The organism is Paenibacillus sp. JCM 9796, from assembly GCF_055379675.1.
Genome location: NZ_AP043723.1, coordinates 802,420 through 860,090 on the forward strand (window position 1 = coordinate 802,420; position 57,671 = coordinate 860,090).

At 49.8% G+C, this 57,671-nt stretch carries 51 protein-coding genes and 1 pseudogene (2 of these 52 only partly in view); 5 read left to right on the forward strand and 47 right to left on the reverse strand.

Features of this window, described 5'->3' with window-relative positions:
• From ACZ439_RS03980 to ACZ439_RS04055, 16 genes and pseudogenes are all read right to left on the reverse strand, one after another.
• Positions 1–1,817, reverse strand: partial view of an ABC transporter ATP-binding protein gene (locus tag ACZ439_RS03980; RefSeq protein ID WP_054795337.1) — the 5' portion only. The gene continues 226 nt to the left of window position 1, outside the view; the window shows 1,817 of its 2,043 coding nt (coding positions 1–1,817); the start codon lies at positions 1,815–1,817; its stop codon lies beyond the left edge, outside the window.
• 48 nt (positions 1,818–1,865) lie between these two features.
• Positions 1,866–2,756, reverse strand: a complete 891-nt coding sequence (locus tag ACZ439_RS03985; RefSeq protein ID WP_127610768.1) for an ABC transporter permease — start codon at positions 2,754–2,756, stop codon at positions 1,866–1,868.
• A gap of 15 nt (positions 2,757–2,771) precedes the next feature.
• Positions 2,772–3,716: an ABC transporter permease gene (locus ACZ439_RS03990; protein WP_127609616.1), complete on the reverse strand. Its 945-nt coding sequence runs from the start codon at positions 3,714–3,716 to the stop codon at positions 2,772–2,774.
• A gap of 76 nt (positions 3,717–3,792) precedes the next feature.
• Positions 3,793–5,361, reverse strand: coding sequence for an ABC transporter substrate-binding protein (locus ACZ439_RS03995; RefSeq protein WP_464620649.1), 1,569 nt, complete (start codon positions 5,359–5,361; stop codon positions 3,793–3,795).
• A 46-nt stretch (positions 5,362–5,407) separates the two neighbouring features.
• Positions 5,408–7,021 carry an ABC transporter substrate-binding protein gene (locus tag ACZ439_RS04000; protein WP_464620650.1) on the reverse strand — a complete coding sequence of 538 codons (1,614 nt, stop codon included), beginning with the start codon at positions 7,019–7,021 and terminating at the stop codon, positions 5,408–5,410.
• A 138-nt stretch (positions 7,022–7,159) separates the two neighbouring features.
• Positions 7,160–7,576, reverse strand: a complete 417-nt coding sequence (locus ACZ439_RS04005) for an aconitase X swivel domain-containing protein (RefSeq protein ID WP_054795331.1) — start codon at positions 7,574–7,576, stop codon at positions 7,160–7,162.
• Complete coding sequence (locus ACZ439_RS04010) at positions 7,573–8,853, reverse strand: aconitase X (RefSeq protein WP_054798871.1); 1,281 nt, start codon at positions 8,851–8,853, stop codon at positions 7,573–7,575. Before ACZ439_RS04010 ends, ACZ439_RS04005 begins: the two co-directional genes overlap by 4 nt.
• Before the next feature lie 17 nt (positions 8,854–8,870).
• Positions 8,871–10,199: an FAD-dependent oxidoreductase gene (locus ACZ439_RS04015; protein ID WP_127609622.1), complete on the reverse strand. Its 1,329-nt coding sequence runs from the start codon at positions 10,197–10,199 to the stop codon at positions 8,871–8,873.
• Between the two features lie 50 nt (positions 10,200–10,249).
• Positions 10,250–10,603 carry a Rieske (2Fe-2S) protein gene (locus tag ACZ439_RS04020; RefSeq protein WP_054795330.1) on the reverse strand — a complete coding sequence of 118 codons (354 nt, stop codon included), beginning with the start codon at positions 10,601–10,603 and terminating at the stop codon, positions 10,250–10,252.
• The gene (locus tag ACZ439_RS04025; RefSeq protein WP_127609626.1) at positions 10,600–11,703 is read right to left on the reverse strand and encodes an amidohydrolase family protein; all 1,104 of its coding nucleotides are present in this window, start codon (positions 11,701–11,703) and stop codon (positions 10,600–10,602) included. The genes ACZ439_RS04020 and ACZ439_RS04025 overlap by 4 nt, the downstream gene beginning before the upstream one ends.
• A gap of 268 nt (positions 11,704–11,971) precedes the next feature.
• Entirely contained in the window at positions 11,972–12,865 is an 894-nt protein-coding gene (locus ACZ439_RS04030; RefSeq protein WP_054795329.1) for an SDR family NAD(P)-dependent oxidoreductase, read from the reverse strand.
• A gap of 49 nt (positions 12,866–12,914) precedes the next feature.
• A complete protein-coding gene (locus tag ACZ439_RS04035) occupies positions 12,915–13,721 on the reverse strand; it encodes an alpha/beta fold hydrolase (protein ID WP_054795328.1) in 807 nt (268 codons plus the stop codon).
• A 14-nt stretch (positions 13,722–13,735) separates the two neighbouring features.
• A complete protein-coding gene (locus ACZ439_RS04040) occupies positions 13,736–14,992 on the reverse strand; it encodes an LLM class flavin-dependent oxidoreductase (RefSeq protein ID WP_127609630.1) in 1,257 nt (418 codons plus the stop codon).
• Positions 14,993–15,317: 325 nt separating this feature from the next.
• A pseudogene (gene ssuE, locus ACZ439_RS04045) lies at positions 15,318–15,800 on the reverse strand (NADPH-dependent FMN reductase); the annotation flags it as partial.
• A gap of 197 nt (positions 15,801–15,997) precedes the next feature.
• Positions 15,998–17,062: an LLM class flavin-dependent oxidoreductase gene (locus ACZ439_RS04050; RefSeq protein WP_054798867.1), complete on the reverse strand. Its 1,065-nt coding sequence runs from the start codon at positions 17,060–17,062 to the stop codon at positions 15,998–16,000.
• Between the two features lie 260 nt (positions 17,063–17,322).
• Entirely contained in the window at positions 17,323–18,213 is an 891-nt protein-coding gene (locus tag ACZ439_RS04055) for an alpha/beta hydrolase (RefSeq protein ID WP_054795325.1), read from the reverse strand.
• A 336-nt stretch (positions 18,214–18,549) separates the two neighbouring features.
• Here ACZ439_RS04055 and ACZ439_RS04060 point away from each other — a divergent pair, with 336 nt between their 5' ends.
• Entirely contained in the window at positions 18,550–18,666 is a 117-nt protein-coding gene (locus ACZ439_RS04060; RefSeq protein WP_464621106.1) for a hypothetical protein, read from the forward strand.
• Positions 18,667–18,696: 30 nt separating this feature from the next.
• Here the strand turns inward: ACZ439_RS04060 and ACZ439_RS04065 are convergent, their stop codons facing one another.
• The 12 genes from ACZ439_RS04065 to ACZ439_RS04120 form a co-directional block, all read right to left on the reverse strand.
• The gene (locus ACZ439_RS04065) at positions 18,697–18,990 is read right to left on the reverse strand and encodes an acetone carboxylase subunit gamma (protein WP_164751933.1); all 294 of its coding nucleotides are present in this window, start codon (positions 18,988–18,990) and stop codon (positions 18,697–18,699) included.
• 22 nt (positions 18,991–19,012) lie between these two features.
• Positions 19,013–20,932: a hydantoinase B/oxoprolinase family protein gene (locus ACZ439_RS04070; protein ID WP_464620651.1), complete on the reverse strand. Its 1,920-nt coding sequence runs from the start codon at positions 20,930–20,932 to the stop codon at positions 19,013–19,015.
• A gap of 37 nt (positions 20,933–20,969) precedes the next feature.
• Positions 20,970–23,075 carry a hydantoinase/oxoprolinase family protein gene (locus ACZ439_RS04075; RefSeq protein ID WP_181410153.1) on the reverse strand — a complete coding sequence of 702 codons (2,106 nt, stop codon included), beginning with the start codon at positions 23,073–23,075 and terminating at the stop codon, positions 20,970–20,972.
• Between the two features lie 57 nt (positions 23,076–23,132).
• Positions 23,133–24,632 (reverse strand): aldehyde dehydrogenase family protein, encoded by a 1,500-nt coding sequence (locus tag ACZ439_RS04080; protein ID WP_201318898.1) that lies wholly within the window; start codon positions 24,630–24,632, stop codon positions 23,133–23,135.
• A 30-nt stretch (positions 24,633–24,662) separates the two neighbouring features.
• Entirely contained in the window at positions 24,663–25,421 is a 759-nt protein-coding gene (locus ACZ439_RS04085; RefSeq protein WP_127609642.1) for an SDR family NAD(P)-dependent oxidoreductase, read from the reverse strand.
• A 176-nt stretch (positions 25,422–25,597) separates the two neighbouring features.
• The gene (locus ACZ439_RS04090; protein ID WP_127609644.1) at positions 25,598–26,911 is read right to left on the reverse strand and encodes a TRAP transporter large permease; all 1,314 of its coding nucleotides are present in this window, start codon (positions 26,909–26,911) and stop codon (positions 25,598–25,600) included.
• 26 nt (positions 26,912–26,937) lie between these two features.
• A complete protein-coding gene (locus ACZ439_RS04095) occupies positions 26,938–27,435 on the reverse strand; it encodes a TRAP transporter small permease (protein WP_127609646.1) in 498 nt (165 codons plus the stop codon).
• A 13-nt stretch (positions 27,436–27,448) separates the two neighbouring features.
• Positions 27,449–28,453: a TRAP transporter substrate-binding protein DctP gene (gene dctP / locus ACZ439_RS04100; RefSeq protein ID WP_164751935.1), complete on the reverse strand. Its 1,005-nt coding sequence runs from the start codon at positions 28,451–28,453 to the stop codon at positions 27,449–27,451.
• A 264-nt stretch (positions 28,454–28,717) separates the two neighbouring features.
• Positions 28,718–29,569 (reverse strand): carboxylating nicotinate-nucleotide diphosphorylase, encoded by an 852-nt coding sequence (gene nadC, locus ACZ439_RS04105; protein WP_127609650.1) that lies wholly within the window; start codon positions 29,567–29,569, stop codon positions 28,718–28,720.
• A gap of 41 nt (positions 29,570–29,610) precedes the next feature.
• The gene (locus ACZ439_RS04110) at positions 29,611–30,813 is read right to left on the reverse strand and encodes a Gfo/Idh/MocA family protein (RefSeq protein ID WP_054798861.1); all 1,203 of its coding nucleotides are present in this window, start codon (positions 30,811–30,813) and stop codon (positions 29,611–29,613) included.
• A 4-nt stretch (positions 30,814–30,817) separates the two neighbouring features.
• Positions 30,818–31,549, reverse strand: coding sequence for a 3,4-dihydroxyphthalate decarboxylase (gene phtC / locus ACZ439_RS04115; RefSeq protein ID WP_127609652.1), 732 nt, complete (start codon positions 31,547–31,549; stop codon positions 30,818–30,820).
• Between the two features lie 309 nt (positions 31,550–31,858).
• Positions 31,859–33,121 carry an aromatic ring-hydroxylating dioxygenase subunit alpha gene (locus ACZ439_RS04120; RefSeq protein WP_054795308.1) on the reverse strand — a complete coding sequence of 421 codons (1,263 nt, stop codon included), beginning with the start codon at positions 33,119–33,121 and terminating at the stop codon, positions 31,859–31,861.
• Between the two features lie 232 nt (positions 33,122–33,353).
• Between ACZ439_RS04120 and ACZ439_RS04125 the strand changes: the two genes are divergently transcribed.
• Positions 33,354–34,136 (forward strand): IclR family transcriptional regulator, encoded by a 783-nt coding sequence (locus ACZ439_RS04125; protein ID WP_127609654.1) that lies wholly within the window; start codon positions 33,354–33,356, stop codon positions 34,134–34,136.
• Between the two features lie 90 nt (positions 34,137–34,226).
• On the opposite strand, the gene ACZ439_RS04130 is transcribed toward ACZ439_RS04125, so the two are convergent.
• The 6 genes from ACZ439_RS04130 to ACZ439_RS04155 form a co-directional block, all read right to left on the reverse strand.
• On the reverse strand, positions 34,227–35,003 hold the full coding sequence (locus ACZ439_RS04130; RefSeq protein ID WP_127609656.1) for an isochorismatase family protein: 777 nt from the start codon (positions 35,001–35,003) through the stop codon (positions 34,227–34,229).
• A gap of 228 nt (positions 35,004–35,231) precedes the next feature.
• A complete protein-coding gene (locus tag ACZ439_RS04135; RefSeq protein ID WP_127610547.1) occupies positions 35,232–36,068 on the reverse strand; it encodes a carbohydrate ABC transporter permease in 837 nt (278 codons plus the stop codon).
• A gap of 15 nt (positions 36,069–36,083) precedes the next feature.
• Entirely contained in the window at positions 36,084–36,944 is an 861-nt protein-coding gene (locus ACZ439_RS04140) for a carbohydrate ABC transporter permease (RefSeq protein ID WP_127610549.1), read from the reverse strand.
• Positions 36,945–37,041: 97 nt separating this feature from the next.
• Complete coding sequence (locus ACZ439_RS04145; RefSeq protein WP_127610551.1) at positions 37,042–38,385, reverse strand: sugar ABC transporter substrate-binding protein; 1,344 nt, start codon at positions 38,383–38,385, stop codon at positions 37,042–37,044.
• Positions 38,386–38,404: 19 nt separating this feature from the next.
• A complete protein-coding gene (locus tag ACZ439_RS04150; RefSeq protein ID WP_464620652.1) occupies positions 38,405–39,307 on the reverse strand; it encodes a nucleoside hydrolase in 903 nt (300 codons plus the stop codon).
• A 53-nt stretch (positions 39,308–39,360) separates the two neighbouring features.
• The gene (locus tag ACZ439_RS04155) at positions 39,361–40,362 is read right to left on the reverse strand and encodes a LacI family DNA-binding transcriptional regulator (RefSeq protein ID WP_054795305.1); all 1,002 of its coding nucleotides are present in this window, start codon (positions 40,360–40,362) and stop codon (positions 39,361–39,363) included.
• A gap of 336 nt (positions 40,363–40,698) precedes the next feature.
• On the opposite strand from ACZ439_RS04155, the gene ACZ439_RS04160 reads away from it, so the two are divergent.
• Complete coding sequence (locus tag ACZ439_RS04160; protein ID WP_464620653.1) at positions 40,699–41,343, forward strand: isochorismatase family protein; 645 nt, start codon at positions 40,699–40,701, stop codon at positions 41,341–41,343.
• A 241-nt stretch (positions 41,344–41,584) separates the two neighbouring features.
• Here ACZ439_RS04160 and ACZ439_RS04165 read toward each other — a convergent pair whose 3' ends face one another.
• The 5 genes from ACZ439_RS04165 to ACZ439_RS04185 form a co-directional block, all read right to left on the reverse strand.
• Entirely contained in the window at positions 41,585–41,923 is a 339-nt protein-coding gene (locus tag ACZ439_RS04165) for a bh protein (protein ID WP_127610559.1), read from the reverse strand.
• A gap of 284 nt (positions 41,924–42,207) precedes the next feature.
• Positions 42,208–43,170, reverse strand: coding sequence for a sugar-binding transcriptional regulator (locus ACZ439_RS04170; protein WP_230876220.1), 963 nt, complete (start codon positions 43,168–43,170; stop codon positions 42,208–42,210).
• A gap of 200 nt (positions 43,171–43,370) precedes the next feature.
• On the reverse strand, positions 43,371–44,726 hold the full coding sequence (locus ACZ439_RS04175; protein WP_141335570.1) for a 2-oxo acid dehydrogenase subunit E2: 1,356 nt from the start codon (positions 44,724–44,726) through the stop codon (positions 43,371–43,373).
• Positions 44,727–44,748: 22 nt separating this feature from the next.
• Positions 44,749–45,726 (reverse strand): alpha-ketoacid dehydrogenase subunit beta, encoded by a 978-nt coding sequence (locus tag ACZ439_RS04180; protein WP_127610563.1) that lies wholly within the window; start codon positions 45,724–45,726, stop codon positions 44,749–44,751.
• Positions 45,727–45,778: 52 nt separating this feature from the next.
• Positions 45,779–46,765, reverse strand: coding sequence for a thiamine pyrophosphate-dependent dehydrogenase E1 component subunit alpha (locus ACZ439_RS04185; protein WP_141335571.1), 987 nt, complete (start codon positions 46,763–46,765; stop codon positions 45,779–45,781).
• A gap of 302 nt (positions 46,766–47,067) precedes the next feature.
• On the opposite strand from ACZ439_RS04185, the gene ACZ439_RS04190 reads away from it, so the two are divergent.
• Positions 47,068–47,361 (forward strand): phasin family protein, encoded by a 294-nt coding sequence (locus ACZ439_RS04190; RefSeq protein WP_127610783.1) that lies wholly within the window; start codon positions 47,068–47,070, stop codon positions 47,359–47,361.
• A 29-nt stretch (positions 47,362–47,390) separates the two neighbouring features.
• Complete coding sequence (locus tag ACZ439_RS04195; RefSeq protein WP_464620654.1) at positions 47,391–49,061, forward strand: ABC1 kinase family protein; 1,671 nt, start codon at positions 47,391–47,393, stop codon at positions 49,059–49,061.
• Positions 49,062–49,104: 43 nt separating this feature from the next.
• Here ACZ439_RS04195 and ACZ439_RS04200 read toward each other — a convergent pair whose 3' ends face one another.
• The 8 genes from ACZ439_RS04200 to ACZ439_RS04235 form a co-directional block, all read right to left on the reverse strand.
• On the reverse strand, positions 49,105–50,091 hold the full coding sequence (locus ACZ439_RS04200) for a sugar-binding transcriptional regulator (protein ID WP_372813586.1): 987 nt from the start codon (positions 50,089–50,091) through the stop codon (positions 49,105–49,107).
• Positions 50,092–50,200: 109 nt separating this feature from the next.
• Complete coding sequence (locus ACZ439_RS04205; protein ID WP_127610781.1) at positions 50,201–51,499, reverse strand: NAD(P)H-dependent oxidoreductase; 1,299 nt, start codon at positions 51,497–51,499, stop codon at positions 50,201–50,203.
• Between the two features lie 299 nt (positions 51,500–51,798).
• Positions 51,799–53,178 carry a dihydrolipoyl dehydrogenase gene (gene lpdA / locus ACZ439_RS04210; RefSeq protein ID WP_174817621.1) on the reverse strand — a complete coding sequence of 460 codons (1,380 nt, stop codon included), beginning with the start codon at positions 53,176–53,178 and terminating at the stop codon, positions 51,799–51,801.
• Positions 53,179–53,207: 29 nt separating this feature from the next.
• Positions 53,208–54,563 carry a 2-oxo acid dehydrogenase subunit E2 gene (locus ACZ439_RS04215; protein WP_464620655.1) on the reverse strand — a complete coding sequence of 452 codons (1,356 nt, stop codon included), beginning with the start codon at positions 54,561–54,563 and terminating at the stop codon, positions 53,208–53,210.
• Positions 54,564–54,585: 22 nt separating this feature from the next.
• Positions 54,586–55,563 carry an alpha-ketoacid dehydrogenase subunit beta gene (locus ACZ439_RS04220; protein WP_127610563.1) on the reverse strand — a complete coding sequence of 326 codons (978 nt, stop codon included), beginning with the start codon at positions 55,561–55,563 and terminating at the stop codon, positions 54,586–54,588.
• 52 nt (positions 55,564–55,615) lie between these two features.
• Complete coding sequence (locus ACZ439_RS04225) at positions 55,616–56,602, reverse strand: thiamine pyrophosphate-dependent dehydrogenase E1 component subunit alpha (RefSeq protein ID WP_328133375.1); 987 nt, start codon at positions 56,600–56,602, stop codon at positions 55,616–55,618.
• A gap of 23 nt (positions 56,603–56,625) precedes the next feature.
• Complete coding sequence (locus tag ACZ439_RS04230; protein ID WP_464620656.1) at positions 56,626–57,489, reverse strand: Cof-type HAD-IIB family hydrolase; 864 nt, start codon at positions 57,487–57,489, stop codon at positions 56,626–56,628.
• Between the two features lie 19 nt (positions 57,490–57,508).
• Positions 57,509–57,671 carry the 3' portion of an MBL fold metallo-hydrolase gene (locus tag ACZ439_RS04235; protein ID WP_127610645.1) on the reverse strand. Its footprint extends 572 nt past the window's final position, so the window shows 163 of its 735 coding nt (coding positions 573–735); its start codon lies off the right edge, out of view; it ends in the stop codon at positions 57,509–57,511.

Consider the following 57,671-nt stretch of genomic DNA (forward strand, 5'->3'; position numbering starts at 1 on the left):
TGCTTAGGGTTTTCATACAGCGACTTCCAATCCGCAATTTCCACAATACGCCCCAAATACATCACGGCTACGCGGTCGCTGATGTGCCGTACGACGGATAAATCATGGGCAATGAATAAATAGGTCAGCCCCAGCTTCACCTGTAAATCCTCAAGCAGATTGATGATCTGCGCTTGAATCGATACGTCGAGCGCCGAGATGGCTTCGTCGCATACGATAAAGGAAGGATTGCTCGCTAACGCCCGGGCGATGCCCAGACGCTGCCGCTGTCCGCCGCTGAATTCGTGCGGAACGCGGTTTTTCAAATCCGGATCGAGGCCTACTAACCGGAACAGCTCATCGACCCTGTTGTTATACTCGCTCCGGCTGCTTACCAATTTGTTGATTTTCAGCGGTTCCCCGACAATATGACCCGCCGTTTGCCGGGGGTCGAGAGAGCCGTAAGGATCTTGAAAGATGAGCGACATATGTTTGCGGAGCGGACGCAGCTGACTTTTGGACATGGCAGCGATGTCCTGCCCTTCAAACAAAATTTGGCCCCCGGTAGGATCGTACATGCGCAGGATGCTGCGGGCCACGGTCGTTTTGCCGCATCCGCTCTCCCCTACAAGCCCCAGCGTCTCCCCCTTTTTCAGGTCAAAGCTGATGTCGTCCACCGCTTTAATATCGGCGACTTTCCGCTTCAGCAGCCCCTTCGTGACAGGAAAGTACGTTTTCAGGTTTTTCACTTCCAACAAGATTTCCGTTTTCGGTTTGGATGGGCCCGCATGAACTTCCGCCTTTTCCTGCACCTCCTGGAGCATGACTCCCCCGTCGGCTGCTGCTGCCGCTTCCGTTTCACCTATGTTCACATAGCATGCGGCATGATGTCCGTCCTTCACTTCAACCAGTTCAGGCGCAGGCGCCTCCGAGCATAGGGCCGTGCGGTAAGAGCACCGGGGAAGAAACGGACAAGTCGTCGGCTTGTCGGCAAGGTTGGGCGGCAGCCCTTCGATCGGAATCAGCTTGCGGTCCTTCGGATCATCCAATCTCGGAACGGCCTTAAGCAGACCAATGGTATACGGGTGCTGCGGACTGGCGAATATATCCTTGGCCGAGCCGGACTCCACAATCCCTCCGGCATACATGACATAGATGCGATCCGCATAACGGGCCACAATGCCCAAATTGTGCGTTACGAGCACTAAAGCCGTATTCGTGCGCTTGACGATATCCCGCAGCAATTCGAGCAGCTGCGCTTGTGTCGTCACATCCAAGGCTGTCGTAGCTTCATCCGCGATCAAAATTTTCGGATTGCAAGACAGCGCCATGGCAATCATAATCCGCTGTCTCATGCCGCCGCTAAACTGATGCGGGTAGTAATCGACCCGATGCTCGGCATCCGGTATGCCCACCTGCTGGATTAATTCGATGGCCCGGCTGCGCGCTTGGGCTTTATTCAGCTTCATATGCAGCATGACCGATTCGCCGATCTGTTCCCCCACGGTCAACACCGGGTTAAGTGAGGTCATCGGTTCCTGAAAGATAACGCCGATCTGGCCGCCCCGAATATCGCGCAGTTCCTCGCTCTTCGGGTGGTACCGGAGCAGGTCGGCACCTTTAAACAACACTTCTCCGCCGACAATTTTGCCGGGGGGCGAAGGAATGAGCTGCAGCCCGGAATATTGGGTGACGGACTTGCCGGAACCGCTTTCGCCGACGACCGCCACGATCTCTCCCTCGTCAACATAATACGAAACGCCATCCACCGCTTTATACGTAAGGCCGTCTACCCTAAACTCGGTTTTTAGATTTTTCACTTCCAACAGATGATTCATTCGCGGATACCCTCCTCATCATGCGGCGACTTTCTTCCAATCCGATTATTACGTCGTTCCTCTCAACCTCGGATCCAGCGCGTCTCTTAGCGCATCGCCAACCAGATTAAAGGCCAGGACCGTAATCATGACCGCGATGCCCGGAGCAAAAGAAAGCAGCGGATTGGTGGATAAATATTTATATCCGTCATTGATCATGGAGCCCCAGGCGGCTCCGGGCGGAGCGATACCGAGTCCAAGGAAGCTCAGACCGGCTTCAGCGAGAATGGCCACCCCTAAATTCAACGTAATCAGCACGATCAAGGGAGACAGGCAGTTGGGGAGGACGTGAACCAGCATGTTACGAAGGTTGCTTGCGCCGCTGATTTCAGCCGCCACGACATAGTCCGCCTGCCTTACCGACAATACTTGTCCCCGCATTAGCCTCGCATAATTGGGTATCAAGGCAACCCCGAGCGAGATCATGACGTTAGCCAAACCGCCGCCCAGCGCAGCCCCTACCGAAAGCGCCAAGATAATCGGAGGAATCGCCATGAGCGCGTCCATCACCCGCATAATGAAGCCGTCCACAATGCCGCGAAAGTACCCGGCGATCAGACCGAGCGACATGCCGATGCCTCCGGCAATCGCGACAGACACAATCCCGACGGCAAGGGATGCACGCGTTCCGTAAATAATCCGGCTTAAGATATCCCGGCCGAACAAGTCCGTGCCCAGCAGATGCGCCGAGGACGATAGCTGAAGCGTATTGCTCAAGTCCTGCTCGTACGGGTCGTAGGGTGAAAGAACAGGGGCGAATATGGCGCAAAGCACGATTAACAGCAGAATAATCAAGGCCGCTACGACAGCCTTGCGCGCCAGAAAGACGCGGAGAAATTTCCGTAGGTTGCTTGTTCGCGGCGAAAGCTTCGCTGCCGGTTTGGCAAGTGCGGTTTCCATCAAGCTCTTCCCCCTTTATTCGTAATGAATCCGCGGATCCACGTAGCTGTAGGTAATATCCACAATCAGATTCACCAGAGCGACGATCGCGGCAATAACCAATACGCAGCCTTGAACGACGATGAAATCTTGATTAAGAATGGATTGAACGATAAGCCTTCCCATCCCGGGGATGTTAAATACCGATTCAATAAATACCATCCCCCCGACGATATGTCCGAGCTGCAAGCCAAGCAGGGTAATGATCGGGATCAGCGCATTGCGCAACGCATGCTTCACGATGACCAGCCGTTCCTTCGAGCCCTTGGAACGGGCAGTTCGAATATAATCCTGCCGGATGACCTCCAGCATCGCCGAACGGGTCTGGCGGGCAATCGATGCCAAAGACGCCAGCGCTAGAACAAAAATAGGCATCAGCATATGCTTGACGCTTTCGCCAAAGTCTTCCCATGGCGATACATAGCCTTGAACCGGCAGCCATCCAAGCTGCATGCTGAACAAATACACGCCCAGGATCGCGAGCCAGAAGCTGGGAATCGAAATCCCGGAATTGGAAATCAGGAGAACGGCGGAATCCCATGCCGACCCGCGCTTGACGGCGGCGATCACCCCTGCGGGAATACCGATGAGCAACGCCAGCAGCAGCGAATAAATCCCGAGCTGCAGCGTGATCGGCAGACGGGTGGCGATCGTACCGGTCACCGCGTCTTTGTAGTATAAAGATTTGCCCAAGTCCCCTTGGAGCACATTGCCGAGCCAGTGAAGATATTGAACCGGCAGCGGCTGATCCAGTCCCATTTCCTCCCGCAGCAGATCGATCTGCTCCTGGGTAGCCTCGCTGCCCAGCATGATGCGGGCCGGGTCACCGGGAAGCAGCTGCATGATCAGGAAAACAAGCATCGTTACAATGAGCAGAACAATGACGGTCTGCAGAAGCCTTCTTAGGATAAATGTTGCCATTAATGGACGCCTCCCTCGCTCAAGATTAACGATAACGAGGGTAAGTCGGAAGCATGGCTTACCCTCATTGTACCGGCTACTTCTTCAACCACACGCCCTCCGGGTTCCAGTCGAACGCATTCGTTTTATCGAAATCGATGTTTTGCACGTGGGGGGAAATGGCCATACCGCTTACGAGACTGAGAAGCGGAAACCCGATGGCATATTCATCGAAAATCACTTTTTGCAGCTCCAGCACTGCTTTTTTCGAGGCTCCGGCATCCGTCGCTGTCCTTGCTTCGGCAAGCAGCTGCTCTACCTTATCCGGATGGATGATGTGCTTGGCGTACAGCGAGCCGTCTTTGCTGATGATCCGGTTCATATGGATCGAGATATTCGGCGCGAGCGCTCTATAGAACAGAATCATCCCGTCCCACTTATCCGCAATCATCGCGCTCCACTTCGCGGCGTCCACCGTAACCAGTTCAACTTCAATGCCCACCTTGGCCAGATAGCTTTGAACGGCCGTCATGACCTCGGCTCTGGATGCGTCTGTGGTGATCTTCGTCTTGAAGCCGTTCGGATAACCGGCCTCCGCCAGCAATTGTTTCGCTTTCTCCGGATCGTATGCGAATCCTTTCACATCCGGGTTGTAGAACTGGGAAGAGGCATTATTCCACTGGTTGGTAGCCAAGGCCATCCCGCGAAGCACCGAACCGATAATGGCCTTGGAGTCCACGGCATGCATGACCGCCTGCCTGACCTTGACATCCGCGAACGGGGAATTCGGATTGGCGCTGTCGAACATCAGTCCTACACCCAAGGGGCCAGTAATGTTCTCATTCGTACGGATCACGTATTTCCCCGTCTTCTCCAGCTCCAAATAAGTTTCGGCGCTCATTTGCGTCAGGACGTCGCCGCCCCCCGTCTTAAAAGCATTGGCCGCCGTATTCCGGTCATAGATGAGGGAATACTCAATGCCGTCCAAATAAGGCTTGCCCTTCTGCCAGTAATTTTCGTTCTTTTTAAACTTGACCGAAATATCGCGTTCCCAGCTGACTAACTTGAAGGGACCCGTGCCGACCGGGTTTTTAATGGCCCAGTCTTTTCCGTTTTTCGTAATCGCCGTCGGGGATGCCATCTTGACGTAATAGGCAATCGATTCAAGCAGATTGTTGTCCCATTGCTCAAGATTCAGCCTCAACGTGTGGGCATCGATCACATCCATCGATTGGATGCCGTTGACCTCGGGACGTTTGGCTTTCTGGTACTCTTCGATATTCCACTTCACCGCTTCTGCGTTAAAGTCGGTATCGTCCTGGAATTTAATGCCGCTCTTTAATTTGAACGTAAGGGTCTTCGCTTGCGGATCGGCTTGCCAGCTATCCGCAAGCCATGGTGTCATGATCGCTTTTTCATTATAGCGGCCAAGCGTTTCCAATACCGGCTGAACAAAGTACAGACTCGACGATACCCGTTGTTCGGCCGGATATCCCAGATTGGTGACATTATCGAGCACAATAACTTTCAACGTGCCGCCTGGCGTCGGCCCTGTATTCGTCGGTTCCTTCGAAGCTTCTTGAATCGCAGGCTCTTTGCTGCATCCGCTCAGTATTACAGAAATAAACAAACAAGCGGCAAAGCTGAAGTATATAAACCTGGTCATTTCTGACCTCTTTCTCATTCCAACACTCCCTTTTTCAACATACGATTTATTTTTGTACCCACACATCCTCAGGAGCCCAATCGTACCCGTTCGTTTTGAACATCCCCAGGTTTTGGACCTTCGGATTCATGAAGATCGAACTTATCGGACTTGCCATCGGGAAATACATCGCATGGTCATCATGGAGGACTTTTTGCATGTCCAACACTGCTTTTCTGGATGCTTCGGCATCCGGCGCGTCTATGGCGTCCTTCAGCAGCTTGTTTAAGCTTTCCGGATGGATGATGTTTTTGGAGAAATAGGCGGCGTCCTGGCCGAAATTGCGGTAGATTAAGGTCGGAGCGTTAGGCTGCAGCGTTCTGATATAAACCGTCATCCCGTCCCACGTACCCGCTGTCAAAGCGATAAGCTTCGATACGTCCATCGTAACCACTTGCACATCGATGCCTACCTTGGCCAGGTAGCTTTGAACGGCTGTCACTAAATTTTCATAGGAAGGTATCGTCGTGATCTTCGTCTTGAAGCCGTTCGCATACCCCGCCTCCGCCAGCAATTGCTTCGCTTTCTCCGGATCGTAGGGGTAGCCCAACACATCCGGATTGTAAAACTGGGCGGTTGAATCATAATATTGGTTGGTCTCTTCGGCTAATCCTCTTAACACTGATTTGATAATGGCCTTGGTATCCACCGCATGCATGACAGCCTGCCTCACCTTCAGCTCTTTTAACGGGGAATTCGGGTTGCCGCTGTCGAACATTAATCCCAAGCCAATCCGGCCATAGATCTTCGCATTGTTTTGCATGGTCGATTTCCCTAATTTCTCAAGCTCAAGCGTCGTCTCCGCGGTCATTTGGGTGATCACATCGGCGCCCCCGGATTTAAACACATTGCCCGCCGTGTTAAGGTCATAAATGAAGGAGTATTCGATAGCATCAAGATAAGGCTTACCCTTTTGCCAATAATTTTCATTTTTCTTAAACTTGATCGAAACATCTTTCTCCCAGCTGACAAAGTTGAAAGGACCCGTGCCGACCGGATGACTGACCGCCCAGTCTTTGCCGTTCTTTTCCACGGCTGCCGGCGATACCATCAATACGAAATAGGCAATAGAGTCCAGCAAGCCGATATCCCAGGAAGCCAGGTTCAGCTGCACCGTGCTCGCGTCGATCACTTGAATCGATTGTATGCCTTTTACTTCAGGACGCTTGGCGGCCACGTACTGCTCGATGTTCCACTTTACCGCTTCCGCGTTAAAATCCGTACCGTCCTGGAATTTGATGCCCTGTTTGATTTTAAACGTAATCGTCTTCGCCTTCGAATCGCTTTGCCAGCTTTCCGCAAGAAACGGCGTCATCTTGCCTGTTCCATCATAACGGCCCAGCGATTCAAGCGCAGGCCTGTTGTAGTATAGCGTAAACGAGGCTGCATCTGTGGCTGGAAAACCGATATTTGTCGCGGTGCTCGACATAATAAACTTCACGGTGCCGCCCGGTGTCGGCCCCGTAGCCGCCGGATTCGCAGAATTCGCCGGAGCATTCGTCGCTTTCGCATCCTTATCTGAATTGTCCGATGCATCGCAACCGGAAATGATGACAGAGAATAGTAAACAAAGGGCGACGCTGAGATACAATAACTTGGCCATACCTGACTTCTTTCTCATTTGAACAGTCCCTCTTTCTTCGTAAGCGTTGGTTGATCAGCTCCGTCGAACCTGCATGAATATTTGTTCAAATATGTAGTTGGAATAGAAGCACAGTGAAGCTGCGGTGCTTATCTCTACGAAACAAGACAAGAAGTCCTAGCTCTTCTTGGTTATTTCCACAATGCCGTTATCGGCGTCCACCTTGACCCAATCGCCGGTTTCAATGATCTTGAGCGGATCCTCATCCAGGTCGGTCATAGCCGGTGCATGCGTCACCACGGCTCCCAGGGCGACCTTCGTCGTCATCGTATTGAAGAGCATCGCCTTGGGAGCGGTTCCGACCAGCCGCGTGCTATGGAAAATGCCGGACCATCCGGATGAACCTTTGGCACCCGGAAAGACAAGCACCTTATCAGCAAAGCTTTGGCCGCTTAGTTCGTGGCGCACTTCCACAATCTTACCGGTCATCGGATTGACTCCGCCCCATCCCGAGATCGAATCGTGGGTGACCAGAGCCTCCCCTTCCGCGCAGCCGCCGACGATTTTCCTCCCGTGCAGTACAATTTTCTTCATCGCAGCCCCCCGCTCCACTTGCCGGTGACAGCCGCATGGATACAGTCCTCAAGCGATCCAAACCACGTCTGTACGCCGGTGATTGCCGGCAGGTAGTGCGCCTGCTTCGCCGAATCCGTCGCCACAACCTTCGTTCCCGGCGGCAGCATTTGGCTGATTGCCGGACACGTATCGCTCATCAAGAGACCGCCGGCATCGGTAATAATTTGGGTGTATCCATTCTTGTCCGCCAACTGCCGGAGCGCCCTCGGCGTGAAGATCCACAATTTCGTTCCGCTGTTGATCCGCTTCCCTTTCAGCAGCTTGCAGATTTCCCAAATTTGCTCGATGGATGCGTGCGGACAGCCGAGCATGATGAAGTCCACGTTCGTATCTTTGGCGGAAACGTTCAGGTTGTCGTACATTTGCTGCCGTTCCGCCTTGCCGAACTTGAAGCTGAACTGCGGCTTATTCGTTCCGAAAGCTTCTTCTATGGTGCGGGCTTCCGCCGTAATGCCCGGGATATGATACATTTCTACGCCGCCCGATGAAGCGGCCGCAGCTCCAAAATGCTTGACGCGGTAGGAATTCGGCACATGCCGGATCCCTTTCAGGACGGGCACCCGATCACCGATGACTTCGCCGACATAGTAGCCGAGCAGCCCCCAATCGGTCATGCTCTCGACTTCCCATTCAACTTCCACCAGATCCGTGCCCAGCCTGTTTTCGTCGATATGATATCCCCAGTACGGAATCCGTCCCGTGAACATCGCAGCCGCCGTGCTTTCCCTGCCTTCGCAATTGGTGCGCGCTCCGAGAATGGAGTTGATGTACACCACCGCCGAGGACTCCATCCAGGCGCAATGCTCTCCCTTCACCGGCACATTGCCGATCTGGTAGGGCGTACATGTACTCATCAGCTGGATGCCGAGTCCTGCGTTGTACGCTTCGTTCTCCTTCGTCAGCTTCACTTGCTCGGAGGGAGCGCCCAGCGCTTCCCAGTATTCCGTATCCATCCCGGAAATAAGCTGGCAGGAATGGGTCTTGACCATGGGAATCTCGACGGGCTCCTGACTGTCCAGGTTGAATTCGGAAAAGGCGGCGTCGAATCCGTGCTGGCGTGCATAATTCGACATCAGCGGACCCGCAATGGTTACCGCAGTGCTCACATTGTTGGTATGGATCAGCTTCTCCGCTCCCAAAGCCTCGCCGTAGCGAACCAATAAATCCATCGACTTCTGCACGGCCGGCCCCTCCCGGCCATCCAGCATAAACTTTTCTTCGTCCGTTAATCTCATAATCTCATCCTCCGTTCTTATAGTGCGATCGGTTCCATCCACGGGTTGTCGGTGCGTTCCAGATTATCCTTCAGCCGCTCTTGCAGGGCGGCGATGTCGATTTGATGGACGCTTCCAGTTCCTGCAAGATCCAATGCGTTAGCCGCAGCCGCTCCCATCGCAATGCAGGGTCCCATTACGCGTACGCTCGAGAGGGCGGCAACGTCTCCATCGATGCAGCGTCCAGCCGCAACCAGGTTATCGACATCCGGAGGCGTCAAGCTCCCCAGGGGCACGTAGTGAACGTGGTCATCGGGGTAAGGCTCCCAAATATAGCCTTCCGCATGACTATGCAGTTCAACCGGCCATGCCGTACGCGCGATTGCGTCCGGAAAACGCGTGCCGGCGCGCACCTCTTCAACCGTCAACTGCTTGCTGCCGACAATCCAACGCGTCTGGCGAATTCCGGCAAACCCGTAGCTGCGGACGCGTGCTTTGCCGAAGCAAAGCGGAAACTCACCTTTCAAGAAGTTCAACGCTTTGTCCGCCTCTGTTTTCCCCTCGATAGCTTTCATGGAAGCGGCCACCGGTTCAAGCGGCGTTTCCACATGGTTCATATTGACCAACGCGGTTCCCTTCCCCGGGAACGGTATAGCAAAGCCGTCCTTACGGACGATTCCGTAATCGTCGGCTCTTTCTTTCAGTCTTGCGCCAATGACGCCAAATCCCGGATAGTTCTTTTCGTCGATCCCCTCGACCACCATCATCTGGGAACCGTAAACCGCAACCTCGGCCGCTTCCCGGCAAGGAAGCCCGGCATGCCACGCCAGCGCTGCGTCTCCCGTCGCATCGACAAAGCCGTTTGCAGTAACGCGCACGTCTCCGTATCGCGTAGTCAGCTCAATCGAGGTAATGCGCCTTCCTTCACGGTTCGCTCCCCTAAGTATGGCGCCGAGAACGACGGTGATGCCGGCAGCGCTCACCGCCTCCTCGATCCAGCGGGATAAGGCGATCTCGTCATACATGACCGCATTCGTCGATTCCCAGTGAAAGCGGACCCCGCCGACAGCGCCGAGCTCACGCAGTATATCGTCGGCGATTCCATGGGTGAACTGATAGCCCTTCTTGCCGCTCGAAAAAAGACCGCAGAAGGTGCCGATGATCGAGTTTACAGCCTGGCCGCCAAGGGCCGGAAGCCCGTCGACCAGCGTCACTTTACGCCCGAGCCGCGCAGCTTCCAGTGCGGCCGAGATGCCCGCGATTCCGCTGCCTACAACGCAAATATCCGTTTCCACCTCACGCACGGGACTCTCATTGTTCTTTTGCACCACGCGCGTGGCGGTGCTTGCTTTTGCTCCCTCTATCATATCGAACACGCTCCTTATCCATAGATAACGTTCCTTGTTCCAACCCGACCTTACGGCATAACCACATAAATGCCCTCATCCTCCACTTCCACGGCAATCCCTCTCAGCTTGGTGTCCGTATCGACAAGATGTCGTCCGGTTTTGAGATCAAATTCCCATCCGTGCCACGGACAGCGCAATATTTCCTGATCGCGCCCGAACTCGTAATCATACACCATCGATGGAAGACGCGTCCCGCAAACCTTGCCTACGCAAACCGGCGCTGCCGCATGCGGACATACATTGCGCCATGCATAATATTGACCGTCCACCATGAAAATTCCAAGCTCCATGCCTTTGACCTCTACAAGGTGTCGCCCCTTCTCCCGCAGGTCGGCGACTTTGGCAACCGCGTGTCTGGTCATCCGGCGACTCCCCCAATGCCGGCACCTTCCACGACTTCCTTCAGACCGTACACATCCATTGCGGTTTTGGCGGCGATTTTTTCTCTTAACTCTCTTGGGAACGAGGCAAGTGCCATTTTCGGATTATCGAAATCCCAATGCGGATAGTCGGAAGAGAACATGACCATGTCTTCAGCGCCGCACATGTTAATAATATCCACCAGATGCTGGGGTTGGGTCGGCTCCTCGATCGGCTGCGTCGTTAATAACACATGTTCTTTGATGTATTCGGACGGGAGCTTCTTCAACCAGGGCACCGTATCCCGCAGTGCTTTGTAGTTTTTATCCATCCGCCACATCAGATGCGGAAGCCAGGAAATGCCCCCTTCAATGGCGACGAATTTCAGCTTTGGAAACTTTTCAAATACGCCTTCGCAGACCAGGCTGTTCACTTGCGACATATAGTTGATCGGAATAATATTTTGCCATTCCATATAACGAGTCGGGTATCCGGAAGGCGTGGGAGGGTAGGTGGGGCCAAGTCCTTCATTCCCCGGATGAATGGCCACAGGCAGCCCGTGCCTTTCGGCGGCTTCATAAATCGGATGATAAAATCTTTGTCCGAACAAAGTCCGCGACGCGCTGCACATCATGACTTGTACGATATCCGGATGGCCGGCCAGCCGTTCAATTTCCCGGACTGCTGCATCCGGATCGGCATGGTTGATCAGAATCGACCCTTTGTACCGGGGACTCGCTTTCAACCAGACTTCGTTCTGCCAATCGTTATGAGCAGACGCGACCGCATTGGCATAGTCCGGATCATAATTTAAGGAAATGCCGATCATGGAGGCGTTTCCGGTTAAGATCGCATAATCAAAGCCGTATCTGTCCATATGGTCCTTGAGAACAAACTCCGGGTCGCTTCCGGGGTAGCCGCCTTTTTCCGGCTTAACGTCTTTCCGTATATAGCCGACGGCACTCCAGGATTTTCCTCCGACGCCTATTCCTTGTTCCAGCCATTGCTGATGCCACTCTTTGGGTAAAAAAGGAAGAAGTTCTCGGGGACCGGCTAAATCATTGTGTAAATCGGTATCAATCAACCGCGGGGCTGCAGCCATTATATTCATGCTCCTTTCATTCATTCATATCGGTAAGTCAAGAACCGTGACCGACAGGCGCGTTGCTTGCGGGAATGCCGCGCTAGTTGGCAGCGCTTACATCAATGCCGTATAGGCATCCGGCCACACGACCCATTCACATCTTTCCTCATGGCGAATGCTGGACGGTGGCCGGGATCATTCTGTTACAAGGACTTTAGGTCCGTATCCTTTATTCGCCGCTCTTGAATGGTGAACAAATGAATACGTACCCGCTGCAAGCTCCGGGTCATCCGGCGTCCTGACGTTGTGGGCTTCTGCTCTTTTGAATGGCCTCGACGCGCTTCATCATATCCGGGTCATCCTTCGGATCGGGCAGAACCGAAAGTACACGGTTATGCAGTTCAATCAACGGCTCTCTGAATTCCGCATAGGGAATAATATAAAGCTCATTGTTCCGGATTGCCTCCAGCACCTTCTCCGCCAGGATGACAGGGTCCAGACCGGGCTCGATGACCGCCTTCAGCCCCTTCATGATCTCTTCATCCTCATGGTAGTAGCCGGTATTGGCGAGATGCTGCGGACGCGTGCGCACCGCCTCGTGAATATTCGAATTCACCGCCCCCGGGCACAGCACCGATACCCCGATATGATGCGGCTCAAGATCTATACGGAGAGACTCGGTCAATCCCCGCACGGCAAACTTTGACGTGCAATATACACCGGTACCGGTCATGGGGGTAAAGCCTGACATCGATGCCGTATTCACAATATGTCCGCCCTTGCCGTATTCGATCATTCTCGGGACGAAGGTCTGGATGCCGTTGATGACGCCGCCGACATTGACATTCATAATCCAGTCCCAATCTTCGTAAGTCGCCTGCTGCATCGGACCGAAAATACTGACTCCTGCCGTATTGCACAACAGCTGCACCGGACCGAATACGCGTTCCGTCTCGTCGGCCGCCTCGGCCATCGCCTTACGGTCCGTAATATCCAATCGAATGGGATGCACCTGTGCATCCGTTTGTTCGAAATAGGCCATCGCCTGATCCAGGTGATCCTGACGGATATCGGCGATGACCACCTTCATACCGGCTTTGGCGAAGACTTTAGCTTGCCCTAAAGCGACTCCGCTGCCTCCTCCGGTAATGAATGCAACTTTTCCCTTGAAATCTTGCATGACGTCCCTCCCTCATCGGTTTACGGCGCGCACCAACCGCCCTGGCCGGCTATTGCTTCGCCACCGGATCCGGAGTGAGCAAGGAGAAGGTCGTTTCCAATACATCGTCCAGTTGCTCTAATTGCGGAAAATGCGAGGTTTGATCTAAAACTTCAACGGTTGCGCCCAAAATTTCCTTCTGAAACACATACGCATAATCGACTGGAAGAATGGCATCCTGCTTCCCCCAAACAATACAAGTCTGGGCTCGTATCCGATGCAGACGACGGCGAAGACCTTTGTCCGGCAGCGGCCACAGGAACCGGGAAGCTTCCGCCATAACGACTTGCTGATCAATCAGTACCTCCAAACGTTTATCCGCATCCTCCGGTAAAGCAAAATGGGCTTGGGCCAGCGGAGATTCATTATCGTAAAATAATTTGGAATTTAAATCGCCTTCCATGGAGGCAGATCTCTTCTCAATCTCTTCGTCCCACAATCCCGCTGCGCAAAGCAGCAGCAGATTCTGTACTCGTCTCGAGTCGGTTGCCGCCAATTCTGCAGCCAGCATGCCCCCGAAGGAATGACCGATGATATCCACATTCTCGATCCCTAACAAATCAATCAAATCAAAGTAATAAAGCACGACATCCCACAAATTCCGAAGATCAAGTTCATTACAGCTTGTAGCCCCCCCTGTTCCCGGGAAGTAAGGAGCGTAAACTTTATATTCTTTCGCTAATTCCTCTAAATAAACATCCCATTTCAACCCCCCCGCTCCATGCAGGAAGATGACGGGCTTGCCTTCCCCGGCAACGAGAACTTTCGCTTGCGCGCCTTTGCGCAGCTGGATGGTCAGCAGTTCAGGTGACGACATGATATGACTCCCCCTTAAACGGAATTTTGGGCCAGGCCCGCATGATTTAAACGGTTGTTCGCAACTTCCGGCCATCCGACAACAGGCCATTGATCATCCCAAATATCATGCAAATACGGCATGACTTCTTTCGAAAACAGCTCAATATTTTTAACGGCTAAATGATGCGGCATGGAGCCGATATTCAGATGCGCCGTAATATTACCCACGCGAAGCGATTTAATCATTTCTCTAAGCCTGTCGCGAACGGTCGCAGGGGAACCGGCTATGACGTTGCCCGCTTCAACAATCTGCTTCCAGTCAAAATCAGTTTTTGTCGAGTATCTGCTCTTACCATGTAAAGCGAACTGACTCACCAAGCTTTCGGCTACACTTCTAGCGGTACGGTATCCTGGAGCTTCCGCATATTTAGCCGGAATGTGCATGAGTGTTCTCAGCATGTAGCGAAGATGCTCTTCATAGTCCTGCTGAGCCCGTTCATCGGTTTCGGAAACTAGAATCACCTGATTAAATCCGGCCCAATAAGGATTCAAATCTTTCCCAAGCTTCTGACGATGCTCCCAGAAACCATCCATAAATTTCTTCGCCGTCGCATATCCGCTATAACTGAGATAATAGTAAGGAAGATCGTTCTTGGCACAGTAATCCCATGTTTCTACACTCCCGCTCCCGGGAAGCCAGATCGGCGGATGCGGCTTTTGATAAGGGCGAGGCCACAGGTTGACGTGCTTGAGCTGCGTATATTTGCCGTTGAAAGGGAAAACTTCACTTCGCGTCCACGCCTGTTTAATGAGGTCGAGCGCTTCATAGAACCGGGGTCTTAATTCAGCAGGGGGAATGCCGTATACGTAGTTGGTGTCCATGGAGGTTCCGGCCGGAAAACCTGCCACGACACGCCCTCCCGTAATGTTATCCAGCATAGCCAGTTCTTCAGCCACGCGGATGGGGGGATTGTACAGAGCAATACTATCGCCAATGAGCACAATACATGTTTTTTCCGTTTGGCGAACTTTTCTCGCCAGCATAGCCGCCATAATGTTCGGAGAGTTATCCAGTCCGTAGGCATTGCCGTGGTGTTCATTGAAACCAACCGCATCAAAGCCTGCGTCGACAGCAATCTCATATTGGTCCACATATTCGTTAAACATCAAATGACCTTTTTCGGCGTCATACAATTCGCTCGGTATGGTCACCCAAACACTTTCATGATTTTGCACAAAGTCCTCGGGTAAATCCCGGTAAGGCATGATATTCACATAAATAAACTTCACTGGTTTTCCCTCCCAAGTCTGAATTTACAAACTGCGCTTCCAGGCCTCAAGATGATACCGCTTACATTTAATTTTTATGTGTGACCTTTTATAAAAATAAAACATCTATCTAACTGGTTTCTTACAGGATCTTCGTATTTTCTTACAGCTTAGCCTAAACCGTTAGAAAATATTGAAAATCTAACAGGTCGATAACCAAACAAAAGCGCGCAACCACATCTGTGGATTGCACGCTTATCGTTGTGGCACGCCTGTCGGCATTCAAACCGGGGATTTCTGCAGGAGCGCCTGTATTTCCTTTTCGAATTGTTGAACGGATTCCCTGAAGCCGTTGATGCAATTCTTCCGTCAGTCCAAAGCTTCCATCCTCAGCCCGATTCACCTGCACGTCCTGGGCATAAACGCCTTGAAGCTGATTGTTAGCGCCCAATGAGGAAAGCACCGGCTTTAAAGCATAATCAATAGCCAATAAATGAGCAATTGTTCCTCCTATCGCAATAGGCAAAATCACCTTTCCCTGAAGCCCCTTTTGCGGAATCAGGTCAAGGAACGTTTTTAGCACGCCGGTATAAGACGCCTTATAGATGGGAGTCGCTACCACAACCGCATCCGCCTGCTCGATGAGTCTATTGGCTTCAATAATAGCCGGACTGTCGAATTTGGTGTAGATCAAATCCTCGGGCGGCAGGCTTCTTACATCAATTCGTTCAACCTTGTGATCGTGCAGCAATGCTTCAACTTGCTGCAAAACTCCATTCAAGCGGGATGTGCTTGAAGTACTTCCAGAAATAATAACGACATTGGACACGAATCCCACACTCCTACTATGATGTCATTTTGTATCGACAAGCAAGCTTATCAGAACGAATTAAAATAATTCCGATAAACTAACTGCGTTATAATGATGCTAACACCGTCTCCGTCAACCTGTCAATTCTTCGAGCTCATATTTTCTAATTGAAATTAAGTGCCGTAGGTTACAAAAAATCGTTTTTCCAGTCCCCGTTAAAGTGCGACCGGGTTCAAGCTGCGAACACGCGGGAAAATCTCCCTTGCAAAGCGCTCCATCTCGGCTTCAAACGGTTGGAACTGCAGCATAAACAGTTCGATGCCAATCTCATGAAACGCTGCGATCCGCTCGGCTACCTGGTCATAAGAACCGACTAGCCCCGCTGCCGTGCCCCCGTTCGTACCTATAGCCGGATACTTGGCAATCGTTTGAAACATAACTGCTTTCTGGTCCGCATGTCCGAAGAGCTGTTCATTCAGATGCTCGTCGGCCTTTGCATATTCCCAAGCTTTAGCCAGCTCGGCCTGTGCTTCCTCCTCCGTCTCACGCGCAATGACAAAAGCGGACAGCCCAAAGCGGACGGGGACGCCTTCCCGTTTCCGCCTGGCAACGGAACGGATGAGCCCCTCGACATTCTCAAGCGGCTGCCCATTAATAAACCAGACGTCTCCCAGTCCCGCAGCCAAATCTCTCGCCGGCTCCGACTCTCCTCCCACATAGATGGTAGGACGATGCCTTGTTTTCGGTCCCGGGTTCAATTCAATTCCATCAACGTGGAAGTACTTGCCTTCAAAGCTGGTTTTCTCCCCGGTCAGCAGCGAACGGACGATCGTGAGCCATTCGGTTCCGTAAATATAACGCTCGTCATGTTCGGCAAATGGAATGCCCGATTGGAGCAGCTCCGGTTTATACCAAGCATTGACCACATTGATCGAGAACCGGCCGCTGCTGATCTCTTCGATGCCGAGAGCTTGCTTGGCGAGCACCACCGGGTGGAAGAGCGTTGGCTTTATCGCGGCGATAATTTCAATGTTTGATGTTAATGAGGCAAGACCAGCGGCTGCGGTCCAGGTCTCCAAAATATCAATTTCATGTCCGTACGGATTGACGATATGCTGGGCTATAAGAGTTGAATCGTAGCCGAGCTTTTCGGCGGACAGCACCAGCTGCTTAGCTCTTTCCCAAGAAGCGTCAAAGGGGTCCTCCGGATGTGTCGTAGCCCCCCATGTTCCATAAACCGGTGTCCAAATTCCAAACCTAGGACCTGCAATTCGACTCATGTTTACATCCTCCTTGATTTAAAAAGTTAAATGATAGTTGATAAATTTAATCCTTTATTATTTAGAAATAAAAAATCCATTCTCTCTGAGAGAATGGATAATCCGGTGTCCCGGTCAAATCCTATTAATTCAATTGGATTAATCAAATTATAGAATTTATCCGTTTTTTTGTCAATTCAAATTTTTCAAACTATAGCGATTACAGGCAAAACTAAACGGCCTCAGTCCAATTGAATTTAGGACCAAGGCCGCTTCGGTATTTAAGGACGGTTCAGGTTCGTTACATCATCCATAAACTGAATCGTCGCATGGATCGCGCCTTCCAGCTCCGGCGTCGTCGTCCGAAAGGGATGCACGGCACCGAACGTATGCGTGCCGCCTTCGATCGTGACGATCCGGTCGCTGTGCTGCGGCGCCGCCGAACGCAGCAGCTCGAACCCGGCCTTGAGACGGGGGGAGTCCTGATCACCCTGCACTTGAAGCACCGGAATGTGGAGGCCTGCCAATCTTTGGGCAATGTCGAAGCGATCGCCGTTCGCCCGCAGGTCCTCATAGAAGGACGCACGTATCGGCATTTCCTGCTTCGTTCTGACATTGGCGACGTACGCTACGCTTTGCTCGGCAATTTGTGCTTTGAACGCGTCGTCGAACAAATCGGTTTTCCCGATGCCGTTCCAGGTGACCACCGCTTGGACCTCCGGGTGCTCGGCTGCAAAAATAATGCTTGTCCCTCCACCCTTGCTATGGCCGAGCAGTATCAGGCGCTGCAAGTCAGCATGATCGGCCAGCGGCAGCTTCCTCTCCCGCAGCGCCTGAAGCAGCGTCTCCAGATCGGCTTGCTCCCTGGAGTACGTGTTGACTGCGAATTTATCCAGCTCATCGAAATCGGTCTCGTTCACGCCATTGCACGAGAAATTAAACGTAACGACATAGTAATTGCGTTCCGCGAACCGCGAGGCGGCGTAAGGGAAGAATCCCCAGTCCTTAAATCCTTTGAAGCCGTGGCATATCAGCAGGACCGGCTTCGGTGCCGTCTGTCCCCCTGCCGCCAGCCTGACGTCCCCGCGAATATACAGCGGCTCTCCGGTATCGAGCTGACCGGCCGGCAGCGTAAAACGTTCATGAACGATCGATTCATCCCTTTGCGTCATAGGTTAAACACCTCTTCGCTTCATTTTCGACTGTTCCCATCGGAATGTTAAAATTGTAGCATAGGAACTTCACTTGATAAAGTGCAAAAGCGATATATTAGAATATTTTCTTTATATTCCCATACTCCGGGTTCATTCATTGCGTCTCTCCCAGCTTTGGAAACAAGCGCTTCTCCGGCGACCAATAAAGCAGCGCTGCCTTGAATTTGTGCACATAGGCAAACTTGCCGTTCTCGCATATCGCATAGTTGTACAAAATTTCCGCAGCTTTTCTTCGGTCCGGTAACCCAGCTTTTCGCGGAAGTTGTTGGAACATTCAACTTGGAGCGCGATGGATTGATTGTTCGAATAGTCTATCCAACGATCCCGCCAAAAGTTGAATATATTGCTACAGACATAGCATGCGAGCTCTATGACTCTTTGTTGACGCTTACTTTGGGACAGCCCTTCTGATTGCCAGAAAGCGATGCGTCTCTTCGGTTTTCAGATTTTAATGTGGATATCCCAGACGGGGGGTTCTCCCTTCACATTCACTTCCGTTTCTAATTGGGTCGCGCAATTGGGGCAAAAAAACCGGCGAAAAACCATATCCTTATCCACATATTGACGGGAATCGACATTTTGGGGATTTGCCGTTTGAACCGATTCTTCTTTCATCACCGTGTAAAGCTTATAGTTTTTATCAACAGAACTGATATTGTGGGCGCATTTGCGACATTGGATATGCCGGTTACCCTCATTCGTTACTTGCAAATATTCGCTTAAAATCAAGGCCATGTTTGATCGTCCCCTTTCCCTATCAAGCCAGTCTTGCTTGGCGAATTTGTTGACGGCGCTCTTCCGTTGCCGGTTCATCCAGTTTTCCGTTTCCATCAAGCAGCACACCATACACATCATAGGCAACCTGCTGACTGACTCTGTTTTCCAGAACATCCTCGCGAACTTTGTCCGGTTCCCGGTCCAAAGGATCGCCGTAGCCCCCGCCGCCCTGGAAGCAAAAGTAGAACACATCGTTTTTTTGTTGAACCGCATCTGTTTTAGGCTGCCAGATTTCCAGTTTCCCTTCCATCTCCGCAAAATCTTGCGGAATCAAACTTTGACTTAGCAGCTGGTGAATATTCGTATCACGCATCATTTTAACTTGTACGGTATTCGAAGGATACCCGCCCGAAATTCCGGCGGAATTCGGAATGGCTGCACCGAATGAACTGACGGTCAGTAACATTTGTTCCGTGTCATGCGGAATCCAGCAAAGCTCCGCACCCAGGCCGCCCCGATATTTCCCCGGGCCGCCGGAGTCCGTTTTTTCCCGCCGGTACAAATAAAGAATGGGGAAGAACAGCTCATTGCTCTCCACGTTTGGACACTGTCCGCTTGGTGTGCAGAGTAAACCTCCCGTATCTACACCGTCGCCGAAACTGCGTGCTCCAAATCCGCCTGCCATGGCATCCATAATCATGGTCAAGAACGGGTTGCCGTATTGATCAAGGCCCATCGGTATAACCGTAACCCAAGATCCCGCTGTTCCGGCTACCAGTCTGTCTTTATGCTCCGGATGCCCCATCAGCAGCTTGGAAATCGTAATATTCGCACAGTTTCCGGCCAGCCAAGCTGAGCCTGTCGCCCCCATGCTAACCCCGGCAGGATGCTGCGCACTCAGGATGGTGCCCGGTTTGGCTTCCACCGTAAACACGCGCTTAATTCCGCCCACAGACCAAGGGATATCATTGCACAAAAGCTGCAGAACCGCCTGCAGGACCGCTCCGGCCGTGCCAGAAATCAGTGTAGCGTTAATGACTCCTATTTGAGGATCGGTTTCCGAAAAATCGAATATCAATCGGTCATTATCTTTCGTCATCGTTAGAGCAATCTTATACACACCGCGATCGCCCTTCTGCGCTACATCGTGAAAATCCACATGCCTGAATGTGCCATCCGGTAATTCCTTTAACCGATTGCGAAGACGAAGTTCCGCATAATCCAACGACTTCTCCATAACGCTCTTCACCGTATCTGCGCCGTAGCGTTCAACCAGCTTCAGCAAACGGGATTTTACAATGTTAATGGAAGCGATATGGGCCCGCAAGTCAATGGCCAACAGCGCAGGGGCGCGTGTTTGCCGCATCCATAAATCTTCGATATCGGACTGAATCTCCCCTTTTTTAACGATTTTGATCGGTGGCCAAGGTTGACCTTCCGCATATAAATCATTGGCGTCGATACAGAAACTTCCCGGATTAACCCCGCCTACATCGACTTGGTGGATCGTCGAACCGGTCCAAGCGAATAATTTGCCATCCACGAAAATGGGAGCGATCATAGCCATGTCATTTTGATGGAGCGCCCCGACCCAAGGATCGTTGCAAAGGAAAATGTCTCCGTCTTCAATTCCCGGATTTTCCGAGCGGTTCTCTAAAATCCATTTGACAACGGAATCCATAACACTGCCTAGCATGACGACACCTGTGCCAAGTACAACAATTTCACCGTAGCTGTCGGAAATCATCACGTTAAAATCGTGTGCATCGGTGGCAATCGGCGAGCCGGAAATTTTCTGGATCGTTTTTTCCTGTTCATCGGCGATTTGCCACAGTTTATGAAAAACAACCTGGTAGGTAATCGGATCAACCTCATGGGCGCTTTGTTTTTCATAAATCGGGGTTTTCGCAGAAATTTTCAAGTCAGATGCTTTTTTGAAATCCATGGTGAATTTTGACATTGCATACCCTCCTTGCCGTTCTGTTATTTGAACAACTTCATTCAACCGAATTATGAATAATGAGGCTGCCTAACGAATCGACTTGAACAGTTTGGCCTGGATAGACGGGAATGGTCGTAGTAGGAAGTTCGATTACAGACGGACCTGCAATCAAATCCTTATAACTTGCAAGGTTACCGCGATATATGGTTGTATCCCTGTATCCGCCTAATTCCTTCCAGTAAACAGAACGGTTGGTTATTACGAGCTGCTGCTCAGCCTCATTCGCTGTTTTAGCTTCAAGCGACGGCTTCGGAAGTTTTCCATAGGCATTAACCCGGTAACTCACGAGTTCAATGCCGCCCTCTTTAAAGGCAGAGCCTTTTCCATACAAGGTCTCGTAACGGGATTCAAATTCTACAACCACTTGCGACAATGCTTGCTCATGAATGGCGCCGCTTGGAAACGGCACATCCACTTGATGAACTTGCCCCTTATAACGCATTTCCACCCAGCGGTCTAAACGGATATGTTCGTTCTTAACATTCTCTTCCAACAATTGGGTTATCGCCTTATCCTCCAAATAGAGGAAATTATCTTGGACTTGTTTAACGTTCCAAGGTGCTACGGCCGGGTCGGATATTTCATAGACGTGTGAAATGTCGGAGCTGGATATACCGAAAGCGGAATATACGGCGGCGGTTTCACCCAAAGGCACGATCATTTCTTTTACGCCAAGATCCCGGCCGTATGCCGTGCCATGCGTAGGTCCCGCTCCGCCATAGAGATAAATGATGAAATCCCTTGGGTCGTATCCGCGTTCAATTGACATTTTTCGAATGAGATCCGCCATATGGGAATTCGCGATTTCTACAATACCGGCAGCTGCGTCCTCTACGGACAGGCCAAGCGGTATCGCAATTTTTTCCCTTATGGCCTCAACGGCTTTATCTTTGTACAGCTTTACTTTTCCATCCAGGAAATAGTCAGGATCAATGAATCCCAGGACAACATCCGCATCCGTAACGGTAGGCTCCGTTCCGCCTTTGCCATAGCAAACCGGACCTGGTCTAGCCCCCGCGCTATCCGGACCAACAAGCAATGTTGACCCGACATCTACCTTAGCAATACTGCCTCCGCCCGCACCAATGGAAACAATGTCGATCATAGGCAAAGAAAGCGTATATTGATTCATCTCGGTCGTTGACGAAATGACCGGCTCCCCGTTCACGACCAGCCCTACGTCAAAGGTCGTGCCGCCTACATCCGTACAAATCACGTTGGCATGGCCATATTTATTGCCGAGAAACTTGGCGCCCATTACACCGCCAGCGGGGCCGGACATCAAAGTCGTAACGGACAACCGCTCAGCTTCGTTTGCCGGCATTAAACCGCCGATGGACTGCATAATTAGAAGCTGGGTTTTTAAACCTTTGGAGCTTAACCCTTCATAAAGCTTATTCACGTATCCGGACAACAAGGGTGACGTATAACTGTTAATAACGGTCGTTGCGCTCCGTTCATATTCGCCAATTTTAGGTACAATTTCACTGGATAAGGAAACCGTCATTTCCGGAGCCAGTTCTTTAACAAGCTTCTTTAATATTTGTTCATGCTCGGGGTTTTTAAAGGACCAGAGAAGGGATATTGCAATCGCTTTCACATCTTGATCTAAAAGACGCTGTATAGCTTTACGGGAATGTTCGAGATCAAGCGGCGCTATCACGTTTCCCTTGTAATCAACGCGCTCGTAAACTTCTTCTATTAACTGCTTGGGAACAATGGCCTCAGGCTTGCTTGTTTTGGATAATTGAAGCTGATGAACCGGCATGCCTGCCGTTCTGCCCATAATTCTCATCATATGTAAAACGTCTTTATGCCCGACTGTGGTTAGAAATCCGACCTTGACCCCTCTTCTTTCCACCATAGCGTTCGTCGTTACCGTTGTACCATGGATGAACTGTATCGTACGAGGCAGCAATTGCTCCAGCGTCAATCCGATTTTTTCTGCCGTGACCCGAACGGATTCGAGAACCCCCTCCGAAAAATCCGGCGGGGTCGAATGACTTTTACCGACGGTAACCTGCCCCTTACTATTCACGATGACACAGTCGGTAAACGTCCCCCCCGTATCCACTGCAACAATATACTCTTCCACTTCCATTTTCATTCTCCTTTCTAAATTTGAATGAATATGATTAAGCATGCAGCATGAAGCACATTATTCCATCACAATATTAACCGTTTTCACCTGAGTATAGCTCAATATTTCATCCAGGCCTTCCTCGGAACCGATACTGCTGTTTTTGTAACCTTGATACGGAACCCCCAGGTAATGGGAGGAACTGCCGTTTATCCAGAGGAAACCGGATTCTATGTTCTCCGCCATGCGGAGCGCGGTTTGAATATCGTGGGTCCATATCGAACCGGTTAATCCATAAGGGACACTGTTGATTTGTCGAACTGCATCTTCGACATTATTCCACTTGATCACCGAGAGGACGGGGCCGAATATTTCTTCATTGAAGATGCTCATCTTTTCATTTACATCTTCAAATACGGTAGGCAAAATAAACAGGCCTTTATCAAAGGTATCTCCCTCGGCTCTTTTCCCCCCGATGAGAAGACGGGCTCCTTGTTGATGTCCGGCATCGATATAAGAAACAACCTTATCGTACTGATTCCGGGAAACCAAACATCCCATTTCGGTTTCAGGATCCAGCGGATTTCCGATTTTAATTTGCTCTACATAATGCTTCAATTTCGGTAAAAATTGGTCGTATATATCCTCATGCACGAATAGCCTTGATGTCGATCCGCAGGATTGCCCTTGACACCATGTAAAATTCATGCCCTTTACCGCCGCTTTAGCCGCACTTTCCAAATCAACGTCCGGGAATACAATCATTGCATTTTTACCGCCCAACTCGAGCGATATATGCTTGATTCCAACTTCTGCAGATGATTTGAGAATGGTTTTTCCAGTTTCAACGCTGCCGATCAACCCGATTCTTTTAATATCCGGGTGACGTACAATGGCGTCGCCCGTCGTCCGGCCATCGCCACTAACAATATTTACGGTACCCGGAGGCAAAATTTGCTGACATAATTCCCCAAAAAGCAAGGATGAAAGCGGGCATTGATCCGGAGCTTTAAGCACGACCGTATTTCCTGCAATTAAAGGACCTACGATTTTAGTGGCCGTGAACATAATCGGATGGTTGTATGGAATGATCCTTCCAATCACGCCATACGGCTCCCTGCGCGTCAAATGCCAATTTTGGCTGGAGGGGAACGTGTCCCCTTTCATTTCGCTTGCCAATCCGCTCATGTATTCCATCATGGAGGCGGAAGCAAATACATCACCGCGCATAGCCGTAACCGGATTTCCGCTATCTACCGAGTCAAGCACTGCAAACTCATCGGCTCTCTTCTGGAATTCATCGGCAAGTTTACGGATCAGCCTGCCACGTTCGATCGGCGGTACATGCTTCCAGGTTTCGAACGCCTGTTTTGCAGCTTTAACCGCATGTTCAACGTCATTTTGTTGGGCGAACGGTACTTTCGCCAAGGCTTCCCCATTTGCAGGATTAACCGTTTCATAGGTTTCGCCGTTTTGCGCCTTAACCAGTTGCCCTCCGATCAGCATATTCCAATCTTTATCCAGCATCGATCTCTTGAGCTTCTCCCAATCCTCTAAAGATTTATTTGTCTCAATCAACGGTCCCTGCTCCTCTCGTAAAACGCTCATTTAAATACGAATATTCATACCGCCATCGATGTTGAAAACTTGACCCGTAATAAACGAGGAATCGTCCGAGCTCAAGAATACAACGGTTCCCGCCAGATCGTCCGGTACTTGCAATCGTTTCAACGATTGCATGTTTAACATGCGCTGTTTTTGGTCGTCATTCACCGTTTCGCGCGGAATTTCCGTATAGGTAGGTCCCGGTGTAATGGAATTTACCGTAATGTTGTACTCGCCAACTTCTCTGGCCAAAGATCCGCTGAATCCCAATACGCCTGCCTTCGATGCAACATAATGGATATAATCCGTCCGTCCCAGATAGACCGCAGCTGAGGAAATATTAATGATCCTTCCGCTATTTTGTTTTTTCATCACCGGCACAACAGCTTTGGAGCATAAAAAGACGCCTTTTAAATTTACATTCATCATGGCATCCCATTCTCCCCCGGTAATTTCCTCCATTTTTTTCATTTTTATCGTTGAAAAAATCGCCGCATTATTGACTAAAATATCTATCTTTCCATAGGTCTCCACCGTTTCGTTGGCCATATCAAGCGTGCTTTGTTCATTGGAGACATCCACAAAAACCGCTTTGGCTTCCAGACCGCCGCGTTTAATCTCTTCTTCAACATGACTTGCATTTACTTTATTAATGTCGGCGACAATAACTTTAGCTCCTTCTTGTGCCAAGCGCATGGAAAATGCTCTCCCGATGCCTTGCCCTCCACCCGTGACAATCGCAACTTTTCCTTTAAGCTTCAAATGACATAACCTCCCAGTTTAAAAACGTTTTCATGATTCAATTGTAGTAGCAGATGAAAATATTGTCAACAAAACTTACTTAAACTTATATATTTATTTTAATAATTTAACTTTTATAACAAGTTTGATAAGATTTATTTAATTTTTTAACATACTCTTATTTCATTTTCAACCATTTATTTCCCTAAGCTCGGAAGCATCGTCGCGATCTCCGGAATCATCATAATCAATATGATCAGCATGACTTTCAGCGAGACAAAGGGAACTGCACTTAGCGTAATTTCCTTCATGGTCACTTCAGGCGGCGAAACCCCTTTCATAACAAACAGCAGCAGACCGAAAGGCGGGGTTAAATTGCCCAGATCCAAACAAATAAGCATCATAATACCAAACCAAATCGGATCGTAGTCTAAAGCGATGACCATGGGAATGTAAACCGGAAGGGTGATCATCATGATCGATATCGGATCGATACAGCTATCCAGGAAAACGACGATCAGAAGCATAATGACAATAATCAATAGAGACGGAATTTCAAGCCCCAGAGCCATATTCAATAATCCCCGGCTTGCTCCCGTAAAAGCCAGCAGCTGTGTAAACGCAGAGGAAGCAGCGATAATAATCAGGATCATTCCTGAAATTTCCAATGTTCCCTTAATGGACTTTAATAACACTTCCCACGTCAGCGCCCTGTACATGATCACGAGCAGCAAAGCGCCAAACGCTCCCAATGCGGCTGATTCGGTAGGCGTAGCGATACCAAAGAAAATCAAAAGTACGGTTGCAAGAATCAAAAGCGCAGTAGGCATGACCCCGAATGTTAGCGAACGGATCCGATCGGACCAGCTGCTCTCTTCAATGGGATAAGCCGGGGCCAGGGAAGGGTTTTTGGCGCACCTGATCATGATGTACACAACGAAAATCGCGGTCATCAAAACTCCCGGGACAACGGTGGCTATCAACAAATCGCCAATCGATACCTTGCCGATACTCCCCAGCAGGACAGCCAGACTACTGTGCGGCATGATGACAGCCAGACTTCCCGAGGCCATGATGGGTCCAAGGACCATGGAGTTATGATAACCCCGGTTTCGCATGTCTGGTGCCAATACGGTTCCCAGCATGGAAGTATTAGCGATGCTTGATCCGCTTAGAGCGGCAAAAAAAGATCCGCTGATAATGGAAAGCACGCTTAACCGTCCAGGTATACGCCCTAACCATTTGGATAAAACATCCAAGGTTTTCACGACCAGTCCCGAATGCAGCAGCAATTCCCCCATGATGACAAAGAGCGGTATGGTTGTTAACGGAAACTTGGCCAACGAATCGTAAGCGCTTAATACAATTTGATTCATTCCGGGCTTAAAGCCCATGACATAGGTGATAAAAATAAAGTTTACCGCCAAGAATGAAAATGCCACCGGCATCCCCATAAACATGAATACCATGAGCAACCCAAAGAAACAAATAAGAAACAACCACCACTCCATTTAGATCACCTTCTTCGCTGTTCTAATCAAATTTTAAAATCACTCAAAATGTTTCGAATATATCTGAGAGTTAAAAGCAGACTGCCTAATGGAATAGGCAACAAAACCAAATATTTCGGAGTGTTCAAAATGTTATAAGAAATGACATCCCTTTGATAATTGTCAATGGTGGCTTTCAAGCTAAACCAGAAAAATAAGCCGCAGGCAATAGCTGCAATAATGGCCGTAATTCGATTAAAAAGCAATTGCTTACTAGGACTGAGTGTATTCAGGAGCAGGTCCAAACGAACATGCCCATCCTTGCGGAGCACCCATGAGGCCGATAAAAAAGCTAGAAAAACCATAATATATTCACTCAACTCCACCGTCCATGCAGCCGGTATTCCTAAAAAATAACGGCCGACCACGCTAAAACAGACCGTAAAGATCATCACAAACAATAAAATGGCGGCTATCGCCATAAAAACGACTTCAATTTGTGACAATGCCCGGTCAAACTGGTGAACCATCTTGCGGAATTTCACAAGGATCTCCCTCCTATTTCTTTCTGAACAATTCCTCTAATTTCTTTCCGTTCTCCGGCAAATTCGTCTCTACCCACTTCCAAGCCGAATCATTGGCAATTTTCAAGTATTCCTCTTCCGGCAGCTTAACTTCCTGAATCCCGGCTTCTTTCAACTTTTTCTGCTCGTCTTCAATAAATTTTTCAATGAATAGGGGAAGTTCTTTCTCGACTTCACGGGCTACCTTATTAATCAAATCCTGGTCTTCTTTAGACAGCTGCTTCCATCTGTCCAGATTCATGATCATAGAAGTATCGACTTTCCAGTAGCTGGGTGATATTTGATATTTAATTTGTTTTTGCAGCCCCAAATCTGTGACTCCACCCTTGGGCCAAGCTACGCCGTCAATGACCCCCCGCTCGATTGCCGTATAGATTTCTCCTGCCGGCATGATCACAGCCTCTGCACCTAATGCTTTAATAAACGGCACATAGACAGGCGATGTCCGGAATCGTTTGCCTTTAAGATCGTCGATACTGGTAATCGGCTTTTTCGTATATAGACTGTAGCTCATCCCGCTGGATCTTCCTATGAATTGGGCATTTAATTTTTTATTATGTATTTCATTCAGGAAAGCCATGCTGCCGTTCTTCCATTCATCTTCGACAGACAGTTCGCTATAATTGGTAACTACGGCTTCCGGCACCTGGTTCTGATAATAAGCTGTAGAAAGAACGGAAAAATCTACGACCCCCGTACGTACCGCATCTCCCTGATTAAAGGCCGGGATCGATTCGGGACCTCCTGCATACTGCACTTTAATTCGGCCATTGCTTTGCTCCTCGATTTTTTTCTGAAACATGCCGAATCCTGCACTATGAATATTATTTTCTTCCCAGGCGGTAACCCCTTTGAGCACAACTGATTTTTCCGATGAGGGCGTGGAACCCGTACCGCTTGGATTGCCCGAACAGGCACTGATGAGACTTGTCATGGCCAAGAGCGAAATGAAGCTGATAATACTTTTTTTACTAGACATCTTTAGACACCTCTTCCTTTGGTATATACGTTCATATGAGGCCATTGATAAACAATCGCTCCCCACAATAAAACGCTTTCAATATAATGATTGTAATATTTATTAAAAAATACGTCAATAAAAACTTATTCAAACTTATATTTTTCTGTATTGTTAAATAACTTTAATAAATTTACATAACTTATATCCGTTTTTCGTGTACGCCTATCCCGGCGCAACACAAAACAGCCACTCTCTGAAGAAAGCGGCTGTTCTAAGCAATATTTATTTTTTATTAAACAAATCAAGACTAATATCGACATTATTTACGGAGTAGGTCAAGCTTCCCATAGAAATGACGTTAACTCCCAATCCGGCAACTTCCGCTATATTATCGATGGTGATTCCCCCGGATGCCTCGGTAATGGCTTGATCTCCAATCAGCGCGATCGCATGCCTCATCGTGTCAAGCGGCATGTTATCGAACATAATAATATCGGCTTTCGCCTCCAGGGCCTCCTCCACTTGCGTAATGGATTCAACTTCCACTTCAATTTTCATGGTATGAGGAATTCCGGCTCGAGCGGATTCCACAGCCTGCTTTAATCCCCCGGCAGCTTTAATATGATTGTCTTTAATCAAAACCGCATCAAATAATCCATAGCGATGCGAATTTCCTCCCCCCACACGCACCGCATACTTCTCCAGCATACGAAGTCCGGGTGTTGTTTTTCTCGCTTCAACAACCCTGACATTAGCGTTATAGGGCCTCGCTGCCAGAACGAGACGGTTTGTTTTGGTAGCAATACCGGATAAGCGCTGCAGCAAATTAAGGGCAATACGTTCACCCGTTAGTATAGAACGGATATTACCGGATAATTCCGCTATAATCGTTCCCTTCGTAAGAACCTCACCGTCGCTAATCCTTGTCTGGATGACGACACTGGGATCAACGACTGAAAAAACAGCTTGAAGAACGGGGATTCCCGCCAAGATTCCTTCCCCTTTGGCGTGAATAATTCCAGTTCCGGTCAAATCTTCAGGGACCGTTACCCAGGAGGTCACGTCACCTGGTCCAACATCTTCCTCCAACCAGTCTCGAATTTGTTGATGCAGCTTATTTTTGTTCAGGAACATCTTCTCTTCTCCTCATTGTCGGTTCATATATTTAGAATGAATTAATCCGTGACCGCCGTTTGATAGTTCAAATAAATTTCCTTGCGCTGTTTGGAAGATTCCAGCACGGCTAAGCAAACCTCCAAATTCGCTTTAGCCCATCGGCCGTCATGCACCGGAGGACGATCGTTGTAAACCGCATCATAAAGCTCCGCGATCACCGCATCGCGTCCTGTAGCCGCAGCAGGAAGCGCTATTTCATACCGCTTGTCTTCCCCATAAACGTATAATCCATTAGGAGATTGACGAATATCACCTTTTTCGCAGCTTACAACCGTCAATCCAAAGAACGGATGATGATTTTCCGCATGGTCGTACTGTTTAGCTCTCGATCCCCCGTAGCCCGCCAGACTTTTAATCTGGCTTTCTTCTATGCGGCCCACTTGATCGATTGTTCTGCGAGACTTGGCATACACATCCGTGGAAACGACTGGCCCTCCCTCACTAATCCCATAAGTAAGCTCCGTAGAATGAAAGTGATCATAGCCGTTATAGACAGCAGTGGCTGCTGCCCCGCTTTCAAACTCCAGAAAAACAGTATGGCTCCCCTCTGTCGGCCGCGTCAGGTCCCATACTCCCGTCATGGCCCGGACACTCCTGATCAATCCGCCTCCAATAAGCCGTATAATATCAAATTGATGCGAGCCTTGCCGGAAGGTTACGCCTCCCCCCAACTGCGTATCCAATTCTTCTGGAGTCCGGGGTCTATAGATCCAGTCATTGAAGTACCAATTGTGAATCATGCGCACCTCTCCCAGCTCTCCGCTTCTAACGATTTCCCTTATTTTGCGGATAGGGGGTTCGAAGCTGTGAGAGTGCCCCACGATCATGACGACTCCGTTCTTTTCAGCCGCCTCAATCATTTTGTCTGCATCCTCAAGCGTGATCGCCATCGGCTTCTCTACGATAATGTGCTTCTTATTTTCGGCCGCCAGCAGGACGTGCTCGGTATGAAGCTCGGTAGGAGTCGCGATATAAATAGCGTCCACCGACGAACTTTGACACAACTCCTCTATACTGTGAAAGGTTTCCGCTTGATAATCACTCGCAAATTTCTCTCTCCGTTCCTTACTTCGGGTTGCCGCTGCCGAAAGCTGCACATTCGGATGCTTAAGAAACGCGGGGATTATGGAGCTGCCGGCAATACCAAGACCGGCAATCCCTATTCTTAATACAGGTGATTCCTTTCTTTGTAAATGAGCCATATATTCACCTTTTCTCTTCCTCGTGGAGTTTTTTCACGTAATAACGCCATCCCCACTGGTCATTAAACGTAGTTCCCAGATCAGGAAGCTCGTTCATATCCTCCTGGGATATCGGTGCAGCTTCTCTTCCCGTTTGAGCCACCTGAAGCGTAACCTTGGCCAGAATATTAAAATTCAAGGCACGAACGGTAGCTTCCTCTACCGTCTTCCCCGTTACGGTAATACCGTGTCCTTTCATTAAACAGATGTTCTTATCCCCCATCGCTTGCATCATGTAATGGGCGAGCTCCTGGCGGGTAATCAGACAGGAACGCGGAAATACGGGTATTCCTTCAAGAGCCATGCGCATGGCCGGAATATTAAACGCACCGAAAACAGGCCGAAACTCCAAATCGGTAATCCCGCAAATCAAGGCATCCGGCGGGTGTGCATGAATAACACAACCGACCTCCGGTCGTAATTTATACATTTCCCCATGAATAGGGAGTTCTTTGGGCACATCGTACTTCCCTTCAAGATCCGCACCGTTTCCGTCAAAATCGACACGCCGAATAGCATCTGACCGGGTGTAACGCACACCGTTCTCTTCTTCGCCCCTGCAACGGATAAACATCTCATCTGTTCCCGGTATGCGCACACTGACATGCCCCAGAATCCCATCCACCAAGCCCTCCATAGCCAAAATTCGGCAGGACAGGGCAATCTTTTCGCGAATATCTTGCAACAAATCACTCATTGCATGCCAACCTCCTCTCCATCATTCCGTCATCCTGCTTCCGGCGCCGTTACTCGGGTGACCTCAATAATCTCACCACGCCATGAACAGAAGCTGCACCAGCAAAAATAAGCCGTATCCGTTGAAATCCAAAATTCATTTAGCAAACTGCGCGGATGCAGCAAAGATTCTCCGCAACTCGGACAACACTTGATCTTCATGTCGTTTCCCCTTTCGACCCAATAGGTAGCGGCAACAAAAAATCAGGCCCCTTCCCATTCATGAATTATGAAGAAGGAGCCTGGGAGCCTGATTATCCTTCAAATTTTTTTAGACCATGACATACTTCGAAGGAATATTCCCGTTTCTGCAAATTTCTATGATTTCATCAATATTGGCTGCATATCTGGTATTCCAGTTTTTCGATACATTGGTCAGCAGGGCGCCCTCACTAAATTTATCCTCTTCTTGAGGCAGTTCAATGATTTGATTTTTCTCCGGGTCCCTAAACGTGCACAGCGGATCTTCACCTCTTTCGATTTTGGCCAGCTCCTTCAGCAGCATTTGCCGGTACATGATAATCCCTTTGTCCGAAGTACCCAGTCGTTCAGCTGTCCGGTCGGCAATTTCTCCTTGTGTGATCCAAGCCATCATATCTTGACCGTCAATATAATCCGTAATAAACTTTCCGGATTCATCCTTGATCGGGCATTCATACAGGGAAATCGGGTAATTTTCCGGAATTTTTACTCCCTCTTTCGGCACATAACAGGTGTACCAAATATGATACGTATGGTTATCGTCCATAGGAACACGAATTTGGAACGAATGCGCCCCGCTGTCTCCTACACGGAGCATATTAGGGAAAACCACGGGATGGCCTACACGCCAGTCTTCGCATTCCTCTGTCTGTCCTACCAACACTCTCTTCTTAATAATGCCGTATTCAAATTCATCAAAACCGATTTTAATATGGTGCTTCGTAATAGGCCACTCGCTCACCGGACGGTCCTGCTGTTCAAAAACATACTCAAAGTAGTGACCATGCAGCCACTCCAAATGAATGGGGTCAAGCGAGTTCTCCATAATTTGCAGCCAATTGCACGGTACAATGGCATATCCGATAGTCCGGATTACATTATCTCGAAGAAATAAGTCATATCGGGGCAACAGCGGAGCAGGCTCCGGACCTAAATAAGCGAAAATAAGTCCCCCTAGCTCCTCGACACGATAAGATTTGATTTTAATCCGGTTTTTAAAGGTACTTTCTTCAGGTTCATTCGGCTGTTCCGTGCAAGCGCCTTCACGATTAAAACACCAGCCATGGTATTGACAACGAAGGCCATCGTTTTCCGGTATTCCGTATTCAAGCGAAACCCCTCGATGCGGACAGCGTTCCTGAACAAGCCCCAGCTTCCCGGACCGGTCGCGATACAAGACCAGATCCTCTCCTAAAATCTTGACTTTCCTCGTCCCCGCCTTCGGAAATTCAGAGCTTGCTGCTACAGGATGCCAATATCTGCGAAGCAAACTTCCCGTCGGGGTTCCCGGACCTACTTTCGTCAGCGTTTCATTTTGTTCCTTGCTTAACATGTTAATCCCTCCTGTAATGACCTCTAAATTTCGTTGCTTTATTATGTCATAATCGTAACTTCGATATCACTTCCGTACAACTCAAATGTTCTGATATACGCACCAAAATAATTATTTTTTTTAATAAATATCAACTAAAATAACTAGGAAACCGTAACAAATTTTGTATAATAAACGTAAGGCCTTTGTTCTGCTATGAGGGACAAATAACGGCATATGGAGGTTATCTGAGATGAAACCGGATGCGAATAGAAAAAGATCGAGCGAAGAGTACTTGCTGTCTTCCGTCAGAAATGCTTTACGTATTTTACGCAGTTTTTCTGAAGATGAGACGGAAAAGAGGGTCAGTAAGCTGGCTGTCGAGCTAGGAATAGGAAAAAGTACGGTCAGTCGTTTGCTGGCTACCCTTGAAAGCGAGGGCTTTGCTCGAAGAGATCCGGAATCTCAAAAATGGCAGCTGGGTTTGACCGTGTTATCATTAGGAGGGATTGTAAAACGTCAGTTGCAATTAACGAAGGAGTCCCGGCCGGTGCTCATGAAATTAGTTAAGCAGACCGGGGAATCGGCACACGTTGCCATTCTGGAAGAAGCGGACGTCATTTATATCGAACAGATGGAATCCCCTCATCCGCTAAGACTTCCTCACGTGGGCAAAAGAAACCCCGCGTTCTGTACGAGTACCGGCAAAGTCTTACTCGCCCATAAAAAAGAAGAATATTTGGAGATGGTTATTTCAAAAGGTTTAACTCCATTTACCGAACATACGATCACCGATCCCATCAAATTTCTTGAGCATATCAAACAAGTACGCGAACAAAAATATGCCGTTAGTATCGAGGAGCTAACCCCGGGAGTGATTTCGGTTGCCGCCCCTATTCGAAACTACACCGGAAGAGTGGTGGCTGCCGTCTCCATAGCGGGAACAACCGAAGGATTCCAACACTATAAAATTAACGATTACAAAATTAAAGTCATGGAAGCCGCAAAAGAAATATCGGAAAACCTGGGATATTAAGGACAACCAGCAAATCTGTTACGGTTTAAACGAAAAAAACAGGGTGAGGAGAAGATCCTCAACCCTGTTTCCTGTCGTTACCTATAAAAACTAGATTTGTACTTTTTGAAAATATTCAAGCACTTCATCGACCCGGATCACATCAGCATACTTGACATCTAATTCCAAAAGGGCCGTTTGGTGCTCTGTGATCGAGCGATCAGCTACCGCTTCTTCCGGCACAATGGTATGGAACCCATGTTGAAGAGAATCAATCGCCGTTACCCTTATACATCCGCTTGTACTGTTGCCTACGATAATAACCGTATCGATATCCTGGGCTTTCAGCCAATCGGATAAATCGGATTTGAAAAATGGAGAAATGTAGGGACTATGAATAATTTTGTTGAATTGAAAATGGCCTAATCTTGGCTCAATATCCGTCCAAATCGATTCCTGCTTTAACATGAGGTTGGTTTCTATTTTTTTCGCCCACAGATTCGATATTTTATTATTCGGATCATAGATGGTAACAGCAAAAACAATCGGAATATTCAGTTTGGTAGCGGATTCCAACAATAAATGAGTCTGTTCGATAACCTTATCCATGTCATACCCCGCTTTAGAAGTGGGGTCTGTGAAATAACGAATTAAGTCTCTTACAATAATGCACGGTTTATTGCCAAATCCCATCCTTCCGAACGGGCCCCAGGTTCCATAGGCATGTTTGACTTCATTGTACTGATATCTTCTTTGACCGCCCGGCGTGTAATAGACCTTTAATCCATAGCCTTCAACTTGTCCGTCTTTTTCCAATCTGCGAAGTGTCGCAGGCGATACTCCCAGCTTTTTGGCAGCCTCGGCGATCGTTATATAATCTTTATCCATGTTTAGACCTCTATTCTTATGCTAACCGTAATCATTGTATTATTTTTTTGGAAATCCGTCAACATTACTTAATTAAACTTGCGTATCTTTTATAAGTATAATAACTTTAACTATATTTTGAAAGATCTATTCATAAAATGATCGTAAGAAGCTTCGTCTGGAATAAGCTCGAAAAACAGAAAAGGAGCAGCTGCAAAAGCAACTCCTCTCTTCGCTCAACTTGGATCATTAGCTTTCCTTGGAACCCGAACTGGCAACACCCTGAACAAAGTAGCGCTGCAGTACTAAAATCAATACGACTGGCACGACCACGGCCAGGACGGTTGCCGCAAACATTTCATTCCAGAAAGTCGCATGTTCGGTGGTAGCCAAACTAATGGCCACCTGAATGACCCTATATTCCTCTGATCGAGTTACGATTAAAGGCCACATAAAAGATTCCCACTGAAGAATAAACGTTAGCAGCCCTGCACTTATCGTCACCGGTTTACAGAGCGGCATGATGATCTTCGTATAGATCATCCACCAGGAAGCCCCTTCCATTCTTGCCGATTCCAATAAAGAATCCGGTAAGTCCATAAAAAATTGGCGGAACAAAAAGATAACCAGACCGTTTGCGATGCCCGGTATGATGAGACCCTTATACGTATCCACCCATCCCATACTGTTAACCAAACTGTATAACGGTATCGATATCACTTCAAACGGAATCATAAAACTTAACATCACTAAGGCCCAAATCACGATTTTGCCTTTGAAATTAAATTTTGCGAAAGCAAACGCGGCCATAGAGTTAATCGCAATGCTAAAGATTACGGTAACGATCGCAATGAAAAAAGTATTAAATACGACCCGGCCGAATCCTCTTAATTGAAAAAGATTCGTATAAGCTTCCAAGGTCATTGAAGTGGGAATAAAAGTTCTCCACGATATAGGCGAAACATAGCGGAAGATATCGTCTAAAGGTCTAAACGATGAAACCAAAGCAAACAAAAGCGGAAAAATGACAATCCCGACAAGCAGGAAATGAATGGCATATATAACAGGTTTAAGACTAAGCTTCATTTCCATCCCCCCTCATTAATGTTCCGCTTTAAATAACTTGAACTGTGCGGTAATAATAATCAATATGATGCAAAGCAGGATCATAACAATAGCCGAGGCTCTTCCCGGATCGGAATACATGAATGCACTATTGAAGCTTTCATTCATCAGCACGTTGGTACTATCCTGAGGACCGCCCTTGGTCAAAATATACATCGGAGCAAACAGTAAGAAATTTGTTACCGTATCAGCTACCGTTACAAAAATAAGCGGCCTTTTCATCATTGGAATCGTGACATGCTTGAACCGCTTCCACTTGCCCGCACCGTCAATCGATGCCGCTTCATAGAGCGAGAGAGGAACTTCCTGCAATCCGGCCAGGAGAAAGATGGACCAATACCCTACGCCTCTCCAGGTAGCAATCGCTATGATCGCCCACAGCGCTTGATCCTGACTTCCTAGAAAGGGTTGCGGCTCCAGGCCTACCGCTATAAGCAGCGAGTTAAGAATGCCCTGTTCCTGATTCATCATCAAGCTCCAGAGCACACATGCAATGGGCAGCGAAACGGCTATCGGAATATAGTGAATAGAGCGGAAAAAACCTATGCCTCGCAAATGATAATTCAAAAGTATCGCAAGAAATAAAGCGAGAACAATCTGCAAAGGATTGATGACGACATTCATCAACAGGGTAATTTTCACCGAATTCCAGAACACAGGGTCAGTTAGAAGATCCCCATAATTTTTTAATCCTGTGAATATTTTCTCGCCTGCCAGAAAGGATGAGGCATACAAACTCTCCTTCAGTCCTTCGGCGATCGGCAGAAGTTTAAATATTAAAATCCCCAAAAGCGCCGGAAATAAAAACGCATACGGTACATAGGCTCTATCCTTCATTCTGACTCACCACCCTATGGTCTGCTAGTTAAGATAAAAGGAGGGACATTTGTCATATAGAAACGCCCTCCTTATACGTTACAGGTCATGAAAGAAATTATTTGGCTATGGTTTCATATTTCTTGAGTTGGCGGTCAATCTGATCAGCGGCATTATCGAGTGCGCTTTTGGGTTCCGAGCCATTTTTTATATCCTCATATGCCTTGTTCAGCAAAGATTCCCATTCCAGATAGCCTGGCGTAGATGGTCGTGAAACCGACGTATTTTTTGCTTCATAAGCAGCCAGTCTTAATCCGCTTGCCGGGAATTCGTTGAATTTAGCTTCCTTGTCGATGGCATCCAGCAATTCCTTGTTAGCCGGAATTTCATTACGCTGCTCGAACCAAACTTTCGATCCTTCCCCGACTGTCGCATACTGGATGAACTTGGCAGCGGCTTCTTTCTTGGTGGAGAATTGGGAAATGCCTAAATGCCAGCTTCCGGTCGGCGTTGCCGGTTTTTGCCCGTCGAAATAAGGAATAGGCGCATAACCGAAAGAAAGACCTTTATCTTGAAGCTGCTTCAATAACGCCGTTCCTCCAACAAACATCGCCACTTTACCTGTTGCAAAGTAATCGATGGACACATCGGGGCTAATTTTGGGACTAATCTTCCACGTATTGAATAAGTCAAAGTAAAATTTGCTTGCCTGAACCATCTCTGGAGAGTTCGTAAACCCGCTTGCTTGGATGCCGTTGTCGCTGATGACTTTCGCCCCTAAGCTGTGCGCCAAAGGCAATACCTGATAAGGGCGGCCAATTTGCTGGAAACTAAAACCGAATACATCCGTTTGCCCGTCTCCGTTGCTGTCATAGGTCAGTTTCTTTCCTTCTTCCACTAATTTTTCCCATGTCCAACGTTCTTTCGGGTCGCTTGAAGGCGGTGTAACTCCTTTGGCCGTGAGAATGTCTTTGTTGTAGTATAACAGCTGACTGGAAGTATTTAACGGGGATGCCATGAACTTGCCGTTAAACGTCCCTAACTGCACAGAGGAGTCGATCAGCTTTCCTTTTTGTTCGGCGGTAATATAGCTGTCTAACGGTTCCAGGAAGCCCTTGGCCGTGTAGTTCGCAACCAGAGGACCATCTACTGTAAATAAATCAAAGGTAGGTTTCTTCGAATTCATCTGTACCTCGATTCCTTCGAATAGTTGCCGGAACGGCAACGAAACCACACTCACTTTGATGTCGGGATTTGCTTCTTCGAATTTTCCTACAAGCACCTGAAGATCTTTGAGCCATTCGCCGAGAACCATGATCGTGATTTCCGTTTTTGCTTGCTTATCCGAACCTGTGTTGTCTGGCGTTTTAGCTTCCGGCACCGGCTGGTTACCCGAAGAGCAGCCGGCGATTGCAGTAAATGCCAACATAGCGATCAGCAGTACAGATACGATTTTTTTCATTTCTTTTTCTCCCCTATTTTCAATTTTGTGCAAGCAACCGATCCATTAACAATCGGATAAACCTTTCATTATCCACTTCCAAGCCTATCTCCACATTGGCGTCTTCAGAGAAAACCACGACGGTTTGTCCTGTAGGATGGCGGTGATCGTATTCTACTCTTATGTTCATTCTTTGCGTTTGGACAATGGACCGGTCAACCAATAAAGATACAGCCAGCGGATCATGCATCGCCGTCCAATCCTTGCCCCGAAAACGCAACCATTTCTCAATGGACTGGGCCAATGCGATATTTAGCGGATCTCCGGAAGCATAAAGCTCATCTTTTTCCTTTGATGTGATTCGAACCTTCATCGTAACGTCCAATCCAACCATGACGATTGGAGCCCCGGAGGAAAAAACAAGGGATGCCGCCTCGGGATCGCATTTCACGTTATGCTCAATCGGAGGCAATTCAATTCCGTTATTCCCTAGGCGAGTAACGCCCCCCATCAGGATGATCTCCTTAACATGCTCAACAATTCGGGGTTCACGAATTATGGCGACCGCAATGTTGGTAAGGGGCCCGATCGGTACAAGGGTAATTTCGCCGGGATTGCTCATAATCTTGTCAATGATAAAATCAACGGCATGCCGGTCTTCAATGTCGAAGGCTTCATGATTCGATAACAACAGCTCTTCATGTCCCGCCCAAAACACTTCCCGATTTTGCAGCAGCGGCTTCTCAATCCCTTTGTAGACGCACACATCATGGCGATTAGCTAAATGCATCAGTTTTTTTACCAGACGCGCACGAATATCTACATCCCCATAAACCGTTGTTACTCCCTCCAATACAATTTCCGGAGACCTTAAGGCCAATGCTAAAGCCAGGGCATCATCCACATCTGTACCGATATCCGTATCCAGAATAATACGCTGCATGTGAACCTCCTCATGATATCCTTTGTTATTTCAATAAAGCAGGCTACACCCTATTAAAATCTTGTTGTTGTAGCTCTTTGGATCAGCTTGGTTTCCAAGACACGGGGGGTCATCTCCGGCAGCTCATGACGGTCTTCGATTTGATGAATTAATTGAAATACCGCTTGTTTTCCGATTTCGTATATCGGCTGCGCGATGGTGCTGATTTCCGGCTCTACCATCTGTGTCATGCTGATCCCGTCAAAACCTATAAGAGCCACATCCTCAGGGACTTTAATACCCGATCGAATCAATGTTTTTAATGCACCAACGGCCATGAGATCGTTGGAGGTAAAAATCCCGTCTACCCCTTCGTTTTCCTTCAGTAATTGTTCAGTTACACGCATCCCGCACTCCATACTGAAATCCCCTTCATAAACAAGATCAGGATCAAAGCATCCGGCGTTTCGCAAGGTATCGGTATAACCGCGATTCCGGTTGGCGGAAGTAATAAGGTGATTCGGACCGCTTATATGCGCTATTCTTCTGCAGCCGATGGACAGCAAATGTTCGACGGCAAGAACGGCACCCTGATAATGGTTCACCCGAACAGAGGAAACCTCTTCGGAAAGCGCAGCGCGATCAAGAGATACAATAGGCATCCCGGAACCCAGTATGCCGTGAATTTCATTCCATGTAAGACCATGCTCGGCAAATATGATGCCATCGACATAGCGTTTCTTGAGAATATCGAGATAACGAAGCTCCTTAACTCCGTTTTCATCACAATTTCCCAAAAGGGTGGTTATCCCATAACTGCTTGCCGTATCCTCCACCGCTCTGGCGATTTCGGGAAAAAACGGATTGGTGATATCGGGAATAAGCAGTGCAATGGTATCTGTTTTCTTGCCTGCCAGGCCCCGGGCAACTGAACTGGGTGAATATTGCAACTTGGCCATACAAGCTTTGATCTTCTTTTCCGTGTCTTTGCTTATGTAGCCTTTTTGATTAATAACTCTGGAGACGGTGGCAACCGAAACCCCGGCCAACTTGGCAACGTCCCTAATCGTTGACATAGGATCCTTCTTTCAAGTGTAGTAAACCGGTTACACATGGCATGTAAAAAAATCCGGCACCCGAATAAGCACTCCTCCCCGCCGCATCACATGGTTTAGCCATAGACATGCACTCCTTCCCCCTTCAGTTTCTAAGCGCTTTCAACATGGAACAGGGATAGCTTACTCCCCTTTCCTTAAGCTTTCAACGCAAAAGTTCCGCTATACGCACCAATTATTTTTTATTTTTATTTTAAACCTTTCAAACCGATATAATATTGACTAACATTTATATTTTATGTTAATTTTTGAATAAGTTTATATAAGTTTTAATCCATAACGAAGGGGCGGAATAGCATGACTCATATTGACGAGGAAACTTTTTTTAAAGAAAAAGGATTTGGACAGCGAATCGGTTTTGGACAGCGTCCGGCGATTGTAGTTGTAGATTTTATTAAAGCGTTTACAGATTACCGGAACCCTGACCTGGTATTGGCCGCCAATGTGGATAAGCAGCTGCTGCAGACGAACCGTCTGATCGACGCCTCGCGGTTATTGCGCATTCCCGTTATTTTCACAACGGTCAGCTATGATGACAATCTTAAAGACGCGGGCATTTGGGCCTTGAAGCAGAGCGGGTTGGTTACGCTTCGATCAGGCACAGATGTCGTAGCTGTAGATTCCACCCTTCATAGGGAACCTGGCGATACGATCATTGTCAAGAAATATGCCTCATCGTTTTTCGGAACGGACCTCGTATCCCGCCTCGTATCCCATCAAGTGGACACGGTAATCCTAACCGGCTGCACAACAAGCGGCTGTATACGCGCAACCGCTGTAGACGCTATCTCTTACGGATTCCGCCCTATGATCGTAGAAGAAGCTGTCGGAGACCGGTCGGAAGCGGCACATAAGCAGAGCTTATTCGATTTGCAAGCCAAGTACGCGGATGTGGTCTCCATCGAGACTGTACTTTCTTATTTTCAAGAAATGATTCCATAACCATTTATTCAGATTCGGAACTGCGCGTACAGGCTCTGGCGTGCAATAGAAAACGGAGCCCGCAATCCCGCGCAGCTCCGTTTGTGATGTTCAGGATTCATGATAAATTTACCATACAAGATGATGCGAAGTCCGCCATCAGGAAGCTGGACGCCCGGAATCGGGTACAGGGCCTCGCAGAGGCGATTCGGTGAGGCGATTCGGTGAGGGATTCTAGAGTTCGCCGCGGCGGTTCTTGAACTTACTTTTTTCTAACACTGTACTTCTTAAAGTATCCTTCGATCTCTTTAGCTTCCCTATACACCCGGTACGGCTTACTAACGATCCTTACCGGCAACGAGAGCAGAAACTCCTTCAGGTGATGGCGGTATTCTTCCGTCATGCGTACCGGCTTGCTCCTGATTCTCTTCACAACTTCATCGTAAATTTCGTGAGAAATGTCAATATGAATATCCATCTGTCTACCGCAAAAATCACAATGGATTCGAGAAATATGTTTATTTAAATAGGTGATCGTGTGGTCGGTTTCTTCTTTACACCGGATACAAAAAAGAGAAGTATTGATCTGAGTCTCTTTCATATCGTTCCCCCGATTATTCTCAAATTTTCACCATATTATATCCTATTCCATGTGGCTAACAGGAATCCCGGGTTTTGCTCCGCACCTTTTGTACGAAGACATACTTTCATCTCCCTTCTTTGCTGAGCAGCAGCCTTCGCTGTCCTTTTATGCGATACGCTAAATTTGTCGAATTTTGCGATTGTCACTGTTATTATAAACCGCTTTCATTTGAAGTATCAATATCAAAAAGCGGTTTCACTAATAAAAAAGGCTGCATCGTCTGCAACCAGAGGTCATGCCCATTACTTTTGGCCTCTCATCTTTAGCGTCAACTCTACGGCCGTTTGCTCATCGGTTATCAACGTGTGAATATAGCCTCCCCGAAGCGTCGCCAGGATCGCCTCTACCTTATGAGCTCCTTCAACGACAGCAATAACCTTCCCCACATTCCTTAGATCGTCCACACGAATCCCAACGACCCGTTCATTGATCGTGTCCTTGGCAATGGAGCCGTCTGCACAAATAAAGCATGAGTTGATATCCCCTACCACACCTGCCTCTTTGATACTTCTGAGCTCTTTAGCGCCGAGATATCCGATCTCCTCCATCGTCGAATTCATGTACGGATTTCCGATTCCCACTATGGCAAGGTCGATTTTCTTCGCTTCTTCAAGTACATCGGCAACCGTCGGCGTTTGCAGCAGCAGGTCTCGAAAATTCTCGCTTTCTACAATAGCAGGAGCATATAACGATTCACAGCTGCAGCCTAGCTTCTTGGATAATTCATAGGCAATCTGATTCGAGTGAAGCTCGATCCGGTTAGATCCCATACCGCCTACAAGCGGGATTACCTTCAAATCGTCATGAGCTTCATTCGGAAATTCCTTGACCAGATTGTACAAGGTCGTCCCCCAGGAGATGCCGATCTTAGATACGTCCTTTAGATGCTTCAGCACATACGAGGCCGCAGCTTTAGATAAGACACTCTTCGCAATTTCAGCGGGCATATCGGCTGTAGGCACAACGACGACATCAACCAGTGAAAAGGCGGTTTCAATTTCTTGCTCCAGATTTATCGTTTGAAAGGCCTGGTCATGAATAATGATTTCAACCAACCCTTCATTACGCGCCTTCTGCAGACCCTTGGAAATAATCGGCCTGGAAACGCCCACCTTCTTGGCGATTTCCGCCTGCGTGAGTTCGTCAAAATAGTACATGCGACTAATCTTGAGTAAAAACTTCTTTTCCTGATCGGTCATCATCATCGCTCAACCCCATCCGTACTTCAACATATCAACGATTATATCACAATTTAGGATAACTCAAAAAGGTTGTCCTTATCGAGACAACCTCTTCGATTGCACCTTATCCCGTGTTCATGACGAACTCCCATACCGGCCATCCGCAGCTTCCGCAACCGACTCATGCAGAGACTCCGTTGTCACCTCAACCCTCATAATCAAAATCAAACCAGCAATTGGTACGGCTGTTCCAGCACGGTCTTTAATTCCGTTAAAAAGGCTGCGGCCGGAGCACCGTCGACCACCCGATGGTCAAACGAAAGACTCAGCGTCATCATTGGCCGAACCAGCACTTGCCCCCCTATGACAGCCGGCTTGTCTTGAATTTGTCCGACTCCCAGAATGGCCACCTCAGGCTGGTTAATGATGGGGGTGAAGGAATCGACCGCATACATCCCGAGATTGCTGACCGTGAACGTCCCCCCGCTCAAATCTTCCGGCTTCAGCTTGTTGTCGCGGGCTTTCCCCGCAACCTCCTTCGATTTCCTCACCAGCTCCGCCAGACCCATACGCTCCGCTTCGAAGATGACCGGCACGAGCAAGCCGTCTTTCACCGACACGGCCAACCCGATGTTCGTATGGTCCTGAAGCACGACCTCTTCATTCTCCCATCGCGCGTTCAAGTTCGGATGCTTCACGAGGCAAGCGGAAATCGCTTTGAGCAGGATCTCCGTATACGACAGCCGCAGGCCCGTCTGCTTCTCGACGATCGGCAGCAGCTCCGTACGCATCGCTTTCGCCGCCGTCATGTCCACCGTCGTCGTGATGGTGACGTGCGGAGCCGTATAGGCGCTTTGCGACATCCGCTGCGCAATAATTTTCCGCATGCCCTGCAGCTTGATCACCCGTTTCTCCCCGGCTTGCGCTTTCGCGGGCTGCAGGGCGCGCTCGACATCGGAGCGCACGATTTTGCCGCGTTCGCCGCTGCCCTCTACCTGACCAAGCTCCAGGCCGTTCGCCGCCGCAACCTTCTGCGCCAGCGGGGTCGCCCTGACCGTCGACGCTGCTTCCTTAGCCTTGGCGCCCGCAGAGACGTACCCTTCAACGTCCGCACGGTGAATCCGTCCCTTCTCTCCGCTGCCCTTGACCTGCTGCAGCGCCACGCCGTGGTCGCGCGCAGCTTTTCGCGCCGCCGGGGTTGCCCGCGGCTTCCCTTCCGCCGGCGCTTGCGCCGGCTCTTCGGACGCTTCAACGGCACCCTGACCCGATGCTGCAGGCCCGGCCGCTTCGCCATCCGAAGCCGCTCCCGAAGCGTCCGGCGGCCATGCCGGAGCCTGATCCCCGGCCTCTCCGATGTAACCGATGACGTGGTTGACGGGTACAACCGCATCCTCTTCGTAATATCGTTTCACTAAAATACCGGAATGGTACGCTTCCACCTCGATATTGATTTTATCCGTCAGCACTTCCAGCAGCGTGTCGCCTTGGCGCACGGCTTCCCCTTCTTGTTTAAACCAGCGAATAATCGTGCCTGTTTCCATCGTCATGCCGAGCTTCGGCATGAACACTTCATTTAGCATCTCCTTCGGGCCTCCCTGCCACTTACTTGAGCGCCTTCTTCACAGCCTGGACGATATCGTCGACTTGGGGAACGGCTTTTTTCTCCATGATTGGATTGTAGGGAATAGGAACGTCCAAGCCGCCCAGCCGCTGAATCGGCGCGTCCAGGTAATCGAACGCCTCGCTTTCCATGACCTGGCTGACAATCTCGCCGCCGAAACCGCCGCGTTTGACCGCCTCGTGAACGACGATGAGGCGTCCGGTTTTTTTCACGGATTCCACCACGGTTTCGATGTCCAGCGGCACCAGGGTCCGCGGGTCGATCACTTCGATCTGAATGCCCTCTTTCTCCAGCTGCCCCGCCGCCTCCAGCGCGCGGTGCACCATAATCGACGTCGCGACGACGGTTACGTCCGTCCCCTGGCGCTTCACGTCCGCCTTGCCGATCGGGAGCGTGTAGGCCTCTTCCGGCACCTCGTCCATGGTCCGGTAGAGCAATTTATGTTCATAGAATATGACGGGGTTATCGTCTTCTATCGCTGCGCGTAGCAAGCCCTTCGCATCATACGCGGTCGAAGGCTGAATGACCTTCAGGCCGGGGATGTGCGCCATCCACGCTTCCAAGCTTTGCGAATGCTGCGCGGCTGCTCCCGTACCCGAGCCCGCTGGCGTGCGCAGTACCATCGGCACCTTGCCCTTCCCGCCGTACATATAGCGGATTTTGGCCGCTTGGTTGACAATCTGATCGGTCGCAATCGTTATAAAATCGGAAAATTGCAGCTCCAGGATCGGCCGCATCCCCGTAAGCGCCGCCCCAACGGCAGCGCCGGCGATCGCCGACTCCGAAATCGGGGTATTGCGGATTCGCTCCGGACCGAATTCCTCGATCATCCCTCGCGTGACCCCGAACGCTCCCCCGTACACGCCGATATCCTCTCCGAGTACAAACACGTCCTCGTTTTCCCGCATCATCTGGGACATCGACTCTTTGATCGCTTCCAAATACGTTATTTTCCTCACTTCGTTCGGCTCCCCCTTACCCTGTACCTTCATCTATAGAACTTCAGCCAACTTAAGCGAATACGTCCTCCGTAATCGCATCCGGAGACGGCATCGGGCTCTCTTCCGCAAATTTGACGGCCGCTTCGATTTCTTTCAGCGCCTTCACCCGCAGCTCCTCGAGCTGTTCCCCGGTTGCAGCTTGATCCGCTAGTAAGCGGGCCGCCATTTTCGCAATCGGATCTTTTTCTTCTTTCCAGTACTGCTCTTCTTCTTTGGTCCGATACTTCTTGGCGTCGCTCTTCGAGTGTCCCTTCCAGCGGTAGGTCTTCGCTTCGATTAATGTCGGTCCGCTGCCGTTCCGGGCCCGCTCCACCGCTTCGTTCGTCACACGCATGACTTCAAAGATATCGTTCCCTTCCACCACAACGCCCGGGATGCCGTAAGCCTTGGAGCGGTCCGCAATGTTCTCTACCCCGATCATCTCTTTCGCCGGACCGGACATCCCGTATTGATTGTTCTCGCAAAAGAAGACAACCGGCAGCTTCCAGATCGCTGCAAGGTTGATCGCTTCATGAAAGCTTCCCTCGTTGCTTGCGCCGTCACCGAAGAAGCAGAGCACGACATAACCGAGGTTTTTCATCTTCGACGTAAGCGCAGCGCCCGCTGCGATCGGAATGCCGCCGCCTACGATCCCGTTAGCTCCCAGGTTGCCTTTCTCTACGTCCGCAATATGCATCGAACCGCCCTTGCCTTTACAGTAGCCGGTTTCCCTGCCGAACAATTCCGCCATCATCCGGTCCGCCTGCGCGCCTTTCGCGATACAATGACCATGGCCCCGGTGCGTGCTTGTGATCTTATCCCGATCTTCCAATACCGCGCAAGCCCCGACAGCCGTTGCCTCCTGCCCTACACACAGATGCGTTGTCCCGTGTATCAATCCCTTGGCAAAAAACTCATCGACCTTCTCGTCGAAATACCGCACCAGCCACATCTGATAATATAGATCCAGCAGTCTTTCTGCCGATAGATCGATTTTGGCTTTCATTTCTACTGCCATTTGGATATCCCTCCGTTTACATATGTTCTTATTCATTACATTTGTAATATCATACTACTTCTGTATTCTTGTTTTTGTCAAGGCTCATTTGTTTATATCAACCGACATATTCATATAAAATATGTTCCTGACTGCAACATTTTTTACAATTGTTATTGTATAATACATATGTAAGAGGGGGTGCTTATCCAATGAACAAGGAAAAGTGATGTCGGCATGCACGCAATAAATTTCCAGAATCAGTTAATAGCATTCAGGGAATTGGGGTACTCTATAGTATCATTAAACAGGAGGTTCACTAGATGAATGAATTGCTGAAGAAAGCTTTGTCGTTAGGACTCGGCGTCACGATCCTGAGCAAAGAGAAACTTGAAAGTGCAGTTGATGAATTAGTAAAAAAGGGAAATATTTCAGCCAATGAATCCAAAGAACTTGTCAACCGATTGATAGAAAAGGGGGAAGCCGAACAGGCACAGCTGAAGCAGCTCATTCGAGAGCAATTGAACAGCCTGTTAGCAGAGCTGCACGTGGCGACCAAGGAAGACATTGAAAATCTGAGCAAGCGTCTTGAAAAATTGGAAAACAACAACGAATAAGCTCTTGTTGCCTGAAAGGATGGTTTCACTTGATCGGCAAACGGATTCGCCATTTTAACCGTTATCGGGGCATTGCAATGGCCCTTACTCGCCATGGCTTTGGTTTTATCGTAGAAGAATTGGACATTTTCCATCTGTTGTCCTTGCCCGGCAACATTCGAAACGGAACAAAAAAGGACGAAAAAACATCTATTGGCGAGCGAATCCGTCTCGTTGTTCAAGAATTGGGTCCGACTTTTATTAAGCTGGGCCAAATTGCCAGTACACGGTCCGACCTCATACCGGAGTCTATCATTAAGGAATTGGAAAAGCTTCAGGATCAGGTTACCCCCTTCTCCTATCAGGAAGTCAAACATATCATTGAATCCGAATTGAACATCGATCTGGACCAAACCTTTCTCAGCTTTGAGGAAACGCCGCTGGCTGCCGCTTCGATCGGGCAAGTTCATCTTGCCCTTCTAACCACAGGAGAGAGGATCGCTGTTAAAGTCCAGCGCCCAACGATTGCCGAGACGATCCGAACGGATCTGGAAATCCTGCAAAATTTAGCAATCATGGCTGAAGCCCGCTTCGAATGGGCCCATCGCCATCAGCTTGTGCGGTTGTTTGAAGAATTTAAAAAATCGTTACTCGATGAGCTTGATTATACAATTGAAGGGAAAAATGCCGAAAAAATTGCCAGTCAATTTAAAAACCAGGCTCACATCCGAATTCCGAAGGTGTATTGGGAATTTTCCTCCAAGAAGATTCTAGCCATGGAGTTTATGGATGGGATCAAATTAAATTCTCCCCAACTGCTGCATGCCAAAGGCTATGATTCCAAAAGAATAGCCGAGCGGTTAATGAATGCCATTTTGCATCAAATTTTTATTAAAGGCTTTTTTCATGCGGATCCTCATCCCGGCAATATTACGGTGCTGCGGGGTGAGGTGATTGCATTTATGGACTTTGGATTGGTAGGCCGGTTGACGCCGAAGATCAAGCGGCAGCTCGCCAAGCTCATCATCGCATTAATGCTGCAGAGCTCGGAGGGTGTGATTAGAGCTTTGCTTGGGATGGGGCTTGTTACGCCGCAAGTGAACATGACAGACCTGCGTCGCGATGTCGATCTTCTTCGTGATAAATACGTTGGCGTGCCTTTCGGGGAGATGAGTCTTGGAGAAGCGGTAAACGATCTTCTGGAAGTAGCCTATCGGCATGAAGTCCGGATTCCCGCCGATTTTGTTCTATTGGGCAAATGCTTGATTACGGTAGAGGGTGTGGTTAAGCAGCTGGATCCCAAGATCAGCATCCTCCAAATCGCAGAGCCGTTCGGCAAAAAATTATTGCTCGAGCGTCTTCATCCCGGTTCGATACTGGAACATGTCAAAGAAGAATGGACGCAATACAGCGACATTCTCTTTGAATTCCCAAATCTGGTCAAAGAGCTGATCCCTTTAATTAAGAAAGGACAACTGGACGTCAGCATCCCTCAATTTGATCTTCTGCTTAGACAACTGGATCGGATCAGCAAGAGGATTTCGCTCAGTATGGTTTGGCTTTCTTTCTGCATCATCCTGACGGGAATCATGATCGGCTCTTCCCAGAGCAATCAGCCTGGCTTATTTGGGAGCATCCCTGTGCTGGAAATAGGCGCCCTGATCGCCGTGTTCATACTCGTTTGGTTCATTCATTCCATCTTCAAATCGGGTCGATCTTGACAGCAGGACGAACAGCGGCTCGATGAGCCGCATGGGGCCAGCTCTAGCTTGGCTGGCCCGAATCCTGCTTGTGGCTCTGTATTTTCATGAGTCTAACCATCTCTGAAGCCGTTTGTTCATCTGTAATCAGCGTATGAATATAGCCCCCCCGCAGAGCCGCCAAGACGCTATCTGCTTTATGGCTTCCTTGAACGATGGCGATTACCTTGCTCACGCTCTTCAATTCAACCACCTGAATTCCGATGACCCGCTCGTTGATCGAATTTTTTGCGATCGTGCCGTCCCTGCAAATAAAACAGGAGTTGATATCCCCGACAACGCCGGAGGCTTCCAAACTCTTCAACTCATCGTCCCCTATATAACCGATTTCCTCCAGGGTGGATTGCATAAAGGGATTACCGATCCCTACAATGGCCAGATCAATTTTTTTCGCTTCTTCCAACACATCGGCAACCGTCGGGGTTTGCAATAGAAGATCGCGGAAGCTTTCACTCTCCACAATGGCCGGCGCATACAAGGATTCACAGCTGCAGTTCAGCTTTTTGGACAATTCGTAGGCAATTTGATTCGAATGAAGCTCAATTCGATTAGAGCCCATGCCCCCTACGAGCGGGATTATCTTCAAATGCTCGTGAGCCTCTTCGGGGAATTCCTTCACCAGGTTGTGTAAGGTCGTCCCCCACGAGATGCCGATCTTCGTTACATGCTTGAGCTGCTTCAGCACATAGGAGGAAGCAGCCTTGGCAAGCGCACTATTGGCAAGCTCGGTTGACATATTGGCCGTGGGTACGACGATAACTTCTTCTAATGAAAAAGCGCTTTCGATTTCCTGCTCCAAATCGATCGTAGGCGCCGCTTGGTCATGTATAATAATTTCAACCAGCTTTACGTGGAGCGCCTTCTGAAGACCTTTAGATATGATAGGTCTGGAAACTCCGACTTTCTTGGCGATTTCCGCTTGTGTACAATCTTCAAAATAATACATGCGGCTAATCTTAAGCAGAAACTTTTTCTCCTCATCAGTCATCATCGTCAATCAACCCCACCCATACTTCATCATGATTATCAAGTCAGCTTTCACTAAAAAGGTGGATGTTATCGAAAGCGGATTCATTTGCTAAGATTACAGCGCCTTACCTTTATAGGCTCCCGGCGAGAAGTGCTTGATCCTGCAGCTTGCGCAGCTCCCAAATGACCGAAGAAGCCGTTTGCTCCACGTCATCGTACGTGATGATTTCACCGGCCCTTACCGCGCGTTTTACCGTCTGTGCTTGAACTAAACCGATCGGTAAGGCGTTTAGCGATTTCGCTTCGGCCGCAGTCATGATCTTGCCGTACACCGTGAATCCGCCGATCCCGTCCAGACGATCTCCCGGCTGCAGATCCTTCTTGGCGATGGTCACGGTTTCAGCCACCAGCCCTTTCCACGGTGCGATGGTTTGCTCATTGTAGAAGTAGGCACCAGCCACCGACAACGGGGTCTCCAGGCTCGTTAAATGGTACGGCCGGAATAACACAAAGTTCGGGCCTTTGCCCATCTTCAGGTACTCCATCTCATGCCGGACCTCTTCCTTGCCCGAGGTGACGATAACAAATACGCCCGGTGCTACACCGTTCACATATTCAACGACTCCTGTCCGCGTCAGGATGCCTCCATCCTCCCGCAGACGAAGCACCTGTGTCAGCTCCTCCACGGTTGCTACCGGCCCGTTCATCCCTGGTTGGTCCGGTACAAACCCTGTCGCGTTAGCCACCGCTGTCATCTCGATCATCGTCTTGGTTCCGTCTTGGAATGAAGCGATCATCTTCGGATTCGCCCCTACGCTTTGCGCATATTCACGTGCCGAATCCGGCGTTGCCTGCACATTAAGCGGGTTGTTCTTGCCTTTACCGATCGCCAGAACCTCGAAGCCGATAGCATCCGCAAAGTTGTACAGCTCCATGACCGCCCCTGGCTCGTCACCGGCCGAGCCCGTGTATACAACGCCTGCCGAAGCGGCCATTTTATTAAGCAGCGGGCCAACGGTTACATCCGTTTCGACGTTCAACATGACGATATGCTTTTTGTTCAGGATCGCCTTCCAGGCAATCTCCGCACCAACACTCGGTACTCCGGTCGCATCAACGATCACATCCACATTCGGGAGCGCGAGCAGCATGTGCATGTCATCCGTAACCACAACCGAACGCTGGTCTATCGCCCGCTCCGCCTGCTCCAGCTCGCGTGTTTGCACGATGTGCTCTGCGCGGACACCTGCAAACAAGTAAGCGTTTTTGGCCTGCTCAACCCTTATATCAGCAGTGGCTACCACACGCATTCCCTTCATGCTTTCGATTTGCGAGATCATGCCGCGTCCCATTTGACCCGCTCCAATTAAGCCGACACGGATCAAACCGCCCTTACGCTCCAGCTCCAACAGCTTTTTATTCATGTTCATATGGCTTCTCCCCGATCTTCTTCAATATTTGAAACTTCATTCATCACTCAGTTTGATAGGGCTGCCGCTTTAATCAAGCGCCTTATTTACATTTGTATCGATCGCTTTCATTTGTAATTCTAAACACTGCTTACGGTTCTGTCAACAAATAAATACCCGCTGTTCCACAAGGATAAAGATACTTCAACCAGCCGGCAATGATCGTAACCCTTCACGAGTTGCTCTAAGATAACATCGGCGTGTGTACGAAAAAGGCTGTCCGTTTCGAGACAACCTTTCCGATTGCATCTTATCCTGTATTAATGATTGACTCCCATGCCCAGCCATCCGTTAGCCGCCTCATAGAAAGACTCCGATACGGTCGGATGCGGATGGATCAGGTTTGCCCACTCTGCCACCGTGCCCTCTAAATGCATGAATGAGGAAGCTGTCGTAATCATGTCGGTCACGTGCGGCCCGACCATGGTTACGCCAACAATCTCGCCGTATTTCTCATCGGCGATCAGCTTCACGAAGCCATCGGTTTCTCCCATGGACAGCGCCTTCCCGTTCCCTCTCATGGAATACGTCTGGACTTTAACCGCAAGACCGCTGTTCTTCGCTTCCTGCTCCGTCATCCCTACACTGGCGATTTCGGGATGGGTGTAAATGCAGCGAGGTACGACGCGGTAATCGATTTTCTCTTGTTTTCCGGCCGCATTCGCTGCCGCTATAAGCCCTTCGGCACTAGCCACATGCGCCAATTGATATCCCCCGACAAGATCCCCAATGGCGTATACATGGGGGATGCTCGTTTCCATCTGTTCATTGACCTCGACAAATCGCCCGTTCATCTTGAGCGGCAGCTCCTCCAGCCCGCCAAGGCTTGGAGTCCGACCGACTGCGACCAGCAATTCCTCAGCCGCATGCTCGGACGTCTGGCCGCCGTGCGCCGCCGACACATGGAATTGGCCATTGTCGTAGCGAACCTGCTCCACTTTGGTCGCAGCCTGCACCTGAACGCCCCGCTGCTTCAACGCCTTGGCCAGCGCTTGGGAAGCCGCTTCGTCCTCAGTCGGCACGATGCGGTCGGTCGCTTCAACAACCGTCACCTGCGTGCCGAACGCCGAGAAAATAGCCGCGAATTCAACACCGATCACACCGCCGCCGATAATCGTCGTCGTTTTCGGTATACGGTCCATTTGGAAAATCGTATCGCTCGTTTGATAAGGCAGCCCGTCCAATCCCGGAATCGGGGGAACGAAAGGCTTGGAGCCTGTAGCCAAAATAATCTTGTCCGCGCGTACGCGGGTCACTCCCGTATCCGAAGCAACCTCGATCTCACGGTTCGGCAGCACCTTGCCCCAGCCGCGGAGATGGCTGATCTTGTTTGCTTTCAGCAGCCCCGCAATGCCGGTGCGCAGCGTCTGCATCACTTGGCCCTGACGGGCCAGCATCGCATCCCATGATAGTTCAACCGGGCCCGTCTTGATTCCCCAGGCTTGAACCTTCTTGATCGTTTCAACCGCTTCCGCCATATGCAGCAGCGTTTTGGACGGAATGCATCCGCGGTTAAGGCATGTGCCTCCAAGCTCGGAAGCTTCGATCAGGGCAACCGATAGCCCTAGCTTCGCCGCACGGATCGCAGCCACATAACCGCCCGGGCCTCCACCGAGCACTACCAAATCGTATGAATTCAACGTTGTCACCTCAACCCTCATAATCAAAATCAAACCAGCAATTGGTACGGCTGTTCCAGCACGGTCTTTAATTCCGTTAAAAAGGCTGCGGCCGGAGCGCCGTCGACCACCCGATGGTCAAACGAAAGACTCAGCGTCATCATCGGCCGAACCAGCACTTGCCCCCCGATGACAGCCGGCTTGTCTTGAATTTGTCCGACTCCCAGAATGGCCACCTCAGGCTGGTTAATGATGGGGGTGAAGGAATCGACCGCATACATCCCGAGATTGCTGACCGTGAACGTCCCCCCGCTCAAATCTTCCGGCTTCAGCTTGTTGTCGCGGGCTTTCCCCGCAACCTCCTTCGATTTCCTCACCAGCTCCGCCAGACCCATACGCTCCGCTTCGAAGATGACCGGCACGAGCAAGCCGTCTTTCACCGACACGGCCAACCCGATGTTCGTATGGTCCTGAAGCACGACCTCTTCATTCTCCCATCGCGCGTTCAAGTTCGGATGCTTCACGAGGCAAGCGGAAATCGCTTTGAGCAGGATCTCCGTATACGACAGCCGCAGGCCCGTCTGCTTCTCGACGATCGGCAGCAGCTCCGTACGCATCGCTTTCGCCGCCGTCATGTCCACCGTCGTCGTGATGGTGACGTGCGGAGCCGTATAGGCGCTTTGCGACATCCGCTGCGCAATAATTTTCCGCATGCCCTGCAGCTTGATCACCCGTTTCTCCCCGGCTTGCGCTTTCGCAGGCTGCAGGGCGCGCTCGACATCGGAGCGCATGATTTTGCCGCGTTCGCCGCTGCCCTCTACCTGACCAAGCTCCAGGCCATTCGCCGCCGCAACCTTCTGCGCCAGCGGGGTCGCCCTGACCGTCGACGCTGCTTCCTTAGCCTTGGCGCCCGCAGAGACGTACCCTTCAACGTCCGCACGGTGAATCCGTCCCTTCTCTCCGCTGCCCTTGACCTGATGCAGCGCCACGCCGTGGTCGCGCGCAGCTTTTCGCGCCGCCGGGGTTGCCCGCGGCTTCCCTTCCGCCGGCGCTTGCGCCGGCTCTTCGGACGCTTCAACGGCACCCTGACCCGATGCTGCAGGCCCGGCCGCTTCGCCATCCGAAGCCGCTCCCGAAGCGTCCGGCGGCCATGCCGGAGCCTGATCCCCGGCCTCTCCGATGTAACCGATGACGTGGTTGACGGGTACAACCGCATCCTCTTCGTAATATCGTTTCACTAAAATACCGGAATGGTACGCTTCCACCTCGATATTGATTTTATCCGTCAGCACTTCCAGCAGCGTGTCGCCTTGGCGCACGGCTTCCCCTTCTTGTTTAAACCAGCGAATAATCGTGCCTGTTTCCATCGTCATGCCGAGCTTCGGCATGAACACTTCATTTAGCATCTCCTTCGGGCCTCCCTGCCACTTACTTGAGCGCCTTCTTCACAGCCTGGACGATATCGTCGACTTGGGGAACGGCTTTTTTCTCCATGATTGGATTGTAGGGAATAGGAACGTCCAAGCCGCCCAGCCGCTGAATCGGAGCGTCCAGGTAATCGAACGCCTCGCTTTCCATGACCTGGCTGACAATCTCGCCGCCGAAACCGCCGCGTTTGACCGCCTCGTGAACGACGATGAGGCGTCCGGTTTTTTTCACGGATTCCACCACGGTTTCGATGTCCAGCGGCACCAGGGTCCGCGGGTCGATCACTTCGATCTGAATGCCCTCTTTCTCCAGCTGCCCCGCCGCCTCCAGCGCGCGGTGCACCATAATCGACGTCGCGACGACGGTTACGTCCGTCCCCTGGCGCTTCACGTCCGCCTTGCCGATCGGGAGCGTGTAGGCCTCTTCCGGCACCTCGTCCATGGTCCGGTAGAGCAATTTATGTTCATAGAAAATGACGGGGTTATCGTCTTCTATCGCTGCGCGTAGCAAGCCCTTCGCATCATACGCGGTCGAAGGCTGAATGACCTTCAGGCCGGGGATGTGCGCCATCCACGCTTCCAAGCTTTGCGAATGCTGCGCGGCTGCTCCCGTACCCGAGCCCGCTGGCGTGCGCAGTACCATCGGCACCTTGCCCTTCCCGCCGTACATGTAGCGGATTTTGGCCGCTTGGTTGACAATCTGATCGGTCGCAATCGTTATAAAATCGGAAAATTGCAGCTCCAGGATCGGCCGCATCCCCGTAAGCGCCGCCCCAACGGCAGCGCCGGCGATCGCCGACTCCGAAATCGGGGTATTGCGGATTCGCTCCGGACCGAATTCCTCGATCATCCCTCGCGTGACCCCGAACGCTCCCCCGTACACGCCGATATCCTCTCCGAGTACAAACACGTCCTCGTTTTCCCGCATCATCTGGGACATCGACTCTTTGATCGCTTCCAAATACGTTATTTTCCTCACTTCGTTCGGCTCCCCCTTACCCTGTACCTTCATCTATAGAATTTCAGCCAACTTAAGCGAATACGTCCTCCGTAATCGCGTCCGGAGACGGCATCGGGCTCTCTTCCGCAAATTTGACGGCCGCTTCGATTTCTTTCAGCGCCTTCACCCGCAGCTCCTCGAGCTGTTCCCCGGTTGCAGCTTGATCCGCTAGTAAGCGGGCCGCCATTTTCGCAATCGGATCTTTTTCTTCTTTCCAGTACTGCTCTTCTTCTTTGGTCCGATACTTCTTGGCGTCGCTCTTCGAGTGTCCCTTCCAGCGGTAGGTCTTCGCTTCGATTAACGTCGGTCCGCTGCCGTTCCGGGCCCGCTCGACCGCTTCGTTCGTCACACGCATGACTTCAAAGATATCGTTCCCTTCCACCACAACGCCCGGGATGCCGTAAGCCTTGGAGCGGTCCGCAATGTTCTCTACCCCGATCATCTCTTTCGCCGGACCGGACATCCCGTATTGATTGTTCTCGCAAAAGAAGACAACCGGCAGCTTCCAGATCGCTGCAAGGTTGATCGCTTCATGAAAGCTTCCCTCGTTGCTTGCGCCGTCACCGAAGAAGCAGAGCACGACATAACCCAGGTTTTTCATCTTCGACGTAAGCGCAGCGCCTGCTGCGATCGGAATGCCGCCGCCTACGATCCCGTTAGCTCCCAGGTTGCCTTTCTCTACGTCCGCAATATGCATCGAACCGCCCTTGCCTTTACAGTAGCCGGTTTCCCTGCCGAACAATTCCGCCATCATCCGGTCCGCCTGCGCGCCTTTCGCGATACAATGACCATGGCCCCGGTGCGTGCTTGTGATCTTATCCCGATCTTCCAATACCGCGCAAGCCCCGACAGCCGTTGCCTCCTGCCCTACACACAGATGCGTTGTCCCGTGTATCAATCCCTTGGCAAAAAACTCATCGACCTTCTCGTCGAAATACCGCACCAGCCACATCTGATAATATAGATCCAGCAGTCTTTCTGCCGATAGATCGACCCTGGCTTTCATTTCTACTGCCATTTGGATATCCCTCCATTTCCCCTCTACCTGTTCAATTCAAAATATTGACGGATCGCTGTCGCAACTCCATGATCTGCATTTGAATCCGTGATCACGTTAGCGACTCCCTTTGCATTGTCATTCCCATTTCCCATAGCAATACCTAACCCGGCCCAATCCAGCATTTCAATATCATTATCGTAATCGCCTATGGTTACAACCTGTTTGGAAGCGATATTGTATTCGGAGCATACCTTCATAAGCGCCGTTTTTTTATTAATGTCTGCAAGGTTAATATCGAATCTTCTTCTTCCTGTCCGGGAAAGCGTAATTCCCTCCCAGCCGCTCATCTCCTTATAAAGACGGTCGATTACTGCCGGATCATCATCAATGACCGTAGCCTTATAGACCTCTTCCTCCGTTGACGCCAGAAAATGAGATAATGGGCCGACGGGAGAGACCTGTATTAAATGTACTTGACCGCGGTAATTATCCTCCGTCAATTCCTTGCTTGGATCCATGACCACATTAGCAAGCGGCCAAGCACGATTCATTTCGGTCAACTCGTTAACGTACAAAACATTGTAACCGTAATAATGGATATAAGAGCCCTTCGCTTCAACAAAGGTTGCGATTTTACAAGCGATTTCCCTGCTGATCGGATAGCCAAATAATTTCTCGCCTGTGACGGGGTCCAGGATCACAGCTCCGTTTAACGCAATAAGCGGGAATTTCAAGCCTAAATATTTCCCATGCAGCCATACCGATGCCGGAAACCGTCCTGAGGCCAAGGTCACATGAATCTGATTATAAACCAGCTGCTGCACAGCCTCTTGAACGGGTAAAGTAATCATCTTTTGCGGATCCAGCAGCGTTCCATCCATATCTAGTGCTAACAGTTTATACATACGCGCTACTCCGTCCTTTTCATAGCATAAAAGTACTGACTACATTTGGAATATATGCAGGCCTTCCAAACACTTCACTGGCCGTTTTTTTCATAAATTCAAAATCGCCGTCATGCGGTAAATGGGTTAATACCAATTTTTTCACATTGGCCTTCTTCGCGATCGTACCTGCCTGAACGGCA

Coding starts and splice junctions, on each gene's coding strand:
- ACZ439_RS04200 (WP_372813586.1), bottom strand. CDS start 50,091: ATGATGACTGATGAGGAGAAAAAGTTTCTGCTTAAGATTAGCCGCATG.
- ACZ439_RS04185 (WP_141335571.1), bottom strand. CDS start 46,765: ATGGCAGTAGAAATGAAAGCCAAAATCGATCTATCGGCAGAAAGACTG.
- ACZ439_RS04165 (WP_127610559.1), bottom strand. CDS start 41,923: ATGAAAGAGACTCAGATCAATACTTCTCTTTTTTGTATCCGGTGTAAA.
- ACZ439_RS04010 (WP_054798871.1), bottom strand. CDS start 8,853: ATGAGATTAACGGACGAAGAAAAGTTTATGCTGGATGGCCGGGAGGGG.
- ACZ439_RS04075 (WP_181410153.1), bottom strand. CDS start 23,075: ATGGAAGTGGAAGAGTATATTGTTGCAGTGGATACGGGGGGGACGTTT.
- ACZ439_RS04025 (WP_127609626.1), bottom strand. CDS start 11,703: ATGGCTGCAGCCCCGCGGTTGATTGATACCGATTTACACAATGATTTA.
- ACZ439_RS04005 (WP_054795331.1), bottom strand. CDS start 7,576: ATGAAGAAAATTGTACTGCACGGGAGGAAAATCGTCGGCGGCTGCGCG.
- ACZ439_RS03990 (WP_127609616.1), bottom strand. CDS start 3,716: ATGGCAACATTTATCCTAAGAAGGCTTCTGCAGACCGTCATTGTTCTG.
- ACZ439_RS04120 (WP_054795308.1), bottom strand. CDS start 33,121: ATGTTAAGCAAGGAACAAAATGAAACGCTGACGAAAGTAGGTCCGGGA.
- ACZ439_RS04205 (WP_127610781.1), bottom strand. CDS start 51,499: ATGAACATGAATAAAAAGCTGTTGGAGCTGGAGCGTAAGGGCGGTTTG.
- ACZ439_RS04000 (WP_464620650.1), bottom strand. CDS start 7,021: ATGAGAAAGAAGTCAGGTATGGCCAAGTTATTGTATCTCAGCGTCGCC.
- ACZ439_RS03985 (WP_127610768.1), bottom strand. CDS start 2,756: ATGGAAACCGCACTTGCCAAACCGGCAGCGAAGCTTTCGCCGCGAACA.
- ACZ439_RS04135 (WP_127610547.1), bottom strand. CDS start 36,068: ATGAAGCTTAGTCTTAAACCTGTTATATATGCCATTCATTTCCTGCTT.
- nadC (WP_127609650.1), bottom strand. CDS start 29,569: ATGTTCCTGAACAAAAATAAGCTGCATCAACAAATTCGAGACTGGTTG.
- ACZ439_RS04230 (WP_464620656.1), bottom strand. CDS start 57,489: ATGTATAAACTGTTAGCACTAGATATGGATGGAACGCTGCTGGATCCG.
- ACZ439_RS04130 (WP_127609656.1), bottom strand. CDS start 35,003: ATGGATAAAGATTATATAACGATCGCCGAGGCTGCCAAAAAGCTGGGA.
- ACZ439_RS04090 (WP_127609644.1), bottom strand. CDS start 26,911: ATGGAGTGGTGGTTGTTTCTTATTTGTTTCTTTGGGTTGCTCATGGTA.
- ACZ439_RS04020 (WP_054795330.1), bottom strand. CDS start 10,603: ATGACCAGACACGCGGTTGCCAAAGTCGCCGACCTGCGGGAGAAGGGG.
- ACZ439_RS04175 (WP_141335570.1), bottom strand. CDS start 44,726: ATGCTAAATGAAGTGTTCATGCCGAAGCTCGGCATGACGATGGAAACA.
- ACZ439_RS04145 (WP_127610551.1), bottom strand. CDS start 38,385: ATGAAAAAAATCGTATCTGTACTGCTGATCGCTATGTTGGCATTTACT.
- ACZ439_RS04140 (WP_127610549.1), bottom strand. CDS start 36,944: ATGAAGGATAGAGCCTATGTACCGTATGCGTTTTTATTTCCGGCGCTT.
- ACZ439_RS04160 (WP_464620653.1), top strand. CDS start 40,699: ATGACTCATATTGACGAGGAAACTTTTTTTAAAGAAAAAGGATTTGGA.
- ACZ439_RS04125 (WP_127609654.1), top strand. CDS start 33,354: ATGAAACCGGATGCGAATAGAAAAAGATCGAGCGAAGAGTACTTGCTG.
- ACZ439_RS04110 (WP_054798861.1), bottom strand. CDS start 30,813: ATGGCTCATTTACAAAGAAAGGAATCACCTGTATTAAGAATAGGGATT.
- ACZ439_RS04030 (WP_054795329.1), bottom strand. CDS start 12,865: ATGCAAGATTTCAAGGGAAAAGTTGCATTCATTACCGGAGGAGGCAGC.
- ACZ439_RS04155 (WP_054795305.1), bottom strand. CDS start 40,362: ATGTCAACGATTAGGGACGTTGCCAAGTTGGCCGGGGTTTCGGTTGCC.
- ACZ439_RS04215 (WP_464620655.1), bottom strand. CDS start 54,563: ATGCTAAATGAAGTGTTCATGCCGAAGCTCGGCATGACGATGGAAACA.
- ACZ439_RS03995 (WP_464620649.1), bottom strand. CDS start 5,361: ATGACCAGGTTTATATACTTCAGCTTTGCCGCTTGTTTGTTTATTTCT.
- ACZ439_RS04035 (WP_054795328.1), bottom strand. CDS start 13,721: ATGTCGTCACCTGAACTGCTGACCATCCAGCTGCGCAAAGGCGCGCAA.
- ACZ439_RS04170 (WP_230876220.1), bottom strand. CDS start 43,170: ATGATGATGACCGATCAGGAAAAGAAGTTTTTACTCAAGATTAGTCGC.
- phtC (WP_127609652.1), bottom strand. CDS start 31,549: ATGAGTGATTTGTTGCAAGATATTCGCGAAAAGATTGCCCTGTCCTGC.
- ACZ439_RS04050 (WP_054798867.1), bottom strand. CDS start 17,062: ATGAGTCGAATTGCAGGTCCTAGGTTTGGAATTTGGACACCGGTTTAT.
- ACZ439_RS04225 (WP_328133375.1), bottom strand. CDS start 56,602: ATGGCAGTAGAAATGAAAGCCAGGGTCGATCTATCGGCAGAAAGACTG.
- dctP (WP_164751935.1), bottom strand. CDS start 28,453: ATGTCTAGTAAAAAAAGTATTATCAGCTTCATTTCGCTCTTGGCCATG.
- ACZ439_RS04015 (WP_127609622.1), bottom strand. CDS start 10,199: ATGATAGAGGGAGCAAAAGCAAGCACCGCCACGCGCGTGGTGCAAAAG.
- ACZ439_RS04150 (WP_464620652.1), bottom strand. CDS start 39,307: ATGCAGCGTATTATTCTGGATACGGATATCGGTACAGATGTGGATGAT.
- ACZ439_RS04070 (WP_464620651.1), bottom strand. CDS start 20,932: ATGTCAAAATTCACCATGGATTTCAAAAAAGCATCTGACTTGAAAATT.
- ACZ439_RS04065 (WP_164751933.1), bottom strand. CDS start 18,990: ATGGCCTTGATTTTAAGCGAATATTTGCAAGTAACGAATGAGGGTAAC.
- ACZ439_RS04055 (WP_054795325.1), bottom strand. CDS start 18,213: ATGACGCAAAGGGATGAATCGATCGTTCATGAACGTTTTACGCTGCCG.
- ACZ439_RS04190 (WP_127610783.1), top strand. CDS start 47,068: ATGAATGAATTGCTGAAGAAAGCTTTGTCGTTAGGACTCGGCGTCACG.